The organism is Subsaximicrobium wynnwilliamsii (genome assembly GCF_007997225.1).
GTDB lineage: Bacteria > Bacteroidota > Bacteroidia > Flavobacteriales > Flavobacteriaceae > Psychroserpens > Psychroserpens wynnwilliamsii.
Genome location: NZ_VORM01000020.1, coordinates 1 through 57,671, shown reverse-complemented (window position 1 = coordinate 57,671; position 57,671 = coordinate 1). Strand labels below are relative to the sequence as shown.

The window sequence follows — 57,671 nt, the reverse complement described above, 5'->3', positions numbered from 1 at the left end:
ATATAGGTGTCCAAGGGAATGATAGCATCGATTTCAGAATGATTTGGCTCCCAGGGTGTAACTTGATTTAATTTGACCCAATCAATTTTATGTGTCAGTTCAAAAGATTCATTAGTTAGCATGTGGACACCCTGCACCAACTCTTTAGTGCGATTTAATGTGTACTCTGCTACTTTATAAGGCAAGGGCGCAATTGGTTGAGTATCAAGTTCGCCTGATTTCTCCCATTTTAGTTTAACGGTAAAGCTTTTACAAACCTTAAATACAATCCTTACACATACACGTATGCGTATCTCTGCATAGATTAAGAACGGTTTGGCGGCTTCTACAGAGAATAATGCATCCAGTCCAATGGTTATCCCAACAATCCAAATGTTGATATCAATCATTCCGCCCAGAGCAATATAGCCTCCTATTTGAGGGCGCTCAAAACTAACGAAGCCTCCCATCTCTAAATAGGCATAAATACGCACTCGAGCAGGACCAAATCGTTTTCTAAGATCAAACTCAACCCTAGCACCCGCTTCAATTCCTGTTGCAGAAAGCATTAAGTATGATTGCGCTGTGATAATGGTTAGCACTCTTGCCGTTATCGGATTATCACGAGTTCCAAAATTAACGTACCAAGCACGCGGATTGTTAAAGAAAAAACCGGATTGTACCTCAGCATATAAGTCGATGATCTCCCCATTATTCAATGGAAGTCGGTAATCTGCACCCAATCCCATTTCAATGGAATTATCGCCCCAAGCAACAAATGCGAAAAATGGTGGCTCACGATTATCGTCCAATCCCAAACGGGCACTTAAAATGGAGGCCCTTCCTTCTACCAAAAAGAGTGTTGGTAACGATAACAAAAGCATGGCACGAACTGAAATTATAGTGCCACTATCAAAACTAGTGCCTATCACCGCACCTGCACCAACAGAGAACGGAAAGTCATAATCTGAGGTTCTTTCTGGCCCACTAAATTTAGAAATATCCACACCTTTAGGTGGGTATTTGTAATAATCATACCACGTATCTTCACCAGACACCAAACCTACTGCTTCTTTCTCCGCAACATATCGGAAACCTAATAACCCCCTAAAACCATAAATTCCTAAAGGACCGATGGGGATAGGTGCGGGTAGATCCACAGAAGCATCTACCACAAATGCAGGATATCTTGGTTGCAATCTCATGGCTGCACTACCTGCAATTTTAGCTTTTGGCAATTTTAAGGAAACCTCACCAATATATTCCTGCGATTCCCCCGGTTCTGGGATGGATACCATGCCATGAATTATGGCTACAGCAGCATCAGGTCCGGCAGTCCCTGGAATCACTAAGTCAATTTCTATGGTTTGAATGCGTAAAAAAGAATCGCCGCCTGAATACTTAGGATTGTCGTTTTCATCTTTTTCATCATTATCAACGGTATAATAATACTTAACGCCCTCGCCACGTGCATCAATCCCCAAGGGGTCTAAACTGATAGCGCCATCAAAACCCCAATAATTATATTTACGCATTTTACCATCATGTTCTTGCTGGTAAGAACCAAAATGGATTCCTGTTACAGCAATTTCAATAGGCCCCAAATTGAGGGATATATTGGTTGGGATAAAACTGTTACCCCCTACAATCTCCATGCTTCCATTGTCGTAGATACGAAGTCGTGGAATCACTATTTTTTGTCCGTTGAGAATTTTATTCATAATGGGATTCTCAAACCATATTTCGCAGGATGTGCCGATGTAGAATTTATCGTCTTCTTTACCTAATTCTAGACTTAAAATATTAATGGTTACAAAATCAAAAAGGCTTAAGGGAATCCCCTGTACTTCAGAAGCTGTTAAATTAAAATAGCCTTCTTCGTTTAGATGTCCATTAATGTCTATTAAAGCGTCATTTCCAGATGCGTCTTTTAATTTTGGTATTTTTAATCGTCCAAGAATATTTGAAGCAACAATAGCATTTCGGTTGAAATTAATATCGAAAGCTGTGAACCCAACTTCAAAGCCATTAGACCCAATGGTCTTGACCAATTTTGGGTTACTAGTGACATCAATAACTTCTAAAGCCAGTCTGCCAGAAAAACCACCGGTACCTACTAAAATATCATAACCGGTTAAAACAGCCGTGGTTTCGGAATTATTCTCTTCATTGTCAAACTACTTTTTAGGTAATGTAATGGAGGCGGACTGTGCATAGATACCTTTGAACTCAGGGCCATATCCATAGGCATCAGCTTCAGGAATATTAGTATTATCTTTTAAATCTAATTTAAGATTAGTAACCTCTAAAATAAAACCAGAATTACCTATTTGAGACCTTGTTAGTTGAAATGTATCAGGGTTTATAAAATCGAAACCTGTTTTAGTATCATAGAGAAGACTACCCACATTATAAGTTAGTAGCGATTTACTTCCGTCATCAATTACATTTCCTTGACCGTCTACAGGTTGCAACATATTTCTCGGAAAAGCCAATGCTAAATTTAAGCTTTGTAATGCGACTGAGATTCTTGGTATGAAGAGATCAATCAATGTATCGATGGAGAATTCCCCTAAAAAACGATCAAAAAGTAAAGACATGTTTTCAAACCCCTTACTTAAGTCAGAACCATCTATATAAGTTTCGAGGATATAAAGGTTTATATCCAACCCAAAACTCTCGAAAAAAGAAATTAGTTCAGTTATATCTGAAAACTGATTCCCAGTTTGTGGTAGTGGCAATGGTTGATATTCACTATAATTTGAATTAGCATTAAACTGGTTCACAAAAGCGAGTACCGTATCATCATATCCATCTAAAAAAATATCGAAAGCTTCAAAAACCAATTCTGGCTTGGATATACCAAACATCTCAAGAATTAGATTGAAGTAATCTTCAATTGTACTGAGCTCATTTAAAGTAATTCTTCGTAAATACTTTAAAATGGGCAGTCTATAATATAGTGCTATTGGAATTTCTATGGTATTAGCTGAAGTACCAGGGTTAAAGAGTAATTGCAACCCATCATCACCACCGAAAATATTGATACCTGCATTGCCTTTTAAAACCAATACTAAATTATGATAAGCAGTATCACCATAGATACTCTTTTCTACATAATAAGTTTTGTAAAACAATTTATCAGAAACTTTGTCAAATGCAGACTTTATTGGTTCTGGTAGATTTTCAGTACCAATTAAATTACTTAACGCTGGAAAAAATTGTGGTGCTGGCATTATTGTTTTATTTTTATTAATTCAAATCCATCATTATTTCTTGCTATTTCAAAATCTTTTAAAATAAATTTTAAGATGCTATTATGATTATTTGATAAAATTTCAGTCTTATAAATTTCTATCAGTTTCTTGTTCTTTATACTAGCTTCAATGCTATGAGGTTTAACTCGTTCAATTTCCCAATTTATCGTATCTATATAAAAGATGATGGGAAAATTATCACTTCTTTCTTCAAAAGACTGTTGAGTGACATAAAAAAAATAGTCTCCATTTTTATATTTGAACGGTTCTATTTGTAATGAACTTAAGGAATCAATATTCTTAAATTTATATTCTTTATCCTTAATAAATAATCTATCTAGAGTAGTTTGTATAATATGCTCTTTATTGTTTTGTTTAAAAATAAAATCGATCCTTGAAAACCCTGTATTGGTATAATTAGCATCATACTTATAATAATAATTTATATCCCCTTTTAAGCTTTCACTAATTAAGAACCTATCACTCATAGTGGAGAAATTGTTTTCATCTAGTTTTATTTTTGATTTATTAAAAAAATGAGATTTTAAATTATTGTTATCATCAATCTCTAACCCTACATTTGATTGATAAAGTACTTTTTTATTCCTTAAAGTATCTTTAACCATCCTAATCTCAGAATCATTTTTTATTACTTCAAATTCGCCCTTTAAATTAAAAGTTGTTTTAAAAGTATTAGAAATATTTTTATTTGTAGGTTTGCTTAATTTTGTTAGTTTACTGCACGTACTATCGATCAAATAAATATTTAGCGAGTCATAAGTATATAAATCTTGATAAAGATCATATTCAATGTTGTAGCCAGTTTGATATCCAATATACTTTTGGGGAGAAGGTTCCCAAATAGTCACAAAATAGTTTCTGTTAATCTTATCGAAGTTTCGAATTTTTAATTCAAATGCTGTGCTATCAAAAAATTTAAATATGGTATCCTTTTTTTTATTCTGAACTATGTAAAGAAAATGACTCGTTTTGTTATTTTCATATAAAGAAAAAATAAGCGTAGAGTCTTTTGAATACCCATTAGAAGTTTGTTTTATACCATTTCTGTAATTTACATATGTACTCTCAAGATTAAAGTCAGAAATTAATTGACGTGAATTTATATCCTCTTGCTTTTTACAAGTAGTAATACATAAGACAATAATTAATATTTTAATGTTATTTTTAATCATCTCTATTGGATAGGCTTCTTACATAAAAAGGATTAGGATTTGTTGTATTATAGATTGTTAATACTGGTTTTACTAATTCATTGCTAGAGGCATTATTTATGTCCATAAAATGTTCTTGATTTGGAATACCATTATATGTTTTGAGAAGCATAGCATCGAAAAATGATTTTAATTCTCTTTCACCTTGGTCGACAATTGTTGGTGCAGTACCTTGATTAAAAAGATTATTATACGGGACAAATTCTGTAATAGCACTTGCTGTCCAACAATAAATAATAGTATTATAATACTCTGGAGTAGGTACGACCACTAAATCTGTTGGGTTAGCATTATTCCATGCAATTACTCTATCTCTAATTCTGGTTATTTCATTTATAGTAATAGTCATCTTTTCTGTCTCCAAAAAATTAACTGCTTTATCAATGTTCTCTTTCCAATGCCACACTTGTTGATCTGATGCTACTATCCATTTAGTAGAATCGATCACCCTATTTTGTTCGTCGATAATTGTTAAAAACTCCCGTTCAGCACCATTTTGTATTTCAGCTAACTCATTTGTAAGTCCTAAATTATTTATTTGAGTATCTGTTAATGGTCCACCAAAATTATCTAATTGAGAAAGACCATAACCTCTTGGAACTCCAAAATTTGGCAAACCTCTGAAGGTTGTTTTTCTTGTTGAATATGCATAGTTTCCTAGAGCATTAAATTGCTCGAATTCTGAATTATCATTAGTACCCAAAGAACCTGATTCTTGACGAATTTTCCTTACCATAAACCAAAACCTTCCTAAGTAGTTTTGATTCGTTAAGTAATTTTCCACTTGTAGATATGTAGGGTTTTTACCTCTTATATGAAACTTAAAATAATGATGATTTCCATCCCTCCAAAAATTTATATTTTCTGGCTCTGGAAAAAAATCAATAGTTACTTCGCCTCCTCTAACTCTATCATCACAATCAATGTCCCAAAAACTTTGTGGCTGAAGAACTCTAGTAAATATATCTCCTTCAATATCGGTAGCATTTGTTTCATTTGGGAAATAATCTAGAAAACGCCTATTAAAATAAATTCTCTCATTAGTTGCAATTGTGCCGTTATTATTTAAATCATAAGGTATTGCTGGCCCAAAGCCACCTAAGCGATTTTGTGGACTAGTGACATATTTATTATATTCAACTTTTACTCTCAGTTTTAATTGAACATCTGAGTTATTAGATATTCTTACATTAGGCATCTTTGGATTGGCATCTGTTGCATTATCAAAACCAATCAACAAAAATCTTTGAGTATTTTCATTTCTTAAGTTTAAAATATTTATTTGATTATTTAAGTTAGGCGTATAGTTATACGTTGAATTGGCATTTGAATCACTAAAAACTGTTATATAATGTAATTTTTGCAACCCTGAGTTTTCCATAGCTCTAATATTGTTAGCATTTTGAGCCCAACCATTGTTATGAAAAGCATAGTAGGCTATTTCTTGAAATGTTGTGAAATCATTTAATTCATCAATTATCATTTCTGTTCCAGCAGATAAAGCATTGTCGTTTGTTGAAAAACTCAACATGCTGTTGGCGTCATAATAGAACCCTATTCTATTGAACATTTGGGACACTTTTACCAATATTAGATCAGGTTGTAAGGCAAAGCCTAATGTAGGATTAATCGATTCAAGGCTTATTCTTTTCAGAAGATTTTTGAAAGCAGTAGTTATGGTTGCATTTACAAATGTATTTGCCCCAATTAACGTCTCAATTTCATTCTCTGAAGGAATCAAAGACTGAACTTGGGGCTGGACAATTTCCAAAGCTGCAAATGCACTCGTATCTGTTACTGCAATCATTTTTCTTATTTATTTAGTAATCTTTTTAACCTTTATTCTTTGATCTTGCTTTTCGAATTCGTTCTTTCTCTCTACGATTATATAAAACGTCATAGGTTACCAAATCATCTTGGGATACTTTGATGAAATCTAAACTCAACATATCTTGGATAAGGTTTTTGTCTGAAATACTGTCAATAACCTTGTACAATGGTATTTTATTGATACATTCCTCATTCAACAAACCTTCTGATGATTTCCACTTTTCTAGAGTCTTTAATTTACCTTCTAATGAGATTTTTCTAAATTTTTTGTTCGCTAAATCAAAGTAAAAACTACCCTCTTTGAAGGTTAGACTGTCAATATAAATATGATAATCTCCAATGAATGAATCATCCAAAACTATATTCATCACGTTTTCAGATTGCATAATTCGTACTATGTTTCTACTTCCATCATTTGAATCAGGCCCTATATAATTTTTGTGAAAAGTTGGTGCAACGATGTCAATATATAAATCATCATACACAAAACTTTTAAAAAAGGGAGGCTCAGTCGTATTTTTCACTACATCAAGGCAATATGATTCATATTTTTCTTTATTTATAACACCTTCAAATAAAGGTCTAAAAGCTATTACACTAAAAGCGTTTTTATCTTTGGGTTGACGCATTTGCGGTTTGTCGATTGATAGAATTTGCCCATTGTTGTTGGATTTGCATCCAAAAAACATCGTTACAAAAACTAATATTAAAATACAAAACTTATAAACCTGTTGCTCCATCATCTATAGCTTTCTTTACAATATCAACTAAGGCTTTCGCTCTTGAGAAAATCAAATCTTCATTTGCTTCCTGAAATTTTGAAACATGAAAATGCCCTGTTTTGGGCTTGTCTATGCTAATCATTTCTCGAAGTCTTGCAACACGATAAAATATTTCATTAGATAAATAAGAACCTCCTGAGCCTCGTGTCATCTTTTCATTTGGGTCAGGTTCGTCTACGCTTCCATCTTTAGTAATGCCAGTACTATCAACATATGTGAAATCAAATTCCACTTCGGGGCTTAAAACAAGCTCATTAGGCAAATTTGATTCAATCCATTTGGATGTATCTGTAATAGAGTCGCTGTCTGGCTCTCTAACAAAATTTAGGTTACAAGGAACGTTCCCTACTCTATTCTGAGTAGCGTACTTATCTATGTTGTAATCGCTTGGAGCACCGTCACGGCTTAGAGTTATGATCATATCAACGTTGTTTAGCAACTTCCCTATATAATTTTCAATTATTCCTTTGCCTTCACCCATACTTGGATTTAAATCTGAATCAAAATCAGTATAGCGAACGGGTACAATCATCGATTGAATATATCCAATTCCATTAGCAGTATTAATACTATTCATTGAAAGCACAGATATTCCAGATGGATTACTATGTAATATGTTACTAGAACCTGATAAAACAGGATTGTTCTCATCAAGAAAAAAAGGGTCAAAACCAACTACTAAAATTTTCTTGGCAGTACCAGCAGAAGAAAAATTCACTCCAGTGTAGTTTCTACTTGTCTCCTCAAAAAGTGAAATAATTTGACTTAAATCGGAGTCCTCTATCACTCGCGAATTCACATCAATATCTCCTTTAAATAAAGGATGTTGTTTTATAAACACTGCTATTTTAAGCCTAGCCCAATATAAGGGTCTGTCATCAGGACTATTTAAATTGGCCTGAACACTATTTACAGCTGTATTCCATAATGTTTTACCCGTAATAGAAACCAAAGATTTAATTGCATCAAAAAATAGAGTGCTCGATGACTCGGAATTATATAATTCATTAATAAAATCGTCAACCACTCTCTTAATCCCCGGCTGCTTATTAATAAAAAAATCTTCGTACCGTAAACCAGCAGCTGCATCTTGAAAATTATCATAGCCAATAGCCTCTTCATAATTTCGAACATATTCTGAACCCAAAACCTTTTCGTCAGTATAAACTACCATGGCAGGTGAAGGAGAGGCGCTATGTCTAACGATATTACCACTTCCATCTTCTTTAAGCCCCCTTAAAACATACTCGAATTTTGTATAGGCTTTACCTTCATCATCAGTACCTACCTCGATATTCGTTACCCCTAAGTTAACCTTATAATCAACTGGGAATTCCTGATTTTTAAGTTGCTCCAAATCTTGAAATTCCTGATTGGTTAAGGCCAAAATAGAAACATCTTCAAAAGTATAGTTTTCAGTTTCAGTATCCGAAAAAGTAGTTTGATTCTCAAATCTTATGTACTCTTGTACTGAACCGTTTATCTTAAACTCGCTTTTTACTATTTTGATGGACTGTATTTGATTATTCAACTCCAATAAGAAAAGACTGGATACCGGCCCTTCAAAACCACTTAGCGGAATCTTATCGTCATTGTTTTGACGAATGTTAAGATTATAGTTGCTAGGATAGGAAATAAATGTTGTATATACACTATCCTTGCCTATACCCAAATTAGCGGTAAACTGGTTTCCGTTGATATTTGCTTTATCAATAAACTTAACATCATAATAAATTTTAGAATAACTTTTACCTGAATCCTGTTCGAAAGGAATGGCCATATCAAAAATTGGAAACAATCCATCTAAATAGCCATTCTGAAAAATACTAAATCCTTTTGTAGGAAAATTATTAATAGGGTTTTCATTATTCCTAACACGCCTAATATATCTAAGTTGAAAATAGTTTGAATTAGCACTACCATTTGTTACGTATGGAATAATTTCTTCAAAAGATGTTTCTTCATCTTCTATAGCGGGTGTTAGAAATTGCTTTTTACCATCGGGAAGTACAAGTCCCAAATCGTTTTTGAAAGCTCTTTTATAATAGACTAACGGGATTTCATTGTCCCCTCTTGGTAAATTTACCTTAATGATTTTATTCGTATTATTCTCAGAAAACTCGCTATCAGGAGCCGTGTCATTTATTAAAAGTATGGGCCATTTATTATTTCTGGTATAATCTAGCGGAATGAAAGTAGTTGAATTATCCAAGCTCAATTTGATAGTATCTCCGTAGTTTTCTAAATAATTAAACGAGTCGTTAGATTCATTTCTTATATCCAAGTAAATGCTGTTTTTATTAAAATGTTTACTTATTACATCATTGAACAAGGCATCACCGTTTTTATTTGTAAAACCTGTGCCATTAAAAACTTTAAGTCCTAAGCCATTAAAAGCACCAAAAAAAGCAGAAGAATCTATATAGCTAAGCACAACTTCTTTCTTATCTTTCAATGCAAAAGATTCAGCTTGGGTCGGAGAACCACTTAGTGGGTCGAATGTCATTATAGAATCAAGTTCTCTAGCAATTTTGAAGGTTGGCCTGTACCCGATTTTTTCAAAAATTATAGTTAACCCAATATCTCCTGAGCTATCAAAATCTCCAATATAATTACTTGCGAAAGCAAATGGGAGCGTAAGAGAATCTGATGAATAAAATACTTTATCCAGCTCGTCAGGATCCTCTGTTGTAAATTCTGTGTCTGGATTACTTGCGGAATATTCTAGACCTAAGGATGTACTAGCCGCTGGTTCGGTATCAGGAACTGGAACTCCATCAGCAGCATACCATTGTTCTGCACTTGCATGAATAAATTTTGTAAGATCATTATTTATTGGAGCCGCAACTTTATCTCCAGAAATCAAACTACTTTTCTTTATTCCTTTATATATAATATAGCTAATCTTCGGAAGATTCAAATCTGGTTCAACACTAGGTTTTAGAATAATGTTGTACCTATCTGTAGTTCCAATTTGCTGAACCAATATCAAACCATCGGTAATAGCAAATGCTTTTGCATCAGAACTGATAGAAAACATATTTCCCAACCTATAATTATTTTCATCTATTGCTCCAAAGGACTGATATTCAGTTTGATTGGTCAATTTTAATGGTTCTGTAAAAAAATAGAAGCTCATATACCGTTTTATATTGGATAATTATTTACAAATTAAAAGCCCTAAACTCACCGTTGGTTATAGCCACGCCCTCTATAGTTCCTGTGAACGTACCTTCAATATAATCTGAGGATATCGCAGTTATTATCACAGAGCCTGTTTCAGACCATCCATCAAGGTTCAATGCGGTAGATTCAAGATTTAACTTATAGTCACCATCCTGAAAAAAATCACCAGAGAAATCATAAGTCCCTGTCGTTATTTGTAGCGGAAACCAGATAGAAACAGACGAATAGGTAGAAACCGTGTTGTCGTTTCCGTTTTGACCGTTTATCGTCAAATTTTGAGAACCTGCCGTTGCGGGATCTGCATAATTAAAATCTTCTCCTCCAGCGGTAAACCTAATGTAAGTGTCATCATTTTGTGAACCCGAATCATCATCTGAACTACAGGATTGAAAAGTAAAACCTGCGAAAATTGCAAGGATTAAAAGTGTTTTTTTAAATAATTTCATTTGTTGAATTTTTAAAGTTTATATTCTTTTAAACTCTATTTATCCACTACTATTATTAGAATAACATTAAATTTAGGTTAAAACATGATTTAGGGCATCACAGAGTACGACCTTAAAATTATAACAATGCTGGATATAAATAGTAAGGGAATCACTTAGGATTGCTAAGGTTTGTAATTTGAGCTACCTTCAATAAGGTTAAGATATATTATAAAGGGTACTGTTCAGCTTGATTCTCGTAGAATATTCTTGATCTTTACCTTGAAACCCTGTTCCTGAAGATTTTCCAGCGTTAATCGAAAATTTATCAAACTAAAAAATGGCAACGCATCAATGAAAGACCTGTCTCTTTTATCAATCAAGGCGAACGTAATCGTATAATCAGAGGGTTTTAATTTTTTCCTATCCAATGGGATAAAATCCATTTCCGCTCCCAATGCTTTTAATTTTGCTCTTAAGTTTTTCCTAAAACTATTATCCCTTAAAATAGCGATAGACGACACTCTACCTTGCGCAAAGAGATGACTTAAGGTAGACGAACTTGATCTTGGCTTAACATGTATAAATTCTTTATTTAAAATCGACAACACATCGCAGACTTCAATATGAGAACGGTTAAAATAATCTGATTTGACCAAATTTTTATCAAATAGTAAATAGTCCTTTTTAGATTTGGCCAATGATTCGTTATAGTCTCCTTCGCTAAAATTCTTTGGACATTTCAAGAATACTAAATTTGACTCCTCAACGTTTTTAACATATTCTCGAATTGACTCAATATAGTTCTTGTTGATATGATACCATTTGCCAAGTGTGAAAACGTAGGTTGAACCTTTTCGATTGACTTCAAAATTTATAAACCGCCATAATGGAGCCGATATTCTAAACTCATTGTTGGCATATTTCAAATAAATGGAAAGGCGTTTTAGGGTATTCCAATCCAAATCTTCTAATTTATCATTCTTGTAAGCGTAGAAATCTGAAATGTCCAAATCCATTTTAAGGTCATCGGCAACTTCAGAATAAGCATATCCTTCATAGGATTCCCAATCAATAATATTTGGAGACGCTAAATGTATATTAGTAGTGTCTTGTTTTTTAAGTGCTGCAATTAACAATGCTCTTAACTCCTCAACTGTCGAAGGGTTTTTTTCCTCCTTTAGATTATCAATCCAATCAAAGTTTGTTTTGTATTTATTGCTTTTATAGGCCTTCAACAATTTTCTCAACTTTTCTGGAATATCCTTAAAATTGACTTTCGGTGAAAGATATACGCCCTCATTTCCTGTAATCATGGTACCCAAATCATTAGAGCCCTTTGCTAAACCTCCAGTAACACCCTTTAACAAATCACTTACTACATCAAGATTAAAGGCCTCAGGCTTTGATTTTCTGCTGGATTGCATTTTGGTCAACAAACCCATATCGCTGAGATTTGCTTTATCAACGCTAATGAATTTTTCTGAATCCACGAGATTTAATGCGGTTCGCAATCCAAAGTCTCTTTCTATAAGTTCTTATTTGATTATATGTTTGCCATAACCGAAGGTTATTACAAAAATTCTTTCTTTGACTCTAAAAAATAAAACGGCACGATTGGAAGCATTTTGAAGTGTTATTATTTTTTTCTCTACGCCCTGCTGAAGTAATTGTTCCCACGAAGGTGAGTTTGACCTGGTACTTCCAATTATAATCAATCCATCAGCTTCTGTTTGTTTTTTTATTTTATATTCATAATAATCCCTAACTTCTTCCTTGATGGCATCCTTGAACTTTTTTACGTAGGGTTTTAACAGGAATACACTTAACTTGTGGGTTTTCTTCATATGTAGTCTAATGAAGATGTAATATATGTTAAATGTAAAAATAGTTAATAATGTAATCCCTTATCATGTATAAGGTTTGTTTCATATAAACCCTTTGTCTCGGGCTATTTTCAGCAGTACCTTATCATCTTTGCCTACAATATCAAATGCTTCTTTGAGTTGTCTTTTCCGACGTTCTATACCGCCAATAGACATTGTAATAACATTAGGCAAGTCCATCATTTTAGTGCCGATGGAAAGTTGATATAATATTTGCCTATCCACATAATCCAGACTTATATCATTTGAGGCCAAAATACGAAGGAGTTTTTTTACTGTTTTAGTATAAGCGAGCGAATCATCCAACACTTCCTCAATGGCATTGACCAAAACCTTAGGAGTTAAATCATTTTTTATAAGTAATCCTTCTGGACTAAGATTTCTGAAAATATTATTGATTCGGTAATTATCATTGTAGGTAGTAGCTACAATTATTTTTGATTTTGGCGATTGCTTTCTGATCTCCAATCCTAAATCCTCCCCTGACAATAGTTTACCATCTTTAGAACTTGGAAGTTTAATGTCTAAAAAAATCAAATCATAGAAGATTTTTTTGCTGTCGGTTAGTAAAGCGTAAGACCCGTCTAAGGTTGTCTCTTCTGTAATCTCAAATTTGAAACGGCTATTATTCAAAGCAATTTTATGAAGCGCCGATTTAAAAGACTCGGCAATTTGCGGATGATCATCAATAATTAATATGTTCACTTGAAGCGGTTTTTAGTTAGAGGGAATCTTGATTTCAATAATTGTTCCAGATTTAGAATCGGAATTCAAAGTCAGGCTTCCATTAAGGCCTTTAACCCTAGATTTAATGTTTGACAAACCAATACCATTTTTTCTTTTAGAGGTGTTAAAACCAACGCCATTATCTGTTATAACTACATTATAGAGAAAGTTATTATATTCAAACTTTAAAGCTACATGAGTTGCTTTTGAATGCTTTACGATATTTTGTAACGCCTCTTGGATTATTCTGTACATATTAATTTTTATGCCCTCATTACTATCATTCCAAAATAATGTTTCTTCTGCTATAATATCATATTTAAATTTACCGATTAAACTATTTTCTAAGACCAAACTCTCGATCATCGCCAAATAATCTGTATTTGAAGATAGAATTTCGTTTTTCAATTCATGTGAAATATCCCTTATCTCTCCCTCAATACTCTGCAAATCTTCCAAAAACTTTTGGTGTTTTTTCAAGTCTTCGCTTTCGCCATTAAGATTCAAAAAACCGATACCCATTCTTGCTCCATATATTTTACCGAGCACGCCATCATGAAGTTCTTCAGATATTCTACACCTCTCCTTAAGGCGTCCTTCTTCCAATTTAGATTGTTGTTTAATCATCAATTTATAAATTTCTTCATTTGCCTTCTGTTGTTGCTTTTCTAATACTAATTGTTTATTTCTAGTCTTCTGAATCCTCAAATAATACAATAAGGTTAAAATTGATATTACTCCAATTGCAATCGATAAAATAAGTGTTTTTTGAAGTGATAGTCTTTCATTCTTATGTATATATTCATCCGTTTCAAAACTGATTCTTGCAAATTTATTTTTTAATTTACGCTCATAACCTTGCAGTTCTTTTGTGAGTTTAACATGAGATTGAAGGTACTTACTAGAATTAATTTTGTCTATTTTAGAGAGGAGTAATAGAGATGACAAAATATCATTATTATTACTTGATTTAATAGCCAACTTATTAGCATCTTCAGCATACTCTAAAGCTTTTATAGTGTCATTAGTTTTGGCGTAATACTCCGCAAGATGAATTTTATTAATTGTAATGCCTGATATATTATTTAGACTGTCTCTTATTTTCAGAGCTTCTAAAAAATAGTCTTCAACATTAACAGTATCACCATAAAGTAGTTTTGAATAGGCCAAATTATCCTTTAATCTAGCATACAAGCGAATATCTTGATTTTTAATATTTTTATTGTCAAGAGCTTTTCTAAAAGTTTGGATAGAAGTATTATAGTCTTTTTTGATTTGATAAGTAAGCCCTATGTCGTTTAAAGTGCGCTCATAATATGGCTTATTTTTATCATCAATATTCTCTAGTACCTTAATAGATTTGGTATGATATTCAATTGAATTTTCGAAATCACCGAGCTCACTATAATTATTTCCAAGAGCATTGTAACATTTATATAATGCCAAGTCTTTTCCGATGTTTTTATATGTAGAAATAGCCTGAAAAAGCTTAGCTTCACTACTCGTGTAATCTTTTAATCTACTTTGGATAAATGCCATGTTATATAGCATTTTGGCAGAATAGTTTTCCTGGCCAATCAATGAATAATACTTATGAGCTTGGTAATAGTGATAATACGCTGAATCTAGAATTTCCTGCCTTGCGAAAAATGAACCTGAATTCCAATGAGTTTCTGCTACACCAGAAGAATCCTTAAGTTCTATAGATAATCTTAGTGCCTGTTTGTTCGAATTTTCAAATAGTAATGTATCAGAATTTTTAAATGCTTGAAATGCTATTTTTAAAGCATTCTCTTTTTTTAGTGAATCGTTTTCGATTAAATCATTGAGAGTCTTAGCTTTTGATAAAGCTCTGTTTTGTTTTAAGTAGTAGTTGACACTATCATTGAATGACTTGATTTCATTATGATTTGGCGTTTTTCTCCTGCATGAGGATAGTACGCACAAAATGAAGCCAACCAGTAATATTATTAGTTTATTTTTCCTTACCAACATAAAACAAATGTAAAGAAAAAGCCCTTAAATTATTTTAAGGGCCGCTATCAATTGAAATGGGATTATCCATCCTCTCTATCATTATCAATTTCACCAGAACTATTATCTCCTGTGGCATGAACATCTTCCGTTGGATTAGTCTGGTCGTCATTTAACTCCAATGCTGTACATGAAGCCAAGAAATTGAAAATAATTAGAATAGCCAAAACATTAAGTGCATTCTTCATAATATAAATTTTAGGATTATACAATAGACCTCACCCCGTTTTTCAAGGTGAAATTAAAATGCAGATGAGATTAACTGAAATATTAAGTGCTCAACTGCTTATGAAGAAGCTTCTTTATGTCATAAAAATATAATGACATGCTTGCCAAAACAAATGTTTTGGCAGGTAATGAGTGAACATAATAGTTCTGATAGTGAAAGGCTTGTTTCTGTGAGTGAAATTAATTTTGACTTTGGATGGATAAGTCAGATAGTGAATCTTTTATAAATTCAATATTGCTTAAATAAGTTTTTGTAAAAGGAATTTTTTGAACTGTATTTATTACTGAACATTTAAGATTACCGTAATTTATTCTCGACACATAATCTTTGTTGACAACATAACTTTTATGTATTCTTAAAAAATTATTGGGCAGGGCATTCTCGAAAATTTTTAACGTTTTGAAAGCACTTATAACAGAACCATCGTTTAAATAGAAGTCAGTTGTATTATTGTCAGCTTTCAAAAACAATATTTCATCCGTATTTAAATATTGAAAATCTTTATAGGATTGTAAGCAAAGGGTTCTATTGGTTTTGGAGGATTGTTTTTTTTTAAACTTTAAAGCCAGTTTTCTAATTTCCAATTCCACTAAAGGAGTCATCAAATAATCTATAAAACCGTGTTTTAACGCCTTATAAGAATTCTCATTTGAAGAGGAAACAGCTACGAAATCTGGAATAATCTCTAAATAACTGTTAAGTTCAGTAACCAATTCAAAAGGGCTTTCAATCACATTATCCAAATTGAGAAACACCAAATCGGGTTTTCTCTTAAGAATAATATTCATGGATTGCTCATAACTATTGGAGTTCCCTATAGAAAGAAACATGGGATAGTCTGCCATCACTTTTTTTAAGTCTTTAGCTATTTTCCCATCACTATCTATTACGAAATAACTATTCAAGGCTTTTTGATTAGACCTTGAAATTAGCAATGATTTCTCAATTACAACTAACGGATAATCTTACAATTAATAAGGATTTTCATTATTATTGAGATTTGACATTGATTAAAGCGCATTGATAGCTTTTTTAATTGAAATTCCGATTTGAAGAAATGTTATACCTAATAAGTTCAACATATATTGATACCTAACATCCGCAAGTGATGTTAATAAGAAAGTGGAAAAGTCAATAAGACCGGAGTCTTAAAGCCTTTCCCCTTTCAAATATTTTCACCAATTTAGGTGAAAACATCGTTGCAGATGAAAATTACACTTTCTTCCGATAATATCAAGTCTTTTGGCGGACTTAATTTTATTTCAGCCGAATTCGACAACCTACAACTTCCGGCATTAATCACAGAACACCTTGGGGAGCGCCCGCCACAGGCCCAATTCAATTTTAGCGATGCAATAAAGAACATGTGGTCAATCATCTTTGCAGGTGGAGATTGCGCCGAGGACATTAGTGCAAACCTAAGAGAGGAATTTTTGCAGATCGAAAATCTCAAGGTCTGCTCTCCCGATACACTTCTTCGCCTTCAAAAATCCTTGTCCCTGGACAAGGAAGTCCACATCGGCAAGTCCGGTTCCGTAAATGACATTAGCAGGCACGCCACGCTCAACGCACTGAATTTAGATATGTTGTTGCAATTAAAGACCCTGGTTCCCAATAAATTGTATGATCTTGACTTTGACCATCAGTTCGTGCCTTGCGAAAAATACGATTCCAGAAAGGGCTATAAGATGGAAAAGGGCTATTTCCCGGGCGTGGCAAGCATTGGCAAAGAGATCGTTTACATTGAAAACAGGAACGGCAACAGTAATGTAAAGTTCAAACAAGCTGAAACATTAGAAGATGCATATTCAATGCTAAAGGACAAGCGCATTAAAATCGATAGAAGTCGCATGGATTGTGGCTCCTTTACAAAAGAGGTCATAGAAGTGGTAGAAGAAAATAGCGAAAGATTTTATATAAGGGCCCAACGTTGCGGTGAACTCTCCAACAGAGTAAAAGTAATGAAAGATTGGAGAACTGTGCGGATCGGACTGTTCGATGTGGAGGTATGCAGTATTGGCTATACTCCCTTTGGAGGGGAAAAGACCTATAGATATGTAGTTAGCAGACAAAAGAACAATACCGGGCAAACAGATGCCTTTTTCGGAAACGACTTCACTTATAGGGCAATAGCGACGAATGACCGAACCTCCACCGACAGGGAAATTATTGAATATTACAACCAAAGAGGTGCAACTGAAAAGATATTTGATGAGATGAACAATGATTTCGGTTGGAAGAACCTGCCTTTTTCATTTCTGGAAGAAAACACGGTCTATATGATCCTGACTGCCATGTGCAGGAATTTCTATTTGATGATCTTAAAGAAAATAGCTGAAAAAGTAACGTTTGTAAAGCCTAATTTCAGGATCAAGAAATTCATATTCAGATTTGTGACAGTCCCTTTCAAATGGATAGAAAGAGGACGACAAAAAATACTCAAGCTGTTCACCCAGAGGCCGTACCATTTGCTGTTGACATAGGAGTCCGAAAGTCAAAAACCAATACCAAGGGCAAGGCATGCCCTAACATGGCCCTAAAACGCCCTAAATGCGCTGAATCCGGAAATATTAAGATCAAAAGACCGATGGCTTCAAAAAAATAAGTCCTGGCAAAAAAACGAACGAATCGACAATCAAAAAACAACTGAAAGCTGGTCTGAAATGACGGTTTTTGACCTAAAGAATAAATTTCAAAAAAGCAAATTAGGAACTTGCGGATTTAAGGTGATAGTATAATATTCCCTAATTTTAGTTCATAATTTTTTCAAAGCGCTATACGTTAGTGTAATATAAAATTTAGCCCTGTACGATTGGTAATTTAGTATTTAATAAGAATCAACATCTTTTAAAATTTGATGAGCCGAAGCGTTTATATAATCTTCGTTCTTTAGCATATCATCAAAAATATCCATCGCTTTATCTAAAATAGGATTTGATTTGTCATATTCTCTCACTGCATTGTATGAGCTAATTATTACTTTTAAAGGAGCGTTTTGTAATCCTCTTTGGGTAACATTTGGTTCGTAATGATTTTTATATTCTCTGGCTAAATTTATACAATCATCATAGTGTTCTCCTGAACATTCTAATAAGAAATCATAAAAAGGGTACTCTCTCCATTTTCCTACGGAAGATTCAACATATTCAAAAAGAAAAGTACGTAATTTTTTAAACTGTTTTGGTTTCAAATGAAAGAATGCTCTATTATAAATCTCTCCAACTTCTTTAGATTCTAAGTCTAAAAATCTCATTACAAGTGTGAGTGCCATTTCAACTTTATGTCCATTTTCGATAAACTCAAAAGCTGTTTTTATTATACTATTTGGCTCATTATGTTTTAAAAATGATTCTAATAAATCATCAGCTTCAACATAGTTATTACAATAACCTATAGTTATTAATTTACCTATTTCTTTATTAGACTCCTTGACTTGTAAAGCGCTTTCAAAGAATGGAATCAACCTTTCAAAATTGTAGTGAACTAAATATTGCAGCGGATTAATCGATATTTTTAATACACCTGCATCATAATCTTTAGCTAATCCTAAAAATAGATTTAAAATTTCCTCCTTACCGTATTTTAATAAATATTGTAATTTATAGATAGCAGAAGCTCTTGTGGATGGACGAGAATTATCCACCAATAATTGAAGCGTTTCACAAACAAAATTAAATGTCTTGTTAGAAAAACTATAATCTACAAGACTGCTGGCAGCAGCGCCTCTTATTGAATTAATCCCTGTTGATAAAGCATCATTTAAATTTTCTCTACCCTCATCTCCTGAAACAATCTGTAGTTTTAAATAATCTAATATTTCTGGGTACACCTTTTTTTTATCTGTAAAATATCGTGTTACCCAAATTAGATAAAGTGTATTTTCTTTTTCATATTTTCTTTGATTTATTGCATAAAGAAATACATCCTTAAGCTTATCTACATCAATTCCACCTTCTTTTAATCCTTCAAGTGCTTTTACTATATATGTATTTGATATTTCGCTATCATCAATTATATTATACACGAAATCAATGAATTTATTCGGTTCTTCTGAGACAACTGTTACAAATTTTCGACCGTGTTCATATTCTGCTGGTTGATTCCAACTGTTGTAATTTTTATTTGTATGGGTGTAGGTTTTAAAACTATTTCGCCAGTCTTCTAGGGAGAATTTGTCATATTCAGGATTACCTAGCGGGTCTCTATTGACAAAAACTACCGTGCCTTCAGGCTCTTCGTTTTTAATAGCTCCAAATTTTCGAAATAACTCTAAATAATCCTTTTTTAAATGCTTTGGCATCTTGCCTTTATCATTTATAGAATTAAGTAATTCATACTTACCTATTCCGTAATATTTATTTTTCCTTTTAGAGCCATCATCATTTATAATAACTCGTAATTCAACTCTTTTTCTAAAGTTTGATAATAATATATCTTCTATTTTATTTTTTTCTTCATCATTTAGCACATGATACATTTGACCAAATACCTCTAACATCATATAATTCAAATATCGGTTTAAACTATATAATTCCTCAAGCTTTGTGGTATCTGAGAAAAAAGGATACGCTTCGTTTTTAAACTCTTTAGGATATTTAAAGATGATACTAAAACCAATTATTATATATACAATTCTATTAGAATCAAGATATTTATTTACTTCATCTCTTACAAAATTCGGATCGGTTATGAATTTACCTTCGAGATAAGTTTGAAGAATATCTAATTGCTTATTATGCTTATACAAATCAAGGTTTTTTCTATCATATAATAGAAAGGCTGAATCTAGTTCTATAATGCCATTTCTTTCAAATTTACGTTTTGATATAATTTCAGTTATAACATCTTTTACTAGTGTATAGGCAACATCTGGGTGTTTCGCCCAAAGCTTTTCATATATCCGACCGCCTAAATGTTGTGTGTAGAAATAATTTTTATCGTCATTTATATCTGTCCCTTTAACAATATCAATATGCTCACGTAGGTTTTTGGCTGTCCATGTTGGAAAATTTGTTGATGTGTTTTCTAGGATACTATAAAACCAGTATTGCTTTGAGTATTCTTTTTTTCGGCTAAAAACATTTTCAATTAATTCTATTGCAAGTTCACTTTTAACCTCGCCTATTTGCCATAGATAATCTATTATTAACTCATCTTTGATGGAAGAATCTTTTAAAGTTTTGTAGTACTTGAGTAAATTCTCATTATTCTCAGCTAAAGCAACTCGTCTTAAAGAACTTGTTATTTGAGTTTTTAGCTCATCATTATTATTTTCAATATCTTCTCTAAAAATATCCCTATTAATAAAAAACGATAACCATCCTTGATCCATAAGTGATGTATTAAAGGCACTTTTTAATTCATCATCTGCAAATACTATGTGTTCAACAGTGTTTTGCTCGGCAATAGTTGGGCTTTCTTGAAATGCAATTTCTTGCAGGATTAATAGCTTAATATGAAAACGAACCTCTTTATGTTGCAAAATTTTATTGACATCACTCACATATTCATGATGCAATACACTACTTTTATAATTTAGGATTTGTTTAATTTTTGATCTTACAAACAATCCTTGATGTCTATTTAGGATATCTGTGAGTAAATCTTTTTCTCCGTTTATAAAGTTTCTTGCATAGGCATAATCAAAGAACGATTGATGAAAAAACTCAATGTTTTTAGCGTCAACAAGGATACCTTCTGATTTTAGAAATTTTATCTCTTTAAAATATTGGTCTTCAAATAATCTAGCATCTAAATTTATTTCTTGAAGATCGTACATTTTTAAAGCTACTTTAAATATAAAATCAGATAGATTTTCTGGGTTTACAGCAGTTATATTAAAACGCTTTGCTTCCAAAATTTTCTGTTTCCATAATTGCGAATACAAATCTTGAAGACTCTTAATTTCTTTGACCTTAAGACTTTCTGAGTAAACCTTTAAGAACACATCAAGATGTAAAGGAACAGCAATTAATTCTAGAAAAGCTTCTGTAAATTGTCCTACCTTCTCAATTCCAGAGCGTTTTAACACATCGATTAGAACATCTCTTTTAAGCGCCCTAATTATAAAACTTTTCTTTCCCTTGTAATTAGATATAATAGGATCATAATTAAGGTCATAAATTCTAGTAGAGATAACAATTTTTACTTTTGGATGGCTTGTAAACCTCTGTATAAGATTATCGTAGAACTTTAGTGGTTTTAAGTCTGATGATAAAGCTTGAGATAAAGCATCTATCTGATCAATTAAAAGAACTCCTGTCTTATCAGATTCAATAAGTCTATCAAATAATTTTTCAAAACTTACATCGAGATTATATTCGGATTCTAAATCCTTAATCGAATTAAATATTAATCTATCAGCTTTTAAAGAGATTACAGGAATATTTTCAGACTTTAGTTTAGAATAGAGTTGAGATAGAATCACTGATTTGCCCATTCCTGCATTACCAGCAACGACAGCTATGTTCAATTCATTTTCTTTAGGCTTTTGTTGTATCCATTCAAAAATTTCTTCTGTCTCGGCACGCTTGATTTTAAGCAATTCGTTCTTGCCAAAAAAAGATTTTACTCGTGTTATGTCATTTGAAATTAACTCAGTTTTTTTAACTGCAAACTCCTTGCTAATAGAATCATCTTCATTAGTGTTATTCTGTTTTATAAAAATATCTTTTTGTTCTTTGCCAACTAACGATTGCGGTGAGAAATATCGGTTTTTTAAATAAGGATTAATTCGTACTATAGGATCTAAATCTACTGCTGTTATCGGCACTACATTTATGGAATTAAGAAGTTCTTTTAATTGCTCTTGGGCTTTCTCAATATTTAATTTTTCAAAAGATTTAACAGAAGTAACCTTAGAAATAATTGAGGGAATGTTCTTTGTAGACCATTTTTGATTGAAACTAGCCAAAAGTAATTTTGTAGCTTGGGTAAAATCTTTTGATACAACAAAGTAGTAGCTAAAATCTTTGATGTCGTTGATTAAAGAAGAGGTATTTTTATTGGATAATTGAGTTTCTAAAATGTGGTATAATAAAAATTTTATAATCTCTGATAATACCAAATCTATTGTTAGATTGGATTTATACTTTTTGCATTGCACTATGCCCGTTATTTTTCCATCTAGAAAAAGCATAGCATCAGCTCCACGTTCTCCAACACTAGAAGAAAGCTCTACGTTATCATAAATTCCATAATACAGATCTTTATCAATCTGATCCTTAAAATAATGATACACCACCTCTTCAAACTCCCTATGATCTAGCTTATTGAAATCTAACGCTCTATTAGCATATAAATCTTGTTTCATTTATCGAATTTATTTAAAATTGATGCCACATTCAAGTAACCATCCATTAATTAGCCCTTTTGTTATCCTAGTTTTTCGACCCGAACATTCTAAACTTTTTGCCACAAATAGATTCGCCAAATTCTTATGATGACCTAATGTTGTGAAACGATGCTCGATTAGTTTTTTAATTTCATAGAGTGGCAAACATCTCATAGAAACATTTTGCGCTAGTCCAAGTAAGGTTTGGTCATCGTAATCGAAAACTTCTTTAGCACTTTCCCAATTTTCTATACATCTTTTTGATGCAAGCACCATATCCAAATCGTTAACTGTAATAGCATTTACTGCACGTTGAAAGACTTCTGTTATTAAATAGCAATCACTTTGGGATACAAATACAATCTTAGCTTTCCGATCAACTTCATATTGTTGCTTAATGTGTTTTACCACACAATTGGAAACTAATTCACTAATATTCCAATGCATACTTTTAGCTGGCGATATATGCTTTACATTATAAAATGTTGTTACCCCATTTTCCACCACCTTTATATCATCAATAATACTTACATCAGTGATAAATGCTTCAGGATAAATAATCCTATCTGGCTCAAAAAAGCTAAAGGAGATTTGTAAAGCCAAAAACCAACATTGATACTCAACACCTATATGGGTAGCGCTACCGTCTGGATATGCCATAGTTGCTGTAGTTATGTCGTGCGTGTTTGAGCATTATAAGGGTTTATTTTTATTAAATTACAAAATAGTAAATTTGACATTGAATATGTGGGTTACAATAAAAAATGAAAGTTTTTGGGAGACATTTTTTTTAATAATTATTATCTTACTTAAAAGTCAAAAACAATCACCATCGATAAAAATTACAAGATTTAAACGATTTCTATGATAGGCTAATCTCAAGTAAAAAGGAAGGTCTTACGCTATTTATCCTTTCTGAAAAAATATAGAAAAGTTACATTCCTGACGAATTTGATGATCACGAGTTGGAAATTTCTATTAACAAGGCCAGTGAATACGATTCTAATGAACGCATACCCCATGCCCAACGTATCGTAGATAGTCTTCTAAATACTATTTAGATAATGACTTAACTAATTACAATAAATACTCATTCTCTGATAATGCCTATAAATTTTTAAAACTCATAGGCAAGAAGTTATTTAAAGATCACATCCATTTTCCACTTCGACAGACTTTTGAGAATTATAGTCTTTTCAAAGCTATAGACAGTATGGAATATCTAACATTTACAATTGACGTTCTATTAGTTTTAGACAGAGCAGAATTTAAACTATATACTGACAAGATTCTTATTGAGCCTTTAAATGAAATAGGTTTCGATGATTTAGAAATTACCTTAAAGATTATTAATAAAGAAGAAACCAAAAGTGCAGTAGAAAGAGAACTCATATTCAATACTACACAGAATTTTATGGGTTTAACTTGCGTACATATTTTTTGATAATAAACTTCTCTTAAGAAGCAATAAAAGTTATGATTCGATAGAATTTATTATTCTAACTCAAGTTTCGCACCCTAAAAACACTGAGATTTTAGGGTAAAAAAAGAAAAAATGTAGCATACAAACCTTGCCAATGGCCTGGTTTTTAAGTATTTTTAAAGTGCAAACAAGAAAATACAAATATGCTACAAAACAAAGATATTGCTAAAACCCAAGACTTCAAAACTTTTCAAGTCCGTGAAACAATCCGGTGTCCCGTTTTGGGAGTTAATAAAGTTGATCCTGGCCCTACCTTTTATGGATGTGGAAAGTATAGGCTCTGTCTTCGATGGCAAGTCCACAGTTGATGTGAAAGCCCAAAAAGATACCTATTACAGGGCTTTGACCAATCAGAAAATGGACTGGCGCAACCTGCTTTTGCTGTTTGTAAAACGCTACCTGTCGCTCGACCGTGATTTTACCACGCCAGAGGACGATCATAAATGTTTGATATTCGATGATACCGATATAGGGAAGCGTGGCAAAAAAATAGAAGGGCTATCCAAGACCTTTGACCATGTGAACCACCGCTTCATTTTTGGCTTTAAGCTCCTTGTTGCAGGCTACTGGAACGGGAGCGTTTTCATCCCCGTGGATTTCAGTTTCCACAGGGAGAACAAGGACAACAAAAAGAACAAATACGGCCTGACGGGCAAACAACGCAAACAGCAAAAGAAAACCAAAAGAGGCAAGGGGCTGCCCGTTGTAAAACGCTTTAGGGAGCTGAACTCGAAAAAAACGGGTATGCTGGTGGATATGTTCAAGCGCATCAATCAGCGTAAGATAGAGGTTGACTATATTTTGACGGACAGTTGGTTTACCTCCATAAGCTTGATAAACAAACTTTTGAAGGTTAATAAAAAGGTGCACGTCATTGGGATGTACAAGTACAACAGCAAGCTTTCCATAGATGGGAAGGAACACTCCATCAAACAGCTCAGAAAGCGCAAGGGCAAAATGTCAAGGCAAAGGTCGCTAAAGCTGTACTACTTCCAATATGTTGGCGAGATCGATGGAGTAAAAGTAAAGGTGTTCCTCTCCAAAAGGGGCGTCAACGGGGCGTGGCACACCATAATCACCACCAACACAAAATTGAGTTTTAAAAAGACCATGGAGATATACAGCATCCGCTGGACGATAGAAGTATTCTTCAAAGAGGCCAAACAATTGTTGGGCCTGGGCAAATGCCAATCCACGAATTTTGACGTGCAGGTGGCCCAGACCACACTAACGATGGTTCGGTACTTATTGATAAGCTTGAGGCACAGGATGGAAGCTTATCAGACCATTGGCGGTATATTCAAGGACATAAAACAGGATTACCTCGAACATAAGCTCAATGAAAGGTTGCTTTTGGCAATCGTGGATATTTTGGAAGTTTTGGATTTATTGGTCAAGGATATAGACATTAACTCAATTGCAAGAAGGTTAGTACTTTATAATGAATCTTTGTCGTTCTTGACCTATCCACCAGATCCTGCAAATAACAGTAAATTAGCAGCTTAAATTAAGTGCGAAACTTGAGTTATTCTAATTGAAAATTACTAGGATTTAAGAACAAATAAAATCAGTTGACATTAAAACAAATGTTGCCTTCAAAATATCAAAATGTTGTACCTATGTTGTACCTGACCCTTTTTTGAAAGGTTTTTAAATGAAAAAAGCCGAAGATTTCTCTTCGGCTTTTGTACAGGTGGGGAGACTCGAACTCCCACACATCGCTGCATTAGATCCTAAGTCTAACGTGTCTACCAATTCCACCACACCTGCATTTTAATATTTTAACGTTTTTTATTTCGCTATGTCCTAAGTCTGGCGTGTCTACCAATTCCACCACGCCCGCATTTTAATATTTTAACAGTATAAATTTCGCTATGTCCTAAGTTTAGCGCTAATCTCTGGGCAGAAACCTGATTCACTATTGAACTGCGCCAAACCGCCATTTTTATTGTTAAGTATTCAATATTTTTGCAACCATTCAGATAATTAGGTTGGTTAAAATGACCTTTTATCTATAACATTGAGATTGAAATGTTTTACCAAACTTCATACTATTCGTCGATCAAAAGACTACCTTTTTCTTTTAACGCCTGCATATCTTTACTTATTTTGAGGTCAAGCACCTTAGCGTAGTGTTGGGTGGTTGTGAGATTGGTATGTCCCAGCATTTTACTTACCGTCTCAATGGGAACACCCCTAGACAGGGTCACGGTTGTGGCGAATGTATGTCTGGCCATATGGAAAGTAAGAGTCTTTTTGATCTGACAGATCACGGCAATCTCTTTGAGATAGGCGTTGACTTTTTGGTTACTTGCAACTGGCAACAATCTGTTGTCATTTTCAACTCGGGAATAATTAGCATATTTATCTAAAATTCTCTGTGCTTCAGCCAATATAGGTATGCTGCTTGGCGTATCTGTCTTTGTCCTTTTAATTTTGATCCATTGGCCGCCATCATCCCCCAGAAAAATATCATCTTGGTTTATCTTTTGGACATCGATATAAGCAAGACCCGTAAAACAGGCAAATATAAAAATATCCCGTACTTGATTTAAACGGTTCATTTCAAAGTCCTTTTCAGCCAATCTTTTGATCTCTGCATCTGACAGAATTTCCCTGTTAACGACTTTCTTTTTCATTTTCCAATTGATGAAAGGATCTATTTGGATATAGCCGTGCGCTTGCGCAATATGTATAACTTTTTTAAAATTCCGAATATATTTGAGTGCAGTGTTATTCGCGCAATTTTTTTCGGTTTTGAGATAGAAGGCAAAACCCTCGATGAATTTGTAATCCACATCCTTTATAGGAATATCAGGAATACTATAACTGGAAATTATATAATTTTCCAAATGATTACAAACGGTGTCGTAGCGTTTATAAGTTCCTAGTGCATAATCACCTGCAGGGATCAAACGAAGAATCTTATTATTGTGTTCTCGAAAAAGCTCTAACGCTAACTTGTAAATCTGATTTTTCCCATGGTATTTATCCCGAAGATCTTTAGCTGTGAACGATTGACCGCTTTTCGATAATTCTTGATGATTCTCAAAAAAGAAATTTTCTATGCTTCTAATCAGCGAATTGATTTCTTGAGCTTTGACCGATGTACCTCTGACTCGTTCAGCAGCAGCATCCCATTTTGTTACTGGTATCTTTCTTGAAATACTCATTTCCGACCGAGTACCATCAACTGTAATACGACAATAAATATTGGCCAGATCATTAGAATCTGTCTTTGTTTTTCGGATATGAAACAAAATGGATATGGCAAACGACATTCAAAAGGTATATTTTACCTTGAAAGTACTTCTTTATTCTGAGATAAACAAAAGTCCAACTTCTGATTATCATTGACTTAAACCTATTCGGGAGTCATTTATTTTTAAAAAATTATACTCCCGAATCTGCAGCATAATAGATAGTTTTATTTGATTTTATATGCTATTGTAAAAAATTAAAAACCCCGCAAACAATGATGTTTGCGGGGTTTTAGTAAAATCTGATTTTGTTCTAGTGGGCAATGAGGGATTCGAACCCCCGACCCCCTCGGTGTAAACGAGGTGCTCTGAACCAACTGAGCTAATTGCCCTATTTATTGGTCTGCAAATATAGTCTAGTTTTTCAAATTTCAAAACTTTTTTTTAATAAAAGAAAAATTAATAATATCCTAGAAAGATCAGGCGCCATCCCTAAGAGGATTTATACTGTTATCGACTCATTTTTAGTCGATTATAAAAATTAAAACGAGTTTGTCCAAAACCAATTTTTAGCTTCGCAAGATATAAAAGATAACATCCTAGTTTTTAATATCAATCTTGAAACTTTCTGTACTTGGCCATGATGAACATATAGAGGCCAAAACAAATTAAGCCCATGGCCACCGTAGCAACAAGCCAAGGCCCATAACTCTCTCTCATAAAGGCAAAAGCCTCTGAAGTTCCTTTAATGTCTTGAGTACTTGCCGTATCTGCAGCCCTAAAAAAGAAATATGAAATAATCGCAACAACGATACCCCTCGACACTAAACCAGCATAACCCAACCATTTTATGGTTTTTCTTGTATTGATATTAGACAGGCTCTCTAACTGGAATTTGCCCAAGAAATCACCCTTATAAGCCTTGACTATCTGAAACACCGCCTTAAGTGCCAATCCTGCCGCAACTGCATAAAACACATAAGGCAATACCTCTAAAGGAATCATTTTTGCTTTGCTGTTCCCGCCACCACCAGAGGGTTTGACAATTTGATATATTGAGAAAACACCCAAACCAAGATAAACAAGCGCGCTAATGAAAAATCCAACACGTTTTCCTATTCCCTTAGCGTCAGATCCAATATCCTCTGGATCTATGATGCTTTCATAAAAGCGCCAGAACGAATAGCACAACAATCCCAATCCCATAATTCCCAGAAGCACATTCCCAAAAGCTTGCTTTTGTAAAAATTCAAGAACACCCAATTTTCCTTCTGAGCTTCCACCTAAGCCGCTTGCTGCACCAAAAGCCAATACTCCTGTGAGGAAATACACTACGCCCTTTGAGACATAACCACTCTTGGCAACTTTTTTTATCTTGCTATCCATAATTCACTTGATTTTTCGAATGCTTCAATATACACTTCTACCTCTAAGTCGTTAATTACATTAAATAAATATGTGCATCATATCAACTTAAATAACTACGACAACAGGTTCAAAAACAATCAAATATTGAAATACGAAAAAAAAAGTCTCAGTAATAGTGATCTGTTTAATATTGAAGATGGGACAATTGAATGCTGATTGAGATACGTTGAAGTGCCGCTTTTAAAAATTTAAAAAAGTAGGGTTTTTAAAGTTTAAACGACCTCTGCCACAACAAAAGTGCTGCCGCCAATATAGATGAAATCAGTTCTGGAAGCATTCCGTCGGGCTGCCGCTAAAGCTTGAGTCACACTTTCAAAGGCCTCGCCCTTAAAACCGTTTTCTAAAAATCTAGACTTCAAGAGTTCCGCATCTAGACCACGTGGCACGTTAGGCTTGCAGAAATAATACTGCGCGTCTTTGGGCAAGATTGGTAAAATTGCGGATATATCCTTATCGTTCACCACACCAAAAACAACATGCAAATGCTCAAATGTTTCCGTTTGGATTTGTTTGAAGGTGTAAATCAAGCCTTCCTTGTTATGTGCGGTATCACAAACCGTTTTAGGATGTTCGGCCAAAACCTGCCAACGCCCCAATAATCCAGTGTTTTTCACGATGTTTAAGAGTCCGTTTTTAATAGTTTCCTCGGAAACAGGAACAGCATTTTGATTTAAGATGGCAAGGGTTTGTAGCACCGTTTTCATATTGTGCTTTTGGTAGGCTCCTTTTAAATCGGAAACATAATCGCTCTTGATCAATTGGTCTGCAAAATAAATAGCGGCGTTGTTTTGTATGGCGGTGCTTCGGAAGACAGTTTCGGTTTCTGGTTGTGTCTCTCCTACCACCACAGGAATGTTCGGTTTGATAATACCTGCTTTTTCCTTTGCAATAAGTTCTAAGGTATTCCCCAAAAATTGTACGTGATCTAAACCAATATTGGTTATGACCGAAACCTCTGGAGTAATGATATTTGTGGAATCCAATCTACCACCCAAACCAACTTCAATAATGGCAATATCGACCTGCTCCTCAGCGAAATATGCAAAGGCCATGCCGACACTCATTTCAAAAAAGGAGAGTTTATGTTGTTCTAAAAATGCGGTATTTTGTTTGATGAATTCAATGACAAAAGCTTCAGAAACCTCTTTCCCATTGATTTTTATGCGTTCGCGGTAGTCCTTGAGATGTGGCGACGTATAGAGCCCTACCTTATAACCCGCTTCCTGTAAAACCGAAGCCAGGCCATGACTTGTAGAACCTTTCCCGTTGGTGCCCGCAACGTGAACCGATTTGAAGTTGCGCTCTGGATGATTCAAATGCTCTGCAAAAACCAAAGTATTGGTCAAGTCTTTTTTGAAAGCAGCCTTACCTTGATTTTGATACATGGGCAATTGTTGGAACATCCAACTCACTGTATCCTGATAATTCATGGCTAATTTGTGGGCGTAAAGTTAATACTCACTTTCCCAAATTGACGAACAGGGGCTTTAGAATCGGCTGGCCATTTGTAGGATTTGGCTATTTTCCTTGCCACTTCCTTTAAACAGGTTGTGGCGTTATTACTGCCTCGAACACCAGGAGTTGCTTCAATGACATCGCCATTTTGGTTAACCACGATATCAACGACGATCAAACCATATTCGTTCTCACAACCTTCAAATATCTGAAATTTAGGCTTGCCTCTTCCGTTGAGTCCATAACCCATACCGCCATTTCCCGCACCCGGATTTCCTTTGTATGGCGCATACGGACTCCCATCTAACTGCCCCTTGTCTCCGGGACCATCACCTGGACCTTCGCCTCCGGTTTGAGTGCCATCCGATTTTTTGACGCCACCGATTAAGGCATCCAATTTTTTCTTTTTCGCCTCCTCGGCTTGACGTTGTTTTTCAGCAGCTTCCTGCTTTTCACGTTCCACGCGTTCAGCTTCAGCTTTCGCCTTTGCGTCAGCTTTCGCTTTGGCATCGGCAGCTTCTTTTTGCTTCTTTATGGCAATCGCTTCCGCATTATCGGCAGTCAATACTTTTTCAGAAGGCGCTTCGGTTTTTGTTGGCTCCACCTTGGCTTCCTCAACTTTAGTTTCTTTGATTTGGGGTTTAGTGACTTCCTCTCTTGGCTCTGATTTAACTGGTTCTGTAGGCTGGATGTTACCTGTACCCACTTCCGAGTTACCAAAATTAACCGCAACGCCATACTCTACAGGAGGATCCAGATAAGGAGTACCAACCACAAATAGCAGTAGCACCAAGATCACAATGATCAAGGCCGTTATTTTTGCTGAATTTTGTTCGTGTTTGGTCTCTAGGTAACGCATGGTTTTTGGAGTACAAGATCTTTTACTAAGAATTATTTCTCAATTAGTCATTTGGTTTAACCGCCAAAATGACCTTAAACTTATTTCTGTTGGCGATATCCATCACTTTGACCACATTCTCAATGGGCACCGATTTCTCGGCACGCAACACAATGGTTGGTTCTTCTTGGGAGGCCAGCATGTCTTTTAATTGGGTTTCCAAAACACTTTCGCCAACTCGTTTTTGGTCAATATAATATGTCAAATCCTTTTTGATGCTCACTGCGACCGATTGCTTGTTTTCGGTCTTTCCGCTGGCCTTTGGCAGCACAATATCAATGGCGTTAGTCGTTACCAAAGTAGAAGCGAGCATAAAGAATATCAACAGCAGGAACACAATATCGGTCATGGATGACATATTGAATTCTGGCGTGACTTTATTTCTTCCTCTTAATTTCATAGATATGAATTATTTTTTTAGACACTCATTCTTAAAACTGGACATTTTCAAGTGACCGATTGCTTTCTGCAAACTGCCAACTGAATACAGCCCACTTTAAATCGGCTCGTTTAAGTGGTCTAAAAATTCGAGCGAGTTGGCTTCCATTTGATAAATGACCTTATCGGTCTTTACCACCAAATGGTTGTAGGCCATGTAAGCCACGATACCCACGATCAAGCCACCAACCGTTGTGGTCATGGCGGTGTAGAGCCCATCGGAAAGCTGCTTGATATCTATTTGACCACCAGAATTGGCAATCTCAAAGATGGACAATATCATCCCGATTACTGTACCCAAAAAACCTATCATGGGCGCAACACCAGATATAGTGGCCAGCACGCTTACGTTTTTCTCTAAGCTATACACCTCTAGACGACCGGCGTTTTCTATAGCGGTATTGATATCTTCCAAAGGTTTTCCGATTCTGGTAATCCCTTTATTGATAAGTCTTGACACCGGCGAATTTTGTTGTGCACACAACATTTGCGCAGAATCTATTTTGCCATTAGACACATGATCCTTTATTTGGTTCATGAAATTGCCATCAATTTTGGAGGCAGCCTTTATGGCGAACAAACGTTCAAAATAAATGTAGATTGCAGCGATCAAAAGGACGAACAATAGTATCATGATGATGATTCCTGCGGTACCACCACTAGTGATCAACTCAATGATCGACAAGGTTTTTTCTACAGGTTGTTCTTCTAGAAGCACTTCAGCAGTATCCTGAAGCAGACTCATTATAAGCATAGGTTAAATATTTGGATTGGTTTATTTACTTTTCAGTTATAGATGTAACGTTTAAATTTAATGGAAATTATATTTAAAAATAATTAAGGCTGTATCCATTAGTATCTCAATACAATTGGCCTTTAGAACCAAGACTAGCTTTGAACTAAACCATTGGCCTGTTGCTCTTGGTTTGCCTTGGCTACATTTGAAATCGCTATAAGGTCTCTACCATTTTATGTTATTTTATGTTGAACATTCAACCCTGTTTGTCAATGTTATAGAGAGGCTTCCTGCACATCGTTGTTCAAATTGGTTTTAGACCTAAAATATAGGTGGCCGAATTTGAAGTTTTAGTCTTTCTGCAGCCTCCAAAAGGCTCAACTGCAATCATGACCTATTTGGTTCATTACTTCATCAAATTGATTTAAAATATCGTTCTCGTAAAGAAAAAAGCTATAGCACCAGATAAAAACCCAATCAATGCCAACCATGAAATATTTTTGAGATACCAGAAAAAGTCAATTTTCTCCATACCCATTGCCACAACGCCTGCTGCAGAACCAATGATCAACATACTGCCGCCAGTTCCTGCCGAGTAGGCTATAAAGTGCCACAATGCATTATCGATTCCCTGTGAGAACATGCCTAAACTTGCGGCAACGAGCGGGACATTATCTATAACCGCAGAGCCTAAGCCTAAAAGCAAGATCACTAAATCTGACACAACAACTTCTCCTGCCGGCGCGGCCATTTCCGTACCTAAAGTAGGCACTGTATCTTGCAAAGTGCCTGCAAAATTAAAAAGGATACCCAATGATTCCAAGGCTGCAACTGCCATTAAAATCCCAAGGAAAAATAAGATACTCGGCAGTTCAATCTTCGATAGCGAATGGTGAACCGCGCTGTGTGATTCTCTTACTGGGATTTCATCAGAATCTTGACTGGTCAAGCTGGCCATGCTAAATTTAGTATTACTGTAAATTTCAGCAAAAGTTGCCACGATACCTAATGCAAGCATCATCCCCACGTAAGGTGGTAAATGAGTCACGCTTTTAAATATTGGCACAGCAACAATTCCGCCAAGTCCTAAATAGAGCATTGTAGCACTATACTTGTTTTTTGGCCGCGTCAAATCCTCATTTTGATTTTCTAACTTCCCTTTGAAAGTTGGCAAAAAGGAGGCTATAAAAAACGGTACCAGCATACACAACAAGGATGGAAGGAATAAATACGCAAACAAATGGCCCGTGGTTACTTTTTTACCTATCCAAAGCATTGTGGTAGTCACATCGCCAATTGGGGACCAAGCGCCACCTGCATTGGCTGCGATAATAATTAAACCGGCATACCAGATACGCACATTACGATCATGAACCAATTTTTGTAAAATGGAAATCAATACGATGGTGGCAGTTAAATTATCGATTATTGCAGAAAGGAAAAACGCCAAAAAGCCGAAAATCCATAAAATACGTCTTTTACTCTTTGTTTTGATGAAGCCCTTGATTGTTGCAAAACCGTCAAAATAATCAATGATCTCCACAATGGTCATCGCGCCCAAAAGAAACACTAAAATTTCGGCGGTCTTGCCCAAATGGTGCAAAAGGGTTTCTTCCATCCATTCTAAACGTCCTTCATGTTCCAAACTTGCAAAACCATCGACCAACGCATGGTTGGCAGAATCAAACCATTGGGTAAAACTATCAATCCCAAGAGCGATGAGCGCCCAACTTATGGCCATCATTACCAATGCAGGGATTAATTTATCAATTTTTATGCTATGCTCTACCGTGATAGCAAGATAGCCAAATACAAATACTAAAATTACAATGGTTTCCATGGGGTAATTATCAAATTAGCTGACTTAGCGCAATCTCAAACGCCGTAGCACTGATTCCTGTTTTTGTTTTATTTTTATCGTGAACGCGTTGCAACGCTTCCCTTATGGTCTCTGAAGTGTCACTAAAAATGGCCTCATCTGTCATTAGCACTTTACGCTCCATGAAATAAGCGAAAACCCTGGCCATCCCACAGTTGGAAATAAAATCGGGAATGAGGCTTACCTTTTGATCTGTGTGCTCCATGATGCTTCCGAAGAAAATCTCTTTATCGGCAAATGGCACATTCGCACCACAAGTTACGACCTCCAGGCCTGTTGCAATCATCTGGTCAATTTGGCTTTGGGTTATGAGTCTTGATGCAGCACAAGGCGCAAAAATCTCGGTTTCCAAAGCCCATATTTGTTCGTTTATTTCAGAAAAAGAGATCAAATCTTTACTTATGAGCGTGTTTCCTTTTTTATTGAGATAAAGGTCTGTGATTTCATTAAAAGAAAACCCTTCCTTTTTGATCACCCCTCCCGAAATATCGATAATGCCCACTACTTTAGCGCCCATCTGTGCCAAATAAAAGGCCGCTGCCGCACCAACATTGCCAAAGCCTTGAACAATGGCCCGCTTTCCAACAATGGATTCGCCCTTGATATCGTAAAAATGCTTTGCAGCTTCGGCAACGCCAAAACCGGTGATCATATCTGCAATCTTATATTTCTTTGAAATGTTTGGTGAGTATTTTGGATCATCAATCACTTTGATCACACCATGACGTAATTGACCAATCCTGTTGATTTTATCGGCAATGGAAGGCTTAAAGTGACCTTCAAAAACACCTTCTTGTGGATGCCATACGCCGCTGGCCTCAGTAATAGGGATGACCTCATGGGTCTCGTCCACATTAAGGTCGCCACCTGTACCGTAATAACTTTTCAATAAAGGAGACACCGCTTTGTACCAACGTTCTAAAACACCTCTTTTGCGAGGATCATTTGGATCAAAGTTGATACCAGACTTGGCACCACCAATGGCAGGGCCAGAGACGGTAAATTTGACCTCCATGGTTTTTGCCAGCGACAATACTTCATTCATATCCAAACCCTTGCGCATACGCGTACCACCCCCGGCGGCCCCGCCTCGAAGCGAGTTGATAACCGTCCAGCCTTCGGCTTCGGTTTCAGGATCTTTCCAATTAAAAATAATTTCAGGTTCTTTATCTTCGTAGATCTGAAGCAGTTCTTTCATTTAGTGGTAGTCAATTGATGGATTTTAGTTTCAAGATAAAATATGTTTAAACTAAAATTCTGATCTTAGTAAATAATCTGTAAAACTAACAAATATAAAAACTAAAAAGTGTGAATTATTAAATTTTAAGTATTTATTTAGGAAACCAAATTTGCCCAGAAGAATGATCTTGATTTGCCCCTGTAACGCTTGCCAAGCAATTGACTTCGTTTCTCAATTTTAGAACGCCCAACAGCCCAAAAATCAAGGCTTCCTTATAATCCACAAGTTCATTTGCAGGCTTTACGAGTTCAAAATCCTGGTGTGTTTTTATGCGGGACAACAAGAAATCATTATAAGTACCTCCTCCAGTGAAAAGCACTTTTGATCCCTTTTCAATAGTATGGGCGATTGTCATGGCCGCATGTTCTGTAAACGTAGAAATAACATCAATCACAGCGCATGGATGCGCTGCAATGACAGGTTTTATTTGTGCTTCTACCCACTCCAATCCTAAAGATTTTGGCGCGCTTTTTTTATAATAGGGCAGTTGGTTTAGCTGCGCGAGCAATGCCTTGTGCACAAAACCGGTTTTGGCAATTGCACCTTCAGCATCATAATCTAAACCTAATAATTTGGCATACTGGTTCAAGACAATATTTACAGGACAAATATCATAAGCGATACGTTTTCCATTTACTTCGGAAGACTTGTTTGCAAAACCACCAAGGTTAACGCAAGCGTCATACTGCATAAAAAGCAAAGCATCACCTATTGGCACCAATGGCGCGCCTTGTCCGCCCCTCTTTACATCTGCAACTCTAAAGTCGCAAACAATGGTTTGTTGGGTCAAATTGGCCAATTCTGGTAAGTTGCCAATTTGGTAAGTCGTCTGTTTCTCGGGCTGATGCAGCGCAGTATGACCATGTGAGCACACCGCATCCAATCTTGTGATGTTGTGCTTATGAATAAACTCATTTATGGCTTCCGCTAAATGCGCAGTGTATTTTTTGTCAATAGTTTGAAGTTCCTCTGCTGAAAGATTTACGAGATTTTTCAGAATTGACGACCATGTTTCGGTATAGGCAATGGTTTCAGCAGTATGTATCTTGAAACTCCAACGCTCATTAAAACTTAATGTGACGTAGGCCAAATCAATTCCGTCTAAAGAAGTCCCAGACATAACACCAACGACCTTATATTCTGACTTTGACATATTCTGTAAAAATAGATATTCCTATTGAAAATAAGACACCAAACCCTTATCTTTGCACAGAAATTTTATCAAATCAATAGTTATATATGGATTTTAGCCTTACAGAAGAACACAAAATGGTGCGTGATGCCGCTCGAGAATTTGCTCAAAACGAATTATTGCCTGGCGTAATAGAACGCGATGAGAAACAAAAGTTCCCCAAAGACTTGGTAAAAAAAATGGGGGAACTCGGTTTTATGGGCATTATGGTAGACCCGAAATATGGCGGTAGCGGGATGGATGCCATCTCCTACGTGCTCGTTATGGAAGAGCTCTCCAAAATTGATGCATCGGCCTCAGTAATTGTTTCTGTAAATAATTCATTGGTTTGCTACGGTTTGGAAACCTACGGAAACGAAGAACAAAAACAAAAATATTTGACCAAGTTGGCCACTGGCGAATTTGTGGGCGCTTTCTGCCTAAGTGAACCTGAAGCCGGTAGTGACGCTACTTCCCAACGCACCACTGCTATAGACAGAGGTGACCATTACGTGATAAATGGCACCAAAAACTGGATTACCAGTGGCGGACGCGCAGATGTGTATTTGGTCATTGCACAAACCGACAAGCATAAAGGTTCTCACGGCATCAATGCCTTTATTCTTGAAAAAGGTATGGCAGGTTTTGATGTTGGACCCAAAGAAAATAAGTTAGGAATTAGAGGAAGCGACACGCACACCTTACAGTTTAACGATGTGAAAGTGCCTAAGGAAAACCGTATTGGTGAAGATGGTGCTGGCTTTTTATTTGCAATGAAAACCCTTTCTGGGGGCCGAATTGGCATTGCTGCACAAGCCTTAGGAATTGCTGCTGGAGCTTATGAATTGGCTTTGAAATATTCAAAAGAACGCAAAGCCTTTGGTACGGAAATTTGCAACCACCAAGCCATCGCTTTCAAATTGGCCGATATGTATGTGGAAATCGAAGCAGCACGTCATTTGGTAATGAAGTCTGCATGGGATAAAGACCAAGGCAATAATTACGATATGTCTAGCGCCATGGCGAAACTCTATGCCTCAAAAGTGGCGATGGAGCAAACAGTAGAAGCAGTCCAGATTCACGGCGGTAACGGGTTTGTAAAAGACTACCACGTTGAGCGTTTGATGCGTGATGCGAAAATCACACAGATTTATGAAGGCACTTCTGAGATTCAAAAAATAGTGATCTCCAGAAGTTTGATTAAGGAGTAATTTTTATTCAATATTCTAATGAAAGACTCAACTTAGGTTGGGTCTTTTTTTTTTGGATAAAACAGTTTACAGGTTCAAAAACAACTTCATTTTTTACTGCCAAATTTTCAGATGCAATAGAAATAACTAATTTTTTACTTGCTCAATAAATCAAACTGTTTCCCTAATATGTAAGACCATGTTACATATGTTATACGATTTGTTACAATAGTCATATTCTAAAAACAATGCTTGAACTACTTTTGAAGACAATCACTTCAACATCAAAAAACAGAGGCTGAGATACTATAAAGAATACGTTTGACCAAAAACCTTCAGCATTATTATATATGATTTTATGGACTGTTTGAACAGCAAACTTTAATATCATTTTTAGCATTGACTAGTTCAAAATATATTGAACGAAATTGGCTTATGCAGTACCTCGGGAAATTTGGATTTTGACTAGCCTAAATTTCGTATTGCATTTAAATGTGACACTTCTTTTAACTTAATCCTTCTAGCCGGCCTGTTTTTCAGAATTAAAATGCCTAATCTCAAGTTGTCAATTCTCGTTGTTTTTTGAGAAATATATTCGGTTTTATGAAAACGAACCTTGCTTTTATACTCATCCTCATTCCTTTAGTTTGTATTTCTCAAATTGAAAGCTTGGAATCGAATACTAAAATTGCAGATTCCTTAGAGACGCTTGGGCAATATAAAGAGGCTATTCCCTACAGAGATTTAGCCTTACAAGAACAACATCATTCTAAAGATTTTTAGCTTCTAATTAAAGCGAAATGGAATTATACTCAGTCTTGTAAGTTTGAAGCTATCGGCGGAAAGGAGAATTATTTAAAAGCTCTGGAATTTTCATTAAAAGCAAAAGAAATTGCGAGTAAAATAGAATCCTCTGTCCTATTTTTCAAACATCAAATCGCCAACAGAATTTACCATCAATATGGTTATGCTGGCGACTGGTCTAACGCGTTTATAGAAGCTAAAGAAAATTATAGGATTCTTAAAGACACGTTTCCTGACCATAATCCAATAATGTTGTGGATTATTGACGATCTGGGCTATGTGTCTAAAACCTTGTATGATTTTGAAACTTCCCTTAACTATTACAGCAAGTCCATGCCTTTATATGAAAAATACCATCCCGAAAAATTGGCAGATGTTGGCACAAACTACAATATGATGGCTACGGGTTACAAAAAACTGGGATTGCGTAAAAAAGAGTACACTATTTTAAAGGAAGCCGAATTTATTTGGGACAACAACAGTATTGAAGGCTACTATGTAAGTAAATTTACTTGCTATGAGCAACTGGCGGTTTGGAATATCTATTATGGGAATTTTAACGAAGCCGAAGTGTATCTTAGAAAACAAGAAGGCCTATTACCAAACCTTATTGATAATTTCAAAGTAACAGAGCGTACTTACCTATCTAGAAATTTCAGGCTGCGGATCTATTATAATTACATTGAGCTTTATTTTAAATCTGAAGATTACAAAAAAGCTGAAAACTACCTACAATTATTTAAAAATCAATTGCCAAAAAACAATCTCAAACCTCCGCTTGAACCGCATTTTTTGTCGCTTTACTATTCTTATTTGGCAAGATTACCAAATTCTAGCGCAGATGAAGGGATTGCACATTTAAAAAAAGCCATTGAAATCATCGAAACTTACGATGGTAAAATTCAATTGGATGCCACAGCAATAAAGCGTCAATTATTCCAACTTCAACTTCAAACCAAAGATTATGTTGCCGCAGAACAGAGCATTGATCATCTTTTAAAAACCAGTAAAAACACTAATCATAATTTACAGTTCTTCCTATTGAACACTAAAGCAAATTTACTAGCTCAGAAAGGTGACCATAATCAGGCAGAAAATGCATTTAAAAAAAGTATAAGCTTTTTAGTTGCTGAAACAGATAAACCATTGCAATTAGAAACCTTGGGCATAGCCCAATTGAAACCATTCTATTCTTTTGAAACGGTAAACGGCCTTATATTGGCTTCAAAGTTTTATAATAAAAAACACAACACCACACAGCGCGGCCTCGCTTTAAAAATCTCAAAAAATTTAGTCCTACTTGCGTCCAAGGTTTTTGACAACTTATATCTAGGCGATCGTTATAACGACAATCTTTACGATAGTTATAAGAACATTGAGCAACAAACACTTTCGATTTTATCAGTCAATACTGATGAAAACGACATAAAAATCCATCTTGAAGCTTTAGAAAACAACGCGACCAAATTTACTTGGTCAAAATTTATGTACAGCAAAACGAGGCCTAACCTGAATATTCCTGATCGTATTGTAAACAAAGAAACCGAGTTGAAATCCTTGATTAATTATTACCAAAACGAGCTTTACAAAAACAAGGACGAACGTTTAAATCTTGACACTTTAAAAACTAGATTATCAGAATCTAATGTGGCATTACATAAATTACAAGCACACATTAAGAAAGACTATGCTTCCTATTATAACAGCAATTACAATACATTTAATTTGTCTGAGTTTCAAAATGAATTGGGCACTGATCAAACCGTTTTAAAATATAGTATATCTGAAGAAAAATTATACTGTTTCATTATTTCAAAGTCAACGATAGGTTTTCAATCTATAACGCAACCCAAAAATTTTGAAAAACATATAGAGAACTACATCATCGCACTCAAAACTTTTAACTCTGATATTGAAACCAATTTGAATGCGCTCCAACCTATAGTTCCCAAAGGGATTTTAGAAAATCCAAAAACCAAAATCACTATTGTTCCTGATGGTGTTTTGTGCTATTTACCTTTTGAAACTTTAGATGGTACTACTGAATTTTTAAATTCTAGCGTAAGTTTTAGTTATGCCAGTTCCTTATCCTTATTAAAAGATCAGTACTCATTTTTTAATACATCTGAAGCTATCAAATTAGCATATTTCTCTGCTCAATATGATGAAGCCAATCAACTGCCAAGTGCTATAAATGAGAAAATAAACATACTGAATAGTTTAGACGGCAAGTCATTTTACAATCTTACCTCTGAAGCATTAATTGAAAAAGCGAAACAGTATGATGTGTTGCATTTTGCCATGCACTCAACGATAAACAAAGAAAATCCCGATTTTTCCAATTTCAATCTTGGTAACGAAACCCTATTAATGAGCAATCTTTACCATGAATCGTTTAAAGCCCAATTGGCAGTTTTGAGTGCTTGTGAAACTGGTAGTGGTGATTTTGAAAATGGTGAAGGCATACAAAGTGCATCGCGGGCATTCACTTACACAGGAATACCAAGCATCGTCATGAGTTTATGGAAAGTTGACGATGCAGCTACTGCCAAAATTATGTCGGCATTCTACAGCAACCTCAAAGCAGGTCAAACTAAGGATCTGGCACTAAAAAATGCTAAAATCAGCTATTTAGAAACTGTTGAAGAGGAAGCTTTAAAGCACCCGTATTATTGGGCTGGATTTATTATTAGCGGCAACACAACTGCTTTGATCAATACCGATTATTCTTTGTATTGGTATTGGGGAATTGGTCTTTGCTTATTGGTTATTCTGTTTTATCGAAAAAAATGGAAAACTAATCCAAGGCACTGAGTATTTTTTTGGCTTTGTCATAATTGTAACCTTCAACCTGGACAATTTCTTTTAAAAGTTGTTTGCTTTGAGGGATATCATTGCTCTTTAAATACGCTAAAGCCAAGTACCAATTGGTTTTAGCAGATACGGCATCTTCAAAATTTTGGTGTGATTTAAGTTGTTCAATAGCTTTTGCAGTACTATCAATTTCCAATAATGCAATGGCATCGTAGAACAGCAGTTCAGAATCTAGGGTTGTTTTGTATAAACCTTCAAACAACTGATGTGCTGTTAAATAATCTTTTTTTTTGTAGGCAATAAACGCCTTGTTTTTTCTATCATTAACATCATTACTTCTAACAATGGGATGCACAATGTTTTTTGCAGGCTGATAATAATCAGCATAAAGGGATTCCGCTGTTTTGGCTTGCATGAAATAAAATCCCAAAGTAAGCATTAAGATAATGGATGCTGCGATGTACCAAATTCGTTTTGATGATGAACTACGTTTAGATTCAGAGTTGCCTTCCCATTCCTTAAAGTGCTGTTTCAGTTTTTCGTGTTCTTTTTTATGGATGGCGTTTTTAACCCGTCTTTGAAAATCAAGGTCTGCTTTAAATTCAGCATCTGTCGTCATCAAAAGGTCAAACGACTTTTGGTCTTTTTCTGAAAGTGAATTTAAAAAATAATCTGCTATTAATTGTTCCTTATCGATCATTTTGATGTTTGCTAATCAGTTCTTTTAGGGTTTTTAGGCATCTCGATTTTTGGCTCTTTACCACATTGTAATTGTCATAATTCAACTGTTTTTGAATCTCTTCCAAGGTAAACCCATCATAATAAAACAGCTTGAGCACTTTTTGGCATTTATCGCCCAATTGTTCAAAATGCTCATCTATTTTTTCCTGAAGCTCATCCTGTAAAGCGCTATCTTCATACGGAAAATCGTAAGCCACTTCCATAATCGTTTCTTCCGTAAGCGCATTCAATAGGTTTAAATCCTTATACCTTTTAAACAACATGAATTTCCCAATGGAAAACAGATAGGTCTTGATGGTGCAGTCCAATTTTTTGACAGTTCCATTGACCACATTGTCTCTCAAGGCCAAAATTGCATCTTGGTAAATATCGATCACTTCGTCGTTAGAAACCTCATATCTTGATGCGAATTTTACAAATGGCAACCTGTGTTTTTCATAGATACGTCCCAACAAGGACGTGTCATTTTTTCTGAGGGCTATTTTTAAATCTTCTAAGAGGTCTCTATCCATTGGTTGAAAAATCTGCAAAAGGTCAACATGAGTTTTATAAAGATTGCAATAAATATCCAATAAATGAAAAAAATATCTCAATTGATGTTGACCTTTTCCCAATTCCCACACCAATAAGTACAGTAGCATTTTTCCGAAGTGATAATTCCCAAAATCCAAAACCGGAAATTTTTCAGACACGATCCACTAGTTTTCTGAAAGTTTTTAAAGACGAATTTATAATGCAACTACACATGAAAAATCAATGTATCACAAGCCTCTTATCCTGTTTTGTTTTGCTATTGTGCTTTAATTGCAAGGATGCCAATACCAAACTAACAGCCAATCATAATACATCTCCTAAACTCGATGATGGTTATGCGGTTACTGTTACCATACAAGGTAAAGCTTTTGGAATCCACCAAAAAAATCTTGAGTCCCAAAAGGCAACAATTTCAAACGATAGCATCCTATTCGAACTTTGGGAAGACGGCAATCCATTAAAGCTCAACTTCAATTTGTTTAACACAGACATCTTAAGTAAAGGAGAAGCAACCTACAAGATACCAGATGCGAATTCAGGTCAAGTAAAAGTAGACCTCAATTTCTTCAATGGAGATCGGGATACAAAACGTATGAACAAGCGAATCCTATTTAGGAAAGGAACGATTAGCATCTCTAAAATTTCTGAAAATGAATTAAAAATGACTTTCGATGGCGAAGGAAGCGGCATTATGGAAGATGGAAAAACATTTCCTATTTCTGGAAAGGTCGATGTAAACTTTTAAATATAATAATTATGAAAATTAGACATCTTATACTGCTGGCTTTGTTGCCGTTGTTTTCGGTGAATGCTCAAAACTTTGAGGATAATTTTGCAAATGAATCTATTAACGACGTACCAACCCAATGGCGAAATGTTAAAGGCTTAGGGCGTATTGGCGAACTGGATGGACAAAAGGTACTAAATTTAGATCGGTACACAGTAGTTAGCCCCATCGTAAACGGACAGGATAATAATTATTTAGGAGATCAATTTACAATAGAATTTGATGCTTTTTTTTATGATGCTTCTTCTCCTAACAGACAATATTACATCATCCACCTTTGGGAAGGCACAGGTGTTTATGGAGAAAATGGTAAGCATACAGATCCTTATTTAATTTATAAACATGGTATAACCGTCACGGGTTCTTTTGTAAACAGGAAAAAATTGGAACCATTAGCTGAATTAGAGAGAAAATGGCGCCACATTAAAATAGAATTTGCTCAAAAAACCTTAAAAATATATATCAATAGCCGTTTAACACACATTCAGCCCGATCTCTTTTATGATCCACCTATGGTATCATTTAGTGCCAGAAATGCATCTGGCGCAACAAGTGGCATCACGAATGTTACAATAACGGATCAGGTAGATAGTATAGGTCCAACTACTGATGAGGAGCCTGATGATAACTCAACTTCAGACCAAAACCTACCTTATACTTTCCCTCCAAATGATGGCAATGCCAACCAGATATTACAGACCGATGGACAAGGTACTTTGAGTTGGGTGGATTTTTTAGCAGACAGTTCTGCAGGAGACAGTTCTACAGGACTTGAAGCCATAGACCAAGGTAACGGCATTGGATGGAGACTAGTTAATGGTAATGAAGAATATTATGGTAACATCGGAAAAAATGCTATTGATTTGAGTATAGAGTCTCGTTCTAATCGAAAAAATAACGAAAAAGGTGCAATGGGTGAGCATGCCTTTGCTTCTGGAAATAGTACAACTGCATCAGGAAGATTTTCCACTGCAATGGGACAAAACACAATTGCATCTGGAACAAATTCCATGACAATGAATTCTAATACAACAGCCTCTGGACTTTCTTCCACAGCCATGGGTAATTCTACTTGGGCATCAGGAACAAATTCTATAGTTGCAGGAAATAACACTAGAGCATTTGGAGATAATTCCGTAGCCATGGGAGGGGGTGTAATTGCAGATGCTAATAATTCATTCGCCATTGGAAGATACAATATAGGCGGAGGACATCCTAAAGAATGGAGGGAAATTGACCCAATATTTGAAATTGGTAATGGTAAATCTTATCCGGATAAGGGAACTAAAGAAAAAAGCAACGCCCTAACCGTATTAAAAAATGGCAACATAGGTATTGGTACGCACACACCACAAGTAAAACTGCATATTCAAGATGGTTTAGATGCCAATAATAGTAAAGGTGGCTATCTCATTATAGGTGATAAACAAAAAGAAAACATTGTTTTTGATAACAATGAAATCATTGCCAGAAACAACGTGCAACCTGCCATTTTATATCTACAAAGTGATGGTGGCGATGTGTATGTTGGTCGTGCTGTGGTGCATAGTTCAGACAGGCGCTTAAAACAGGATATTGAAAACTTAAATTATGGTTTAAACGAAATTTTACAATTACGTCCCGTCTCTTACCACTGGAAAAGTAATCCTGATGCTACTAACAAATCTTTGGGTTTAATTGCACAAGATGTCCAACCTATTCTTAAAGAGCTCATTACTGCAAACACTAACAACGGCAATGATACTCTTGGTGTCAATTACACAGAGCTTATCCCCATCCTTATCAAAGCCATTCAAGAGCAACAGACAGTCATTGAAAATCTCAAGTCAAGCGCAACTCATAAAGATGAAGCATTAGTCCAATTAAATGAAAGAATCGAAAAATTAGAAACGCTATATAGTACTCATAAAATAAGTCAGAAGTAAAATAACTAAATCAAAACCAATGAAACCGAAATTTATTTTAATACTGTGGTTAACACTTATGTTGGTAATGCCAGTAGAAGCGCAAAACTTTACGGATAACTTTAAAAAAGAATCCGTTAACGACGCACCAAGCCAATGGCGAAATGAAAAAGGTATTGGACTTATTGGTGAGTTAGATGGTAAAAAGGTAATCAAACTTGACCGTGACACCTTTGTTAAACCAAGAGTTAACGGACAGGACACTAATTATCTAGGTGATGCATTTACCATAGAATTTGATGCTTTTTTCGATGAGAATAAAATTCCGACCAGACAGTCTTATATTATCAATCTTTGGGAAGGAACAGGTGTCCACGGTGAAAATGGCAAGCATACCGATCCGTATTTCATTTATAGACATGGCATATATGTTGCCGGATCTTTTAAAAACACCAAGAAAATTAAGGAACTAGCAGTAGTGACCAAAACGTGGCGTCATATTAAAGTGGACTATGCACAAAACACTTTGAAAATCTTTATTGATGACCAGTTAGTACATCATCAACCAGATCTTTTTTACAAACCAACTATGGTGTCTATTGGTGCCACAAATGTTGATGGCCCAAGCGGTATAACAAATTTTAGCTTGATTGGGGAGACCGAAAAAAATTTAGATGGAGGATGTAGTGCCGTGCCAACAGAACAACAATTGGCAGTTTTGGCAGATTCTACGTCGCTATTTAACAAACGCTTGAAGTTTTTGGAAAAATTCAGTATCGATGAGTTAAGGGGTTTGAGCACTTTGGAATTCCGTAACAATGAATTCATTATGCCAACAAGATTCAGGTTTTCGACTTCGCCAACCGATACTTACAGTACAATTCCTATTGTAGCCCATATTGTCAGAAATAGCAGTCGCCAAGATGGTATGACAATCGATAATTTAAATTTAGTAATAACCAACGCTAACAGACTATATGATAAGTACGGCGTAAAGCTTTATCTGGATAAGGTGATATTCATCAATGATGATGATCTTTTTAAAACTGTCTATAAAAATGAGGACTCGAATGACGATGGTATAAATGACGAGGTACTTATTTTAGATGTTCCAGATAGAAACATCAAAAAGAAGCTCAATATTTATTTTGTTCCAAGCACTCAAGGGACAAATGCAGGTAGCACTCCATCATGGTCAAACTTTCCAGCAAAAAGCAATCGAGACCAACACATAATTATGAACAATAGCCACACTGCCAATGGACAGGCAGAAGTACTGATTCATGAGATTGGGCATTGGTTCAATTTGCTACATACCCACGAAACCAGTAAAGGTAGAGAAATGCCAAATGGCGTTAATTGCTTTTATGCTGGAGATTTTTGTTGTGACACACCAGCAGATACAAATTTGAGCGGAAAAGTGGACGATAATTGCAACTATACCGCAAATGAAAGAGATTCTTTTGGCTTTTTTTACAACCCAGACCCTACTAATTTTATGTCTTATTCAAAACCTGAATGTATGGACAGGTTTTCAGATAAACAAATCAAGCGCATGTACAATGCCTATTTTGGCATGGAGCAGGATCGTGGATATACATTTCAAGTTGATGGTCAATTAGGAGAAGAGATTATTAGCTATAATTGGACGTCAGGATGGAACCATATTGAATATTTTGAAATAGATGATAAACCTTTTATGTATTTCTTTAAAACTTCTACAGGAGAATTGGCCATTCACAAAGTAAATGATGACGGTACTAAAGGAGCTAAAACGGGCATTGGTAGTTATGGCAATGATTGGTCAACAGCCAAAATAATTATAACGAGTAGAGGTAATTATCTATTTTATATGAAGCATCATAACGGGGAATATCAAATAAGGCAGATCAAACCTAATGGAAGTGCAGGTCAAGTCACAAGCGGACGATTAGATCCCGGCAAATGGACACCGCTTTATGCATCGATCAGTAAAAACTACCTGATACTAATTGATAAAGAAAACTCTAAAATACAGACCTATTTCCTTAATTCTGATGGTACAATTGGCAATAGACTTTATGAGAAACAATTAACTAAGGGATTTGACAAGAATAGTATAAAAGGTTCAAAAATAATTAGGTACAGCTCGAGTAACGGAAAGTATATGATATTGGACCTGGCAGTTGATGGCAGCTTGAAAGAACACACAACAATACAGACCATAAGTTCTGGTTTTAGTACGATGGATTTTTCTTCAATTTACGACGATTTCTATGTAACTACAGATTCCTTTCACAATATGGTTTTTCTGAATGAATCAAGCGGACAGATTCAACTTCATCAATGGAAAGCTGATAATACCATTGGAGAAAACTGGTATGATAGTAATAATGTCATGTCCAATCTGCCTGGTTATGATGTGCTGACACCTTACAATATATCCAACAACAATGGTAAAAGTAGTTATTTGATGATTTCCAATAGTACTTCTGGAAATGCTATCGTCTATAAATTAAGTAAATAAACATAAAACATGGAAAAAACAGAAACAAACACAAACACAAACACAACAACATCAGAAGGCAAAACAATAGCCATAATTGCCTATCTCACAATCATAGGTCTCATCATCGCCTATGTAATGAACAATGAAAAAAAGAATGCCTTTGCCAAATACCACATCATCCAGTCATTAGGAATCGCGCTCACGGCCATAGCATTAAGCATTGTTGGCCTTATTCCCATTTTGGGTTGGATTATCAATCTCATCGGCATATTGGTGTTGCTCTATATGTGGATTATGGGACTCATCAACGCCATTAACGAAAAACAACAACCAGTGCCAATACTTGGCAAACACTATGAAGAATGGTTTAAAAACATATAATGTAGAACAATTAAAATCAAAAAAAATGAAAACAAAACACATCATTACAGTAATTATCTGTCTTTTAATAGGTGGAACTGCAGACGCTCAAATTTTTAAAGAAATAATGAAGGTAGTTGGCAAAAAAGAAAAGAAAACAACTGAAAAAACCGATGAAGAAAAAGCTGAAATGAACAAAAAAGCAATGAGCATTTTTGGCGGTAGCTTAGAAGGTTTACCTGAAACCTATCAGTTTAGTTATGTCGTTGATATGCAAATAACATCTAAAAAAGATGAAACAACAATGCAATACTTTGTTGAGCCTGATGCTACTTATTTTGGTAACGCTTTGCCAGAAGATAAAACCAACAGCATTATTGTTTATGATATGGAGAACCAAGCCATGGTCACTTTTATGGATAACGATGGCAACAAAATGGCTATGAAAATGCGCATCCCAATTTCTGATAAAAAAATGCAAGCATTACTGAAGAAAGAATCAGATGCAACAAAAACGAAAATAGAGAATGGCACTATTACACCATTGCCTGATAAAAAAATATTGGGCTACACGTGTAAAGGATACCAGATTATCCAAAAAGATGGCGTAAGCAAAATTTGGTTTACCAACGAGGCTCCCGTAAGCTTCGTGGGCATGTTCGCCAGCGCAGACAAAATGCCCAAAAATTTGAGTGGAGACATGATACCTTTCGGACCAAAATCTATGATGCTCGAAATGGAATACACCGCAAACAAACGAAAAAGAGACAATATGCGTATGGTGTGCACTGGTATTGAAGAAAAAAGCTTCGCTATAGCACTTAAAGATTATAAAACCGGGATGTAAAAACAAAACCTATGAAAACACTACTAATAATAATCGTACTTCTTTTTAGCACTGCTGCATCGTATGCACAAATAAGTGTTTTTGATCTCATTGGAGAGGCTACAGAAGAAGCTGAAGGTGCTGCAAATGAAGAAGCAGCTAAAAATGAAGCAAAAGCAAAGGCAAAAGCATTGGGAGATAAGGAGGCCGAAGAATTAATCAATAATTTTTTTAATGGCTTTGAGAAATTTGCTCACGAATCATTAACAGGTAAGTGCCTAAACCTTATGGGAGAGTATGTTACTTTACTGGCTTATTGTGACAAAAGAGCAAAAGAAGCAACCGATCCATGTGAGAAAAAGGATTGGCTGGGTATGGAGTCTATGATTTTATTGGCTGGCACTTCTATAAGTTATTGCCCCCAGGAATTTTATTATGAAGATAGACAATATTATGAAAAAGATATATCTGAATATTTTTTTGGAATTGATTTACAGAAACCAAATTTAGAACATCCAATCAGTAATTATTTTTATTCGTATTATCAGATGCAAAAAAAGTTCTTAGCTGAATTGGGCGTAGATAAATATGCTGACTTAACACCTGAAGAGAAAGTAATATTTCAATCTAAAGATGATCAATTCCATAAAGAATTTTCTGATAATAATTTGGCTGAATTAGATCCGCATTTTAGTTTATATATGAAATTTTTTTTTGCAAACATACAATTAGATATTTTAAATTATGATATGATAATGCAGTATGGATTATTTGGTATACGAAATTATGTAAGCTTTGTAGGAGAAATATTCACTCCTCAATTTCAACTCAAAAAACTTATAGAAATTGCATCTATGAACGACCAAATAAAATGTAATAAATAGCTACAATATTTAATAATTAAATTTTAAGAATACTGAAAAAATGACACGACTCTCGGCTCTAAAAGATTTTAAATAATAGTAACCATTAAGTCGAAAAATATGAAAAATCTAAAATATGTTGTAGGAATCCTTTGTATAGGAGCAATCATTGCTTCCTGCGGAGACAACTCCAATAAAGGAACTAATGAATTGAAGAACACTGTTGAAGCTGTAAATGATGCAAAAAAAGTAATAAACGATGCCACTAGCATTCAAGAAAGCGAAGAAGAATTACGAAAGAAAATACCATTGACCAAAGATCAATATAGAACTTGGTTACCTGAAAACTTACTGGATTTGTCACTCACGTCTACAAGGTTGGATATTGGCCAGGGCAATGGAATCTGTTCAGCAACCTATGGTAAGGGAAATAGAAGAATACAAGTGATGATTATAGATGGTGCAGGTGAAAGAGGGCCGGGCAATGTTAGTACGTACCGTATGGCAGTAAATATGGAACTCAATATGGAAAATGAAAACAGCTATACAAAATCCAGTGAAATTGCTGGTATAAAAGTAAAAGAAGGTTATAATAAAACCGCCGACATATATAGCCTTATGATGTTCTACGGCGAAAGATTTGCTGTAGATATTAAAACCCATGAAATTGAACATGAACAATTGGAGCAAATGGTAGAGGAACTGAATTTGGAGGAATTAAGCAGTTTATAGACCAAATAAACATTTACCGAAAATGAACTCGAGATAAAACTGAATTTACTAAATGCTGGTGCTTTAATCTATAAAAATGTAGAAATATCCAACACGCAATTCAAATTTGAAAAAGAAGATTATGGGTTTGATAAAGATAAAAACAAAGTAACATTTTATGGAGTCTATAGCTATAGATAACAAATAGCTTCAATTTTAAAAAGCACATTTAAAATTCACTATAAAAATGAAATATATAAAGTGATTTAAAAGATTTGATCAAAACTGATAATGAAGGTTAAAGTGCCTAATAAAAGAATTTATTGGTAGATCAGTTATAAGGTTTTAACAAGCATTCAAAATATATTAATACAAAAAACATACATGATGAAAAACACAATAAACCTAGTGAGTTTTATAATAGCTGCTTCATTAATTACTATATCCTGTAGCAATGACGACAAACCAGAAGATATTGCACAACAGCAAAGTACCTACATCAATTATAGCGTTGCAGGAAATCAAGTAAATGACACCTTCAATATTACAGTTGAAGGTATAAGCAACCCTAACATAACCGCAGTAGCCAATGTGTTTCCTGAAAGCGATTCGCCGACCTTAAAAAAGGCATTGATCGTGTTTCTTAATAGCGGAATGTTAGGTGTTACAATGAGTATTCCTGCAAGAACAGGCTTGGTAGAGATTTTGGACGACCATCCCCATTTTGATATGAGTTTTGTTTTTTTTGATGAACAAGTGGAGCTTCAGGCAAATTCGATTTCAGTAGAAGTACAGGAAATTGAACGTAACGATATATTTATCACCCATATAAAAGGAAATTTTGAGGGCATTGCAGTATACAAACACATCGTGAATGGGGATGAGGTTGAAGAACCGCATATTGTAGATGGTGAGTTTGAGTATTATGTGCCACAGTAAGCTATTAGAACAAACATGTATGTGGTTGTTTAATCACTCAAAAACTTTCAAAGAAGAGAAAACTAAAACACAAAATCAATTACCTCGGGGCAAGCCCACAAGGTATGCATTGAAAGATGTTCTTCGTATTTCAAGGCAAGCCTCGAGGAATAAAACCCTCTGGAGGGATTTAAAATAAAGAAATCATGAAAACACAATTACTCTCAATAATAGCATTATTCGCAATTAGTTTAACTGTTGCCCAACCAGAAGTAAGTTGACAAAAGCATTATGGAGGTTCTCAAAACAATCAACCATATTCTATTGCACAAACTGTAGATGGTGCTTATGTTATTGCAGGATATACATATTCTAATAATTATGATGTTTCAGAATATAATGGGAATCAAGATTTTTGGGTGTTGAAAATCGATGCTTTAGGAGCTGTAGAATGGAAAAGTGCCTTTGGTGGTATTAGTTATGAAGTGGCATATTCTATTAAGCAAACATCAGATGGTGGTTATATTGTAGCAGGACTCACGGCTTCCTTGGGTGGTGATGTCACCGAAAATTTTGGTTATGAAGATATTTGGGTGCTGAAACTTGATACTTCTGGTAACTTACAATGGCAAAAAAGCTTTGGAGATGGTGAAATTCAAAAAGCCTGGGAAGTACAACAAACATTGGATGGAGGGCATATAGTGACTGGATATACTTATATAGGTATAATACATTCGGATTACACCGTGTTAAAGCTGGATACGAACGGAGATTTGGAATGGCAAAATAATTATCAGTACGGTTGGGAGTATTGTTCCTTTGGAGCAAGAATTTAATATGGCAGATTACTGGATAGTAAAATTAAATGGTCAAGGTATTGTGGAGTGGGATACCAGACTTGGCGGGTCTCTAGTTGATGTTCCATGGGATGTCGAACTAACGACTGATGGCGGTTATATTGTTGCAGGATACTCAGCATCAACTGATGGAGATGTAACAGGAAACCATGGAGGTTATGATTATTGGGTAGTTAAAATTGATGCTGCTGGTGATTTGGTTTGGGAAAAATCATTAGGAGGGACAGATAATGACAGGGCTATCTCTATTTCGCAAACTACAGATGGAGGCTTTATTTTAACTGGATATTCTAATTCAAGTGATGGCGATATTTCCGAAAATCAAGGTAGTTACGATGGCTGGACAGTGAAATTAGATAATGATGGTAATCTTCAATGGGAAATGTCATTAGGTGGCTCAAAGAGCGATAATTTTAGATCAATAGCACAAACATCAGATGGTGGCTATGTAATGACAGGTTGGATTAATTCAAATGATTCAGGAGTAGTAGTGCTCTATGGTGATTCAGATTTTTGGGTAGTTAAATTCGGCGCTGAAACTTTAGGACTCGCAACTAATGAAAACAATGATGACATAAGTGTTCATCCAAATCCAGTTTCTGAAACACTTTATATCTCAACCAAACAGCAAGTTGAAGAAGTAAAGTTGTATGACATGTTAGGAAAACAAATATTTAACTCCAATTACAGAAGTCAAATCGATGTGAGTCGTTTTCAATCAGGTGTTTATGTGTTGAAGCTAATTACTGACCAAGGACAGTTTACAAAAAGGATACTAATTAACCAATAGAAATAAATTAATGAAAAAACTACTATGTTTCAGAACCCTTGCTATTCTTATGATAATGCTAAGCATAATAGGCTGTAAAACAGAAAAAAAGAAGGATACAACCACCGAAGATCAGTCAACCGAAAACTCAAAAAATGACACAATATCCATCATAACGCGAGGTATGGAATTCCAATCTGTTGATACCATCCCATCCGGTTGGAATACCTTCAAGTATCAAAACCTCTCCAACGAAACCCATTTCTTTTTATTGGATAAATATCCAGAAGGAAAAACGGTGGAAAATGCGCTAACAGATGTCGTTCCAGTTTTTGAGGAAGGCATGGATTTGATCAATGAAGGCAAAGCAGAAGCAGGGTTTGCAGCATTCAGTAAGCTGCCTAAATGGTATTCTGAAATTGTGTTCTCTGGTGGTTCCGGATTGATTGCTCCCAAACACACAGCAATCACCACTGTCAAATTAGCCCCTGGATACTACATGATGGAATGCTATGTCAAAATGCCAAACGGTAAATTTCATTCCGCAATGGGAATGGCAAAACCTTTGATTGTTACTGAAGAAGACAACGGTAATTCCCCTCCAGAAGCGACTATAAACATCACCCTTTCCGGAGAAGAAGGAATCACTTATGATACATCAATTACGAAAGGAGAACAACTATTTTCTGTGTTTGTAAAAGACCAAAAGCCACATGAGAATTTTATTTGGCACGATGTAAATCTTGTAAAACTTGACAAAAATGCCAGCGAAGACGCGTTGGAAGCCTGGATGGATTGGTCAGACCCAAAAGGATTGATCACTCCAGTTCCCAATGGTGTCACTTTTTTAGGAGGTGTTAACGACATGGCTGCAGGAAGTACAGGTTACTTTATGGCCGATTTAAAACCTGGGAACTATGCGCTCATTTCTGAAGTACCAAACACAAAGAGCAAAAATTTATTTAAGGTATTTGAAGTATTGGATTAAGAAGGCAATTTAGAATTATCTAATAACAACACTTTAAATATCAGCAACCTATCTTACGGGATTTATCTATTGAACCTATTTTCACAACATGGAGGCGTGACCAAAAGATTGATTGCGAAATAATAAAAAAACAGGAACTTTAAAATTAAACTGGTGTTCCTGTTTTTGAATAGCATAAACCACGAACCTAAGATCATTATAACTATACTTATCATCAAGTTGATGGTTTAAGAAAGGTTTTGAAAGTATGCATGGGAATGATTTCACAACCGGTTGTAACAATCCAAAGTCATGGCGGTAACGGGTTTGTAAAAGACTACCAGGTTGAGCGTTTGATGTGTGATGCAAAAATCACACAGATTTATGAAGGCACTTCTGAAATACAGCAGATTGTGATTTCTAGGAGTTTGCTTAAGAATCAAAGACCTTATTTTTAGTATAAAAGAAGAGCTATTGATTTGTTTCAGTAACTTTTTTTTGCTGAAAAATTTTCAAGAGACCATGCCCATGAGCGAGATATAACGAAAATGATAAATTCCGTTTAGCTCTTCTTTGAATCCAGTGCCATGAGCACCACTCTTAAGTCGTTAAAACTGTACTTTTCGTCAACTTGTTGCTTTAAATCAGTAAGGCTTTCAAAAGTCAATTTCGGTAAAATGGCAATGAGTTCTTTATAATGTTCTTTGGTAATCAAATCATGAAGTTGAACTTCGCCACTACTAACAAATTTGACTAAGTGGCCAAAAACCGTGGTTTGGGCAAGTGCGCGTTCTTTCGCGATTTCAAAAATCGATTTCCCATCTTGATACAATTTTAAAGAAGTTTCATGTGTAGCCCCTTTTTTGACCGGTTTAGCTGTTTTCTTCGGTTCCTTCATTTCAGAATCATCCACCTGAATGTCATTCTCGTCACAATAAGCATGAATTACCTCCAGAATCTCATCCCCATATTTATCTACACGAACCTTACCGAAACCATTGATATTCAAAAGCTGTTGCTTCGTCAATGGCAGTACTTCGCATATTTCATACAAAGCTTTTTGACTAAAAATCTGATAATGAATCAGGTCGTTTTCAGTAGCGATGTCATTTCTAAGCGTTCTTAATAGCTCAAACAAATCCAAATTGACCGTACCATCAACTGCAGCGCTGCGTTTCTTTTTAACTGGTGCTTTGGCTAAAAAAACAGCCTTCGCCCTTAATTCCAGAAACTTCTGCGCAGCAAAGCCATTGGTAAAACCATTCAAATAAGATCGCTTTGTGGCTAATAACTGTTCAAGTAGTTCTAGATTCTGAATAAAGTCTTTCTCTAAGGATTTATTATCTGTTGAATAACTAAAATTTTCTAGTGGTATTGCAAGCTGTTGCTCTAACTCAGTTTTAAAATAAGCCTTGGCTTTTTCAAAACGCTCTTGAATTTTGGGACTCAATTCAGGAAGCGGCTCATTTGAAGATAATACTTTGAGTTGTGCCCCAAAACCGTTACTGACTTTTAAAAAATTCGCGAGATGCGATTTCATGGCGATTAATGGCGTGTCGATAGCACCCTCAATACTATTCCTGTTTTTATAGTAAATGTCCAGCAAACGATTGATAGGGAAGAGAAAATCAAAAAAGTCGAATATTTCATGGATGCAATCGAGCTGAAATTGCGTCCTGGCTTCCTCAAGAAGCTTGGCATCGGGTTGATTCTCTTCCGCCTGTTTACTAAAACTAGTGACCTGTAGATCATTAATCACTTGGCTGGAATCGATTTTACTTTTAAGCACCAAGCCTTCCAAAGATTTACAACGACTCAAAGCCACGTAAGTTTGACCATGTGCAAAAGCACCTTGAGCGTCAATGATAGCCTTTTCAAACGTCAGTCCCTGGCTTTTGTGAATGGTAATTGCCCAAGCCAAACGCAGTGGCATTTGGGAGAATGACCCTAATCGTTCCTCTGTAATGGCCTTCGTTTCTTTATCTACGGAATAATTTATGTTTTCCCACAGCTCAGTCGTCGTGATGATAGCCTCATCATCATCAGGACACTTCACAGTGACTTCGTCTTTATCCAAATAAATAACCTTACCAATCTTCCCGTTGAAATAGCGTTTATCCTGAGAGCTATCATTTTTGACAAACATCACTTGAGCCCCTACCTTTAATATAAGTTCTTCCTTATTTGGAAAGGCGTGCTCAGAGAACTTACCTTCTATTTTCGCTTTATAAGACTTTTGCTTTGATGTCAAAGCATTCAATTCAACATTATTGGTTTGCTCTGCTCTGTGGTTATGTGTGGTTAAAAAAATATAGCCCGCCTTGGGGTCTGGTTTAAAGTCTTTGATATATCTCTTATTCAGCTCATTTGCTCCAGCTTCAGAAAGTGTATTTGTTCTAATTTCATTTAGGATTTCAATAAACTTAGGATTTTCCTGCCTGTAGATGTGTTTAAGTTCTATCGTTATAGCATGACATTGCTGAAAGGCATTACTGCTAAAAAAGAAACCCGTTTTGTAATAGTTTCTGAGAAGTTGCCATTCATTCTCTTTTATCACAGGCGACAATTGCTGTAAGTCTCCAATCATGAGCACTTGAACACCTCCAAACACTTTATTGCGATTTCTAAAACGTCTCAGTGTTTGGTCAATGCCATCTAACAAATCGGCACGTACCATACTTATTTCATCAATGATCAATAAGTCCATGGATTTAATGATATTGATTTTTGTCTTACTGAATTTTCTCTGAAACCCAGAAGATGTATTCAAGTTTGCATCAGGCAAGATTGGACCAAATGGCACTTGAAAAAAGGAATGTATCGTCACACCCTTGGCATTGATAGCTGCAACACCAGTAGGCGCAACAACAACCAATTGCTTTAATGAATTTTTCTTAAGATCATGCAAAAAGGTAGTCTTACCCGTACCAGCCTTGCCCGTTAAGAATATGCTGCGGTTAGTATTGTTGACAAAGTCCCAAGCTAAATTTATTTGCTCATTTTCTTCCATATCCAATTACGAAATTAATGCGGTTGAAATTAATAAAACTTAATGACTATTTCAGGTTTATGAAGCACAATAGCGCGAAGCATGGCTCATTGAGGTCAGCACCAATAAATATAAAGTTAAATAAACAGGCGTTTTAAGATGATCTAGAGGAGCCTTGGCATAAACAAACAGCCACAAACAAAAAAAGTCCCCAACACGTATGTGTTGGGGACTTCAAGGAAGGCGGCGACCTACTCTCCCACGAGATGCAGTACCATCGGCGCAAACGGGCTTAACTTCTCTGTTCGGAATGGTAAGAGGT

Annotated in this window: 43 protein-coding genes, 2 tRNA genes, 1 rRNA gene and 1 pseudogene (1 of these 47 running past the window's edge); 18 read left to right on the top strand and 29 right to left on the bottom strand. The window is 35.3% G+C overall.

The window, feature by feature from the left end; all coding sequences use genetic code 11:
- The 12 genes and pseudogenes from ESY88_RS15365 to ESY88_RS15310 all read right to left on the bottom strand — a co-directional run.
- Positions 1–2,030, bottom strand: the 5' portion of a protein-coding gene (locus ESY88_RS15365; RefSeq protein ID WP_147087555.1) for a hypothetical protein. 1,096 nt of this gene lie to the left of the window's left edge; only the first 2,030 of its 3,126 coding nucleotides appear in the window; its start codon is at positions 2,028–2,030; the stop codon falls past the left edge of the window.
- Between the two features lie 126 nt (positions 2,031–2,156).
- Positions 2,157–3,215 (bottom strand): hypothetical protein, encoded by a 1,059-nt coding sequence (locus ESY88_RS15360; RefSeq protein WP_147087554.1) that lies wholly within the window; start codon positions 3,213–3,215, stop codon positions 2,157–2,159.
- Complete coding sequence (locus tag ESY88_RS15355) at positions 3,215–4,429, bottom strand: hypothetical protein (protein ID WP_147087553.1); 1,215 nt, start codon at positions 4,427–4,429, stop codon at positions 3,215–3,217. The genes ESY88_RS15360 and ESY88_RS15355 overlap by 1 nt, the downstream gene beginning before the upstream one ends.
- On the bottom strand, positions 4,422–6,275 hold the full coding sequence (locus ESY88_RS15350) for a hypothetical protein (protein ID WP_147087552.1): 1,854 nt from the start codon (positions 6,273–6,275) through the stop codon (positions 4,422–4,424). Before ESY88_RS15350 ends, ESY88_RS15355 begins: the two co-directional genes overlap by 8 nt.
- Positions 6,276–6,300: 25 nt before the next feature.
- Complete coding sequence (locus ESY88_RS15345; RefSeq protein WP_147087551.1) at positions 6,301–7,041, bottom strand: hypothetical protein; 741 nt, start codon at positions 7,039–7,041, stop codon at positions 6,301–6,303.
- The gene (locus tag ESY88_RS15340) at positions 7,019–10,219 is read right to left on the bottom strand and encodes a hypothetical protein (RefSeq protein ID WP_147087550.1); all 3,201 of its coding nucleotides are present in this window, start codon (positions 10,217–10,219) and stop codon (positions 7,019–7,021) included. Before ESY88_RS15340 ends, ESY88_RS15345 begins: the two co-directional genes overlap by 23 nt.
- 25 nt (positions 10,220–10,244) lie before the next feature.
- Positions 10,245–10,712, bottom strand: a complete 468-nt coding sequence (locus ESY88_RS15335; protein WP_147087549.1) for a hypothetical protein — start codon at positions 10,710–10,712, stop codon at positions 10,245–10,247.
- A gap of 224 nt (positions 10,713–10,936) precedes the next feature.
- Positions 10,937–12,538: pseudogene (locus ESY88_RS15330) on the bottom strand (TIGR04141 family sporadically distributed protein).
- Positions 12,539–12,619: 81 nt separating this feature from the next.
- Positions 12,620–13,282, bottom strand: coding sequence for a response regulator (locus ESY88_RS15320; RefSeq protein ID WP_147087546.1), 663 nt, complete (start codon positions 13,280–13,282; stop codon positions 12,620–12,622).
- Between the two features lie 12 nt (positions 13,283–13,294).
- The gene (locus tag ESY88_RS15315) at positions 13,295–15,298 is read right to left on the bottom strand and encodes a tetratricopeptide repeat-containing sensor histidine kinase (RefSeq protein WP_147087545.1); all 2,004 of its coding nucleotides are present in this window, start codon (positions 15,296–15,298) and stop codon (positions 13,295–13,297) included.
- A gap of 62 nt (positions 15,299–15,360) precedes the next feature.
- Positions 15,361–15,525 carry a hypothetical protein gene (locus ESY88_RS21115; RefSeq protein WP_189702619.1) on the bottom strand — a complete coding sequence of 55 codons (165 nt, stop codon included), beginning with the start codon at positions 15,523–15,525 and terminating at the stop codon, positions 15,361–15,363.
- A gap of 220 nt (positions 15,526–15,745) precedes the next feature.
- On the bottom strand, positions 15,746–16,471 hold the full coding sequence (locus ESY88_RS15310; protein ID WP_147087544.1) for a LytR/AlgR family response regulator transcription factor: 726 nt from the start codon (positions 16,469–16,471) through the stop codon (positions 15,746–15,748).
- Between the two features lie 300 nt (positions 16,472–16,771).
- Here ESY88_RS15310 and ESY88_RS15305 point away from each other — a divergent pair, with 300 nt between their 5' ends.
- Positions 16,772–18,049 (top strand): IS1380 family transposase, encoded by a 1,278-nt coding sequence (locus ESY88_RS15305; RefSeq protein ID WP_147087543.1) that lies wholly within the window; start codon positions 16,772–16,774, stop codon positions 18,047–18,049.
- Between the two features lie 344 nt (positions 18,050–18,393).
- Here ESY88_RS15305 and ESY88_RS15300 read toward each other — a convergent pair whose 3' ends face one another.
- Both ESY88_RS15300 and ESY88_RS15295 read right to left on the bottom strand, forming a co-directional pair.
- Complete coding sequence (locus tag ESY88_RS15300; protein WP_147087542.1) at positions 18,394–22,878, bottom strand: ATP-binding protein; 4,485 nt, start codon at positions 22,876–22,878, stop codon at positions 18,394–18,396.
- A gap of 9 nt (positions 22,879–22,887) precedes the next feature.
- Positions 22,888–23,559, bottom strand: coding sequence for a dsDNA nuclease domain-containing protein (locus ESY88_RS15295; protein WP_147087541.1), 672 nt, complete (start codon positions 23,557–23,559; stop codon positions 22,888–22,890).
- Positions 23,560–24,112: 553 nt separating this feature from the next.
- Between ESY88_RS15295 and ESY88_RS15290 the strand changes: the two genes are divergently transcribed.
- Positions 24,113–24,343, top strand: a complete 231-nt coding sequence (locus tag ESY88_RS15290; protein WP_147087540.1) for a hypothetical protein — start codon at positions 24,113–24,115, stop codon at positions 24,341–24,343.
- Positions 24,344–24,544: 201 nt separating this feature from the next.
- Positions 24,545–25,888 carry an IS4 family transposase gene (locus tag ESY88_RS15285; RefSeq protein WP_449458196.1) on the top strand — a complete coding sequence of 448 codons (1,344 nt, stop codon included), beginning with the start codon at positions 24,545–24,547 and terminating at the stop codon, positions 25,886–25,888.
- Between the two features lie 182 nt (positions 25,889–26,070).
- On the opposite strand, the gene ESY88_RS15280 is transcribed toward ESY88_RS15285, so the two are convergent.
- The 11 genes from ESY88_RS15280 to ESY88_RS15230 form a co-directional block, all read right to left on the bottom strand.
- Positions 26,071–26,152, bottom strand: a tRNA-Leu gene (locus tag ESY88_RS15280).
- A 281-nt stretch (positions 26,153–26,433) separates the two neighbouring features.
- On the bottom strand, positions 26,434–27,663 hold the full coding sequence (locus ESY88_RS15275; protein ID WP_147087538.1) for a site-specific integrase: 1,230 nt from the start codon (positions 27,661–27,663) through the stop codon (positions 26,434–26,436).
- Positions 27,664–27,899: 236 nt separating this feature from the next.
- Positions 27,900–27,974 (bottom strand) — tRNA-Val (locus ESY88_RS15270).
- 220 nt (positions 27,975–28,194) lie between these two features.
- Positions 28,195–28,968 carry a DUF1206 domain-containing protein gene (locus ESY88_RS15265; protein WP_147087537.1) on the bottom strand — a complete coding sequence of 258 codons (774 nt, stop codon included), beginning with the start codon at positions 28,966–28,968 and terminating at the stop codon, positions 28,195–28,197.
- Positions 28,969–29,222: 254 nt separating this feature from the next.
- A complete protein-coding gene (locus tag ESY88_RS15260; protein WP_147087536.1) occupies positions 29,223–30,440 on the bottom strand; it encodes a bifunctional folylpolyglutamate synthase/dihydrofolate synthase in 1,218 nt (405 codons plus the stop codon).
- Positions 30,441–30,442: 2 nt separating this feature from the next.
- Entirely contained in the window at positions 30,443–31,324 is an 882-nt protein-coding gene (locus tag ESY88_RS15255) for an energy transducer TonB (RefSeq protein WP_147087535.1), read from the bottom strand.
- 43 nt (positions 31,325–31,367) lie between these two features.
- Positions 31,368–31,763 (bottom strand): ExbD/TolR family protein, encoded by a 396-nt coding sequence (locus ESY88_RS15250; protein ID WP_147087534.1) that lies wholly within the window; start codon positions 31,761–31,763, stop codon positions 31,368–31,370.
- Positions 31,764–31,859: 96 nt separating this feature from the next.
- Positions 31,860–32,555 (bottom strand): MotA/TolQ/ExbB proton channel family protein, encoded by a 696-nt coding sequence (locus ESY88_RS15245; RefSeq protein ID WP_189702618.1) that lies wholly within the window; start codon positions 32,553–32,555, stop codon positions 31,860–31,862.
- Positions 32,556–32,961: 406 nt separating this feature from the next.
- Positions 32,962–34,377 carry a sodium:proton antiporter NhaD gene (nhaD, locus tag ESY88_RS15240; protein ID WP_147087533.1) on the bottom strand — a complete coding sequence of 472 codons (1,416 nt, stop codon included), beginning with the start codon at positions 34,375–34,377 and terminating at the stop codon, positions 32,962–32,964.
- A 10-nt stretch (positions 34,378–34,387) separates the two neighbouring features.
- Positions 34,388–35,614, bottom strand: coding sequence for a Glu/Leu/Phe/Val dehydrogenase dimerization domain-containing protein (locus ESY88_RS15235; protein ID WP_147087532.1), 1,227 nt, complete (start codon positions 35,612–35,614; stop codon positions 34,388–34,390).
- A 133-nt stretch (positions 35,615–35,747) separates the two neighbouring features.
- Positions 35,748–36,809 carry an anhydro-N-acetylmuramic acid kinase gene (locus tag ESY88_RS15230; RefSeq protein WP_147087531.1) on the bottom strand — a complete coding sequence of 354 codons (1,062 nt, stop codon included), beginning with the start codon at positions 36,807–36,809 and terminating at the stop codon, positions 35,748–35,750.
- An 86-nt stretch (positions 36,810–36,895) separates the two neighbouring features.
- On the opposite strand from ESY88_RS15230, the gene ESY88_RS15225 reads away from it, so the two are divergent.
- The 3 genes from ESY88_RS15225 (at position 36,896) to ESY88_RS15215 (ending at position 41,635) form a co-directional block, all read left to right on the top strand.
- On the top strand, positions 36,896–38,038 hold the full coding sequence (locus ESY88_RS15225) for an acyl-CoA dehydrogenase (RefSeq protein ID WP_147087530.1): 1,143 nt from the start codon (positions 36,896–36,898) through the stop codon (positions 38,036–38,038).
- Between the two features lie 582 nt (positions 38,039–38,620).
- Positions 38,621–38,800, top strand: a complete 180-nt coding sequence (locus ESY88_RS15220; RefSeq protein WP_147087529.1) for a hypothetical protein — start codon at positions 38,621–38,623, stop codon at positions 38,798–38,800.
- A gap of 270 nt (positions 38,801–39,070) precedes the next feature.
- The gene (locus tag ESY88_RS15215) at positions 39,071–41,635 is read left to right on the top strand and encodes a CHAT domain-containing protein (RefSeq protein ID WP_147087528.1); all 2,565 of its coding nucleotides are present in this window, start codon (positions 39,071–39,073) and stop codon (positions 41,633–41,635) included.
- Here ESY88_RS15215 and ESY88_RS15210 read toward each other — a convergent pair.
- Both ESY88_RS15210 and ESY88_RS15205 read right to left on the bottom strand, forming a co-directional pair.
- Entirely contained in the window at positions 41,619–42,335 is a 717-nt protein-coding gene (locus ESY88_RS15210; protein ID WP_147087527.1) for a hypothetical protein, read from the bottom strand. The two genes, ESY88_RS15215 and ESY88_RS15210, sit on opposite strands and share 17 nt — an antisense overlap.
- Positions 42,325–43,068, bottom strand: coding sequence for an RNA polymerase sigma factor (locus ESY88_RS15205; RefSeq protein WP_147087526.1), 744 nt, complete (start codon positions 43,066–43,068; stop codon positions 42,325–42,327). The genes ESY88_RS15210 and ESY88_RS15205 overlap by 11 nt, the downstream gene beginning before the upstream one ends.
- Positions 43,069–43,121: 53 nt before the next feature.
- Between ESY88_RS15205 and ESY88_RS15200 the strand changes: the two genes are divergently transcribed.
- The 12 genes from ESY88_RS15200 to ESY88_RS15145 all read left to right on the top strand — a co-directional run bounded on the left by ESY88_RS15200 (position 43,122) and on the right by ESY88_RS15145 (position 54,818).
- On the top strand, positions 43,122–43,655 hold the full coding sequence (locus tag ESY88_RS15200) for a hypothetical protein (protein WP_147087525.1): 534 nt from the start codon (positions 43,122–43,124) through the stop codon (positions 43,653–43,655).
- An 11-nt stretch (positions 43,656–43,666) separates the two neighbouring features.
- Positions 43,667–45,622: a tail fiber domain-containing protein gene (locus ESY88_RS15195; RefSeq protein WP_147087524.1), complete on the top strand. Its 1,956-nt coding sequence runs from the start codon at positions 43,667–43,669 to the stop codon at positions 45,620–45,622.
- 19 nt (positions 45,623–45,641) lie between these two features.
- Positions 45,642–48,107 carry a M43 family zinc metalloprotease gene (locus tag ESY88_RS15190; protein WP_147087523.1) on the top strand — a complete coding sequence of 822 codons (2,466 nt, stop codon included), beginning with the start codon at positions 45,642–45,644 and terminating at the stop codon, positions 48,105–48,107.
- 9 nt (positions 48,108–48,116) lie between these two features.
- Entirely contained in the window at positions 48,117–48,470 is a 354-nt protein-coding gene (locus ESY88_RS15185; RefSeq protein WP_147087522.1) for a DUF4870 domain-containing protein, read from the top strand.
- Between the two features lie 25 nt (positions 48,471–48,495).
- Positions 48,496–49,296, top strand: coding sequence for a DUF4412 domain-containing protein (locus ESY88_RS15180; RefSeq protein ID WP_189702617.1), 801 nt, complete (start codon positions 48,496–48,498; stop codon positions 49,294–49,296).
- A gap of 11 nt (positions 49,297–49,307) precedes the next feature.
- Positions 49,308–50,159, top strand: coding sequence for a hypothetical protein (locus tag ESY88_RS15175; RefSeq protein ID WP_147087520.1), 852 nt, complete (start codon positions 49,308–49,310; stop codon positions 50,157–50,159).
- A gap of 99 nt (positions 50,160–50,258) precedes the next feature.
- On the top strand, positions 50,259–50,870 hold the full coding sequence (locus ESY88_RS15170) for a hypothetical protein (RefSeq protein ID WP_147087519.1): 612 nt from the start codon (positions 50,259–50,261) through the stop codon (positions 50,868–50,870).
- A 366-nt stretch (positions 50,871–51,236) separates the two neighbouring features.
- Positions 51,237–51,788, top strand: coding sequence for a hypothetical protein (locus tag ESY88_RS15165; protein WP_189702616.1), 552 nt, complete (start codon positions 51,237–51,239; stop codon positions 51,786–51,788).
- 401 nt (positions 51,789–52,189) lie between these two features.
- Entirely contained in the window at positions 52,190–52,603 is a 414-nt protein-coding gene (locus ESY88_RS15160) for a hypothetical protein (protein WP_147087517.1), read from the top strand.
- 1 nt (position 52,604) lies between these two features.
- Positions 52,605–53,414 (top strand): T9SS type A sorting domain-containing protein, encoded by an 810-nt coding sequence (locus ESY88_RS15155; protein ID WP_147087516.1) that lies wholly within the window; start codon positions 52,605–52,607, stop codon positions 53,412–53,414.
- A gap of 10 nt (positions 53,415–53,424) precedes the next feature.
- Positions 53,425–54,381, top strand: coding sequence for a hypothetical protein (locus tag ESY88_RS15150; protein WP_147087515.1), 957 nt, complete (start codon positions 53,425–53,427; stop codon positions 54,379–54,381).
- Positions 54,382–54,620: 239 nt separating this feature from the next.
- Complete coding sequence (locus ESY88_RS15145; protein WP_262713108.1) at positions 54,621–54,818, top strand: acyl-CoA dehydrogenase family protein; 198 nt, start codon at positions 54,621–54,623, stop codon at positions 54,816–54,818.
- A 104-nt stretch (positions 54,819–54,922) separates the two neighbouring features.
- Here the strand turns inward: ESY88_RS15145 and ESY88_RS15140 are convergent, their stop codons facing one another.
- Both ESY88_RS15140 and rrf read right to left on the bottom strand, forming a co-directional pair.
- The gene (locus tag ESY88_RS15140) at positions 54,923–57,370 is read right to left on the bottom strand and encodes a helix-turn-helix domain-containing protein (protein ID WP_147087514.1); all 2,448 of its coding nucleotides are present in this window, start codon (positions 57,368–57,370) and stop codon (positions 54,923–54,925) included.
- Positions 57,371–57,587: 217 nt separating this feature from the next.
- Positions 57,588–57,671 (bottom strand): 5S ribosomal RNA (gene rrf, locus ESY88_RS15135); the annotation flags it as partial.

Coding starts and splice junctions, on each gene's coding strand:
- ESY88_RS15360 (WP_147087554.1), bottom strand. CDS start 3,215: ATGCCAGCACCACAATTTTTTCCAGCGTTAAGTAATTTAATTGGTACT.
- ESY88_RS15355 (WP_147087553.1), bottom strand. CDS start 4,429: ATGATTAAAAATAACATTAAAATATTAATTATTGTCTTATGTATTACT.
- ESY88_RS15350 (WP_147087552.1), bottom strand. CDS start 6,275: ATGATTGCAGTAACAGATACGAGTGCATTTGCAGCTTTGGAAATTGTC.
- ESY88_RS15345 (WP_147087551.1), bottom strand. CDS start 7,041: ATGATGGAGCAACAGGTTTATAAGTTTTGTATTTTAATATTAGTTTTT.
- ESY88_RS15340 (WP_147087550.1), bottom strand. CDS start 10,219: ATGAGCTTCTATTTTTTTACAGAACCATTAAAATTGACCAATCAAACT.
- ESY88_RS15335 (WP_147087549.1), bottom strand. CDS start 10,712: ATGAAATTATTTAAAAAAACACTTTTAATCCTTGCAATTTTCGCAGGT.
- ESY88_RS15315 (WP_147087545.1), bottom strand. CDS start 15,298: ATGTTGGTAAGGAAAAATAAACTAATAATATTACTGGTTGGCTTCATT.
- ESY88_RS21115 (WP_189702619.1), bottom strand. CDS start 15,525: ATGAAGAATGCACTTAATGTTTTGGCTATTCTAATTATTTTCAATTTC.
- ESY88_RS15305 (WP_147087543.1), top strand. CDS start 16,772: ATGAAAATTACACTTTCTTCCGATAATATCAAGTCTTTTGGCGGACTT.
- ESY88_RS15300 (WP_147087542.1), bottom strand. CDS start 22,878: ATGAAACAAGATTTATATGCTAATAGAGCGTTAGATTTCAATAAGCTA.
- ESY88_RS15295 (WP_147087541.1), bottom strand. CDS start 23,559: ATGGCATATCCAGACGGTAGCGCTACCCATATAGGTGTTGAGTATCAA.
- ESY88_RS15290 (WP_147087540.1), top strand. CDS start 24,113: ATGGAATATCTAACATTTACAATTGACGTTCTATTAGTTTTAGACAGA.
- ESY88_RS15275 (WP_147087538.1), bottom strand. CDS start 27,663: ATGTCGTTTGCCATATCCATTTTGTTTCATATCCGAAAAACAAAGACA.
- ESY88_RS15265 (WP_147087537.1), bottom strand. CDS start 28,968: ATGGATAGCAAGATAAAAAAAGTTGCCAAGAGTGGTTATGTCTCAAAG.
- ESY88_RS15260 (WP_147087536.1), bottom strand. CDS start 30,440: ATGAATTATCAGGATACAGTGAGTTGGATGTTCCAACAATTGCCCATG.
- ESY88_RS15255 (WP_147087535.1), bottom strand. CDS start 31,324: ATGCGTTACCTAGAGACCAAACACGAACAAAATTCAGCAAAAATAACG.
- ESY88_RS15250 (WP_147087534.1), bottom strand. CDS start 31,763: ATGAAATTAAGAGGAAGAAATAAAGTCACGCCAGAATTCAATATGTCA.
- ESY88_RS15245 (WP_189702618.1), bottom strand. CDS start 32,555: ATGCTTATAATGAGTCTGCTTCAGGATACTGCTGAAGTGCTTCTAGAA.
- nhaD (WP_147087533.1), bottom strand. CDS start 34,377: ATGGAAACCATTGTAATTTTAGTATTTGTATTTGGCTATCTTGCTATC.
- ESY88_RS15235 (WP_147087532.1), bottom strand. CDS start 35,614: ATGAAAGAACTGCTTCAGATCTACGAAGATAAAGAACCTGAAATTATT.
- ESY88_RS15230 (WP_147087531.1), bottom strand. CDS start 36,809: ATGTCAAAGTCAGAATATAAGGTCGTTGGTGTTATGTCTGGGACTTCT.
- ESY88_RS15225 (WP_147087530.1), top strand. CDS start 36,896: ATGGATTTTAGCCTTACAGAAGAACACAAAATGGTGCGTGATGCCGCT.
- ESY88_RS15220 (WP_147087529.1), top strand. CDS start 38,621: ATGAAAACGAACCTTGCTTTTATACTCATCCTCATTCCTTTAGTTTGT.
- ESY88_RS15215 (WP_147087528.1), top strand. CDS start 39,071: ATGTTGTGGATTATTGACGATCTGGGCTATGTGTCTAAAACCTTGTAT.
- ESY88_RS15210 (WP_147087527.1), bottom strand. CDS start 42,335: ATGATCGATAAGGAACAATTAATAGCAGATTATTTTTTAAATTCACTT.
- ESY88_RS15200 (WP_147087525.1), top strand. CDS start 43,122: ATGAAAAATCAATGTATCACAAGCCTCTTATCCTGTTTTGTTTTGCTA.
- ESY88_RS15195 (WP_147087524.1), top strand. CDS start 43,667: ATGAAAATTAGACATCTTATACTGCTGGCTTTGTTGCCGTTGTTTTCG.
- ESY88_RS15190 (WP_147087523.1), top strand. CDS start 45,642: ATGAAACCGAAATTTATTTTAATACTGTGGTTAACACTTATGTTGGTA.
- ESY88_RS15185 (WP_147087522.1), top strand. CDS start 48,117: ATGGAAAAAACAGAAACAAACACAAACACAAACACAACAACATCAGAA.
- ESY88_RS15180 (WP_189702617.1), top strand. CDS start 48,496: ATGAAAACAAAACACATCATTACAGTAATTATCTGTCTTTTAATAGGT.
- ESY88_RS15175 (WP_147087520.1), top strand. CDS start 49,308: ATGAAAACACTACTAATAATAATCGTACTTCTTTTTAGCACTGCTGCA.
- ESY88_RS15170 (WP_147087519.1), top strand. CDS start 50,259: ATGAAAAATCTAAAATATGTTGTAGGAATCCTTTGTATAGGAGCAATC.
- ESY88_RS15165 (WP_189702616.1), top strand. CDS start 51,237: ATGAAAAACACAATAAACCTAGTGAGTTTTATAATAGCTGCTTCATTA.
- ESY88_RS15155 (WP_147087516.1), top strand. CDS start 52,605: ATGGCAGATTACTGGATAGTAAAATTAAATGGTCAAGGTATTGTGGAG.
- ESY88_RS15150 (WP_147087515.1), top strand. CDS start 53,425: ATGAAAAAACTACTATGTTTCAGAACCCTTGCTATTCTTATGATAATG.
- ESY88_RS15140 (WP_147087514.1), bottom strand. CDS start 57,370: ATGGAAGAAAATGAGCAAATAAATTTAGCTTGGGACTTTGTCAACAAT.